The sequence below is a fragment of the Phormidium sp. FACHB-1136 genome (assembly GCF_014697375.1).
GTDB lineage: Bacteria > Cyanobacteriota > Cyanobacteriia > Phormidesmidales > Phormidesmidaceae > Nodosilinea.
The window spans coordinates 1-55494 of sequence record NZ_JACJRS010000034.1 but is presented as its reverse complement, the minus strand read 5'-3'; the positions used below and the strand labels follow the sequence as shown (position 1 = coordinate 55494).

Here is a 55494-nt window from a genome sequence, read left to right as displayed (position 1 = left end):
CAGACCTAGGCGCGAGCGGCAACCTTGGCGGTTTGCAGGCTTTCGGCCAGTTTGCGAACCACAGCGACCATGGCCAGGGGGTTATCCAGCTTGTTGACGGCGGAACCTACGCCCACGCCAGCGGCCCCGGCGGCAATGGCCATGGGGGCGGTCACATCGGACAGACCAGAAGCGCAGAGCACGGACACGGACACGGCACGGGAGATTTCGTAGGCGGCGGCCAGGGTGGGAGCGGCTTTTTCGATCAGGCCCAGGGTGCCGGGGTGGGTGGGCTGACTGCTGGTGCCGCCTTCGGTTTGGATGATGTCGGCTCCGGCGGCGACCAGGGCTTCGGCCAGGGCCACCTGCTCATCTAGGGCTAGGATGTGGGGCACGGTGACGGAGAGGGTGATTTCCGGCAGCAGGGCACGGGTGCGGTGGGTGAGGTCGAGCACTTCAGGGGCCTCAAAGCGGCGACCTTGGGCGTAGAAGGCGTCAAAGTTGCCGATTTCGATCAGATCCGCCCCAGCGGCCACGGGTGCCAAAAAGGCAGCGGGATCGACGGCAGAAACGCAAATGGGCAGGTCGGTCGCTGCCTTGGCCAAACGCACCAGTTCCGCATCGGCAGCGATGTCTACGAAGGTGGCCCCACCCTGATCAGCCGCCTTCACAATATCCACCACATGGGCGGCGTTGAAGTTGGTGAGACCGCTAATGATTTTGAGGGCGGTTTGGTTGGCCAAAGCCTGTTGTAGGTCAGAACGCATAGAAAATCTCTCAAACGCTGAATTCAGTCTGCCCCATTGTCGCATTGTCGGCTGTACTGTGGTGAACCGAATCGTGATCTGCCGGACTGGGCAAGCTTCAGGGCGCATCCGGCTGGCAGCGTTCGCCGTCGGTGGTGAAGGCCAGGGGATAGGCGGGATCGAGGGGAGAACCAATGTCCTTAGCCCGCAGTCCGTAGCCCGTGACGAGGTGGTAGGTCTGAATCGGGCGACCAAAACGCCGAATGGTGAGGGTTTGGGACGATCCTGTACGTTCAAACATAGCCAAGTGGGCGGGACAAATCGGGTGCCAATCTTCTCCCAACAGTACCGCATCCCGTCCATCCAAGGCTTCAATGTCATACCAAAAGTCGGTTTGGTCAATGCGGCCCGAAATGGCGAGGACGTTAGGGTTATCCAACTGGTAAGCCAACGCCCCAGCAGATCGGTAATCCGTGGTCAACAGCAGCGGATTATCTAGGGGTTCGGCCTGGGCGGTGACGGCGGCGGCGATAGCATCCCAGCCAAAGAGGGCGGCACTGTCATGATCGGCTGGCCCAAACAGAGCGGTGATGGGAATGATTGTGTAGTGAATGGTTAGAACCACCACGGTAAACAGCCCTAACCCTTGAGCCGCAATCATCTGACGGGGATAGCGAAGAGGCAATAACCCATCTCGATCCGGCTGATCCTGGAGTTGACGGGGTTGACTCGGTGGGATCTCCCCATAACTCGTGTCAGCCTGATCTGAATCTGGCAATCTACTGGGACGATAGAAGCGATCCGCCAGCAGGGGAAACAGCAGCGGGTAGGCCAGGATATTCCAGTAATACAGCGCCACGGAAACCAGGGAGAGGGCGACAAAGGTACCCGTCGAAAGAGCAAAAATCCACCCTGCCACCACCGGATAAAGAGAAGGTCGCACAAAAGTTTGGTTGACCCGTCGCCACCGTCGCCCTATGCGCCACAGCCCCCAGGAGTGAATAGGGCCAAGGATGAGGGCGCAAAGCAGCAAAAAGACCAGCGGTTGCAGGACATTTAGGGTTAATCCGTTGTCGCTGGTGCGCTCGCCATAGAACTGAAAGGAGGCAAACCCCTGCTGCCAGTTCCAAATCAGAATGGGAGACAGGGTTAGAATTGTGATCCCCAAGGCCAGGTACAGTCGGAAATCCAAAAACAACCGTCTTAAAGATCGCTGGGTCAACAGCGTCACCAAAAAGCCCAGCCCCACAAAGACGGCATTGTATTTGCTGAGTCCGGCCAAGCCTAAAAACAGGGCAGATCGGTAGAGGGGGCGGGATTTTCCGTGACCATCGGCCTGGTAGCCATCCACAAACCGGACAAAATCAAAGCTGCTGAGGACGGCCAAGGTGACGAGCCAGTGGTCGTGCCATGCCATCGCCAAAAATAGGAAAAACAGCGGCGATGCCACCAGCAGCAAAATCATCAGCCACAGCCGATCTTCGCCGTCCTCGCCATAGAGATAGCGGCCCACGCGGTAAAGGGTAACGGCCAAAATCCCGTTGCTGACCAGGTTCGACAGCCGCAGCACCCAGGTAGACCGTCCGAGCAGGGTTGAAAAAAGCCCCTGTACCCAGGCGTGAAAGGGGGGATGGTCGTAGTAGGAAAAGCTGGGATGCTGACCCCACAGCCAGTAGTAGGCTTCGTCGGGATTAGGGAAAGCCCCAACCCAAAACCACAGCCGCACCGTCAAAAAGGCCAGCAAAAACCATCGACCCCACCGCCACACTAGATGATCATGCCGTCGGGGATAGTGGCATTTTTCAGCACCACTACGATGCCACTACGGATATAGAAGCCCAGGTCTTCCCGTTCCGCCTCTTGGACGTTTTCTTTGTTGACGATCTGCACGTTGCGGCCAATGCGGGCGTTTTTGTCGATGATGGCGCGACGAATCACCGACCCTTCGCCCACGCCCATGGGCACTTTGCTGCGGGTGAGGTGCTGGCTACTTTCCGAGAGGGGTTCGTAGTAGTCGGCCCCCATCAGCAGAGAATCTTCGATGACGCAGTTGGCATTGATGCGCTGGCGTAGACCGATGACGGAATGGTGGACGCGACAATTCTTGAGAATGCAGCCCTCGGTGATGCTGGATTCGGTGATGTGGCAATCCTGGAGTTTGTTGGGGGGCAGATAGCGGGAACGGGTGTAGATGGGGGCGTCTTCGTGGTAGAAGCTGAAGGGCGGCTGGGGCTGCATGGTCAGCGCCAGGTTCGCGTCATAGAATGCCTCAATCGTCCCGATGTCTTCCCAGTAGCCATCAAACAGGTAGGCTTGAACGTTGTGATCCCGCGCCGAAGCCGGAATAATTTCTTTGCCAAAGTCGGTTTGATCCAGACCCTTACGCAGTAGGTCGATCAGAACTTGCTTTTTGAAGACATAGATCCCCATGGAGGCGATGAAGGGCTGTTCCTTGGCCTGGTCGGGAGTGAGGCCGAGGACCGTGGTATCCACCTTCATGCGATCTAGGGCGTCACCCTTGGGTTTTTCGCTGAAATCCACCACGCGCCCGGTGCCGTCGATTTTCATCAGGCCAAATTCCGAGGCTTGCTTATAGCCAATCGGCACCACGGACAGGGTGATATCCGCATTGGTGGCTCGGTGGCGTTCCACAAATAGGCTGTAGTCCATCCGGTAGAGATGATCCCCGGACAAAATCAGGAAATCATCCACATTCCAGGTCTCGAACAGCCAGAGGTATTTCCGCACGGCATCCGCTGTGCCTTGGAACCAGCTAGGGCTATCGGGGGTTTGCTGAGCCGCCAACACTTCTACAAAGCCTTCCGTGAAGTGGGAAAACTGGTAGGCCCGCGAAATATGGCGGTTGAGGGAGGCGGAATTGAATTGCGTCAGAACATAAATCTTATGAATTTCGGAATTGATGCAGTTACTTACCGGGATGTCAATGAGGCGATACTTCCCGGCCAGGGGAACCGCTGGCTTGGCCCGAAACTTGGTTAATGGATACAACCGGGTGCCGGCACCCCCACCCAAAATAATCGCCAATACTGATTTCACGACGCTTCCTCGTTGATCCCCACGGATGACCTTAGTTTGCACATCTACAGTTTGGGCCGGAGGGTACACCTTGACAAGGGGGATCGTTGAAGATTGTGGCAGATTGTGACCCAGACCACGTTCTCCCTAGGACCCTAGCAAGGGCCATGCTCCCAGGGGCTTAAAGTGACGTTAACCCGCCGACTCGGTTGCCGCTATAGAATGGCAGCGATATCTGTGTATCCACACTGTTGAGAACTGTTGAGAGGCGACGCCATGCTGAATCCGGCCCATGCCATTTCGCTCTTTACGAAAGCCCCCGATATTCATCTGTTCAAAGCGGGGGAAACCATCTTTGAAATTGGCACCACGGGCCAGGTCATGTACGGCGTGATCGAGGGCGAAGTGGACATGATGGTCAACGGCAAGGTCTTCGAGACTATCCAGGCCGGGGACGTGTTTGGGGAAGGGGCGCTAGTGCAAGATCCCCCCCTGCGGGCCTCCACCGCCGTCGCCAAAACCGACTGCAAGCTGGCCGCTATGGATAAAACCCACTTCAAGTTTTTGGTGCAGGAAACCCCCCTCTTTGCCCTAGAGGTGATCCGCAGCATGTCCACCCGTCTGCGTGCTGCCAAGGCACACCTCTCCTAGGCCAACGGCTGAGGGGTGTGCTTTTCTAGGACAGGTTGGGCTTTCCCATCGGTTCTTGGGCCACAATTCTGCGGAAATTGGGCCGAAATTGCACAGAACGAAAGAGCGCCCCTTCAGTACACTAATAGAGCATGGGGTTCGTACAAGGAAGAATCACGATGACGGCAGCGGCTCTTTGGCAACGCTACAAAGACTGGCTCTACTACCACGAAGGGCTGGGCTTTTACCTTGATGTCAGCCGCATGGGGTTTGATGATGCCTTCTTGGCCGACATGCAGCCCCGCTTTGCCAAGGCTTTTGCAGATATGGCTGCCCTAGAGGCTGGAGCCATCGCCAACCCCGACGAAAACCGCATGGTGGGCCATTACTGGCTACGCAACGCCGAACTGGCCCCCACCCCCGAACTGAAGCAAGACATCCTCGATACCCTGGTGCAGATCGAGCACTTTGCCAGCCAGGTACGCACCGGAAATATTGCGCCACCGGGCCAGCCTCGCTTTACCGACATCCTCTCCATCGGCATTGGCGGATCGGCCCTAGGGCCGCAGTTTGTCGCCCAAGCCCTGGGGCCAGATTTTCCGCCTCTGAACATTCATTTCATCGACAACACCGACCCCGAAGGCATCGACCGCATCCTCGGCAAGCTGGAGGACGCGCTGCCTACCACCCTGGTGATTGTTACCTCTAAATCCGGCGGCACCCCCGAAACCCGCAACGGCATGTTGGAGGTAATGGACGAGTTTAAAGCCAAGGGGCTGAATTTCCCCAAACAGGCGGTGGCCGTCACCGGACGGGGGAGCCAACTGGAAAACCAGGCGATCCAAGAGGGCTGGCTAGCCACCTTCCCCATGCGCGACTGGGTGGGGGGCCGCACCTCGGAACTGTCCGCCGTGGGATTGCTACCCGCCGCCCTGCAAAACATCAGCATTCGCTCCATCCTGGGCGGGGCCAAGGAGATGGATACCGCCACCCGCGTCCCCGACCTGCGCCGCAACCCCGCCGCCCTAATTGCCCTAGCCTGGTACTACGCGGGCAACGGCAAGGGCGACAAAGACATGGTGGTGCTGCCCTACAAAGACAGCCTGCTGCTATTCAGCCGCTACCTCCAGCAGTTGGTGATGGAATCCCTCGGTAAGGAAAAGGATCTCGACGGCAATCTGGTCTACCAGGGCATTGCGGTCTACGGCAACAAGGGTTCCACCGACCAACACGCCTACGTCCAACAGTTGCGGGACGGCCTGCCCAGTTTCTTCGTCACCTTCATTGAGGTGCTGAAGGATCGATCCAGGGATTCCATCGAACTGGAACCGGGGATTACCTCTGGCGACTATCTCTGCGGCTTTTTGCAGGGCACCCGCAAGGCCCTCTACGAAAACGCCCGCGAATCCATCACCATCACCATCCCCGAAGTCAACGCCCACACCGTCGGTGCCCTGATCGCCCTCTACGAGAGGGCTGTGGGGCTGTATGCCTCCCTGGTGAACATCAACGCCTACCACCAGCCCGGTGTGGAAGCGGGCAAAAAAGCCGCCGCCGAGGTGCTAAAGGTGCAAAACGCCATCGTCGAGACCCTGCGTCAAAGCCCCGAAGCCCTCAGCCTGAAGGAACTCGCGGCCAAGGCGGGCTATCCCGACGACATCGAAATCATCTACGCCCTGGTGCGCCACCTCCATACCAACCAGCGCCAGGTGGTGATCCATGGCAATCCGGGCTATCCCGATGTGATTAAAATCGCCGCCCTGCCCTAGGGCCAGTCAGTCCCAAGGGTCTCATCCCCAATCCGACCCCTATCCCCCGATTCCCAACCCATTAAATCGTAGGGGTGAGGTCTCCTCACCCGCTGATACCGGGGGCAGCCGAGCCGGATTGGGTATCACCAGACCACCACGAAAAAGGGAAGCCAGTGACGGCTTCCCTACAATTCTCACGGTTTTAAGCGATGGCTTTACGGACGACCTAGGCAATCTTTGGAAATCGTCGCCCAGCGAAGCCGAGGGGCTTACATCAAGCCGATTTGAGACAGAATACCTTGACCAGTGAGCAGCTCGGTAGCAACGCCGATGACGAAGCCCAGCATGGCCAGACGACCGTTCCAGGTTTCAGCAAAGGCCACGAAGCCAAATTTGCTTTCGTTGTTTTCCATGGTGAGTAACTCCTAGAGGATAGAGGGCAAACAATTCAACATCCTGTAACTTAAGTTAACATAACTTTCCTAAAGCGGTAGCCTGTCAGCCTAACTTTTTTTCGATGGTAGAAATAAGCGTGACCTATAGTCTGGGCGAATGGTATAGAGAAATACCAGGATTTGAAGCCTAGGGACTGACCTGGGTATAGAAAACGGGCTGACGGGCTGGCGCACCGTCAAAAAGCTTTGATACCAATCCGGCTTGTTTGCCCCCGGTATCAGCGAGCGAGGAGACCTCATGGTCGATGGGTTGGGCAATCAGGGCACCGGGTTTTAGGATCGGAACTAGCTGGCCTTGGTGGTGCCTGCGGAGGTGCCCAGTTGAATCAGTTCCACCTTGTAGCCATCGGGGTCTTGCACAAAGGCAATGACTGTCGAGCCATGCTTCATGGGGCCAGGTTCCCGTACCACATGGCCGCCCATGGCCTTAATTTGCTCACAGGTTTTGTAAATGTCGTCTACCCCCAGGGCGATGTGGCCGTAGGCGGTGCCCAAGTCGTAGGACTCTACTCCCCAGTTGTAGGTGAGTTCGAGGACGGTGTGGTCGGCCTCGTCGCCATAGCCCACAAAAGCCAGGGTAAACTCGCCACCGGGATAGTCCTTCTTGCGCAGGAGCTGCATCCCCAGCACGTCGCAGTAGAATTTCAGCGACCGTTCCAGATCGCCCACTCGCAGCATGGTATGTAGGAGTCGCATGGCTTTCACATCCTTCAAAAATAGATCTGTTCCATTGTGCCGAGATTCAACCCAGCCAGAAAGGGGCGGAGCGTTATTTCCGTTCTGGATGCTCCATTTCGGGACGCCCATCGCCCAGGTCGTTCAGCCGTCGGATCAATTGGTGGAGTTTGGCAAAGTCTCGGTGGTTAAAGTGCAGCACCAGCCGGGGTAGGGAGATGGTTTCATCGTTTTTTTCCTCCGGGAGCGCTGCCGACTTCTCAATCTGGCCCTTGGACAGAATGTCGCCATACTCTTCGTTGAGTAGCATCACTGCCGCATCGGGCAACTCGCCTTTGAGGCGTAGCACCAGTCGATCTCCCACATAGCGGCAGGAGTGGTAAACCCGATAAAAGCTGCTGATGGCATGGCAGGCATCGTCTACGTTGTCGGTGATGGTGTAGAGACTGGGATCGTCGGGGCTAATCAAGCCGCGCTCCATCAGGTGATTCCGAATGTAGGTGTCCCAGTCTTTCCAGTAGTTGCTGCCGGGATGGTCGATCAGCACGACGGGCATTGGGTCGGCCTTGCCCGTTTGAATCAGCGTTAGGGACTCGAACCCCTCGTCCTGGGTGCCAAAGCCACCGGGGAACAGGGCCAGGGCATCGCTCTCACGAATAAAAAACAGCTTGCGGGTAAAGAAATACTTGAAGTTCACCAGTTTGGGGTTGTCGGTCATCACCGGGTTGGCCCCCTGCTCGAAGGGAAGCTGAATGTTCAACCCAAAGGAATTCTCTGGCCCTGCCCCGGCGTTGCCCGCCTCCATAATGCCGCCCCCGGCTCCGGTCATCACCATGAAGCCCAGTTGGGTCACCTGCTCCGCAAATTGCTGGGCCAAGACATAGTCGGGATTGTCGGATCCCATGCGGGCAGAGCCGAAAATGGTGATTTTGCGGGTGTGGCGGTAGGGATGAAAAATCTGGAAGCCCTGCTCCATATCCAGCAGCGCATAGTTGAGAATCTTCCAGTCCAGGCGATCCGACTCGCGGCTCATCATCCGCAGGATGGTCTCTAGCACCTGCCGAATCAGCTTGCCATGCTCCAGGGTGGATAAATGCTCTAGCAAGATCGCCATATCGGCCTGGATATGGGCTGGAAGCGTCGAAGGGGTCGTAACCATAGGACTGGAAATAAATGGGCAGTGTTCTATTCTACCGAGAATTGTTATCGGGCCGGAGGGTGTTCTCATCGGCGGCGGCATCCAGCAAAAACACCTGCCTCGCCAGGAAGCAGGTGCTTAGAATGAGGGACAAAGCCCCTTGGAAATGGGCGAAATTTAGCGGGATAAGCTGAAGCCTAGAGATACTTTTCTAGGGTGTTAGCCAGGGTGGTTTTGGGGACGGCCCCAACCACCATATCCACCCGCTGCCCTTCTTTGAAGATCATCAGGGTGGGGATGCTGCGAATGCCGTAATCGCTGGCCACTCGGGGGTTTTCGTCGGTGTTAACCTTGACCACCTTCACCTTGCCGTCGTACTGTTCGGCAATTTCCTCGACCACGGGAGCCACCATCCGGCAGGGGCCACACCATGGAGCCCAAAAATCTACCAGGACGGGAACGGTACTTTCGAGGACTTCTTGCTTAAACGTAGAATCTGTGACCTGAGCGGCTGCCATGCCTAGTCTTCCTTGCCTTTCTTAAACACACGCCATCTTACCATAGCCAAAAACCACCCCTTTAAACGCTGGCCATACAAAAAGAAACGGCCCCCAAAGAAACCGCCTGAACCCAAAGGCCCAGGCGGAGTGTGGTGTGAGGAGTGAACGGAAACTTTCGTCTCCGCTTTTTCCCATTGTACCGTGGACAATCCGAAATCTGCCACTCTGTAAAGCGGGGGATTTCGGAAAGTGGGGTAATGCGCTACGTCTAAATCTAACCCATTCGCCTGTAGGGGTTTGGGCTCCTTACGCGCCCAAACCGGGGGCAACTTATCAGACCTGAGGCTTCAGGCTTAAGGCTAAGGATCTGGGGTTAAGAGTTATTTCCCCATGCCAAGCTGCTGGGCTTTTTGGTAGACTTTGCCCTCCGTCAGCAGGGAGGGGGCGATCACCACTTCAACCTGCTGCATTTCCTTGAGATCCTTCGCGCCCAGGGTGCTCATGCTGGTTTGCAGGGCTCCTAGGAAATTGTGGGTACCGTCATCGAGTTGGGCGGGGCCGCGCAGAATTTGCTCTAGGGTTCCGGTGGTACCTACCCGAATGCGGGTGCCACGGGGCAGCACGGGGCTAGGGGTGGCCATGCCCCAGTGGAAGCCTCGGCCTGGGGCTTCGGCAGCACGGGCAAAGGGAGAACCAATCATCACCCCATCGGCACCGCAGGCAATGCACTTACAGATGTCGCCCCCGGTGACTAGGCCACCATCGGCAATGATGGTGACGTAGCGTCCGGTTTCCTGGAAGTAGGCATCGCGGGCGGCGGCGCAGTCGGAGACGGCGGTAGCTTGGGGTACACCAACGCCCAACACCCCACGGGACGTACAGGCGGCACCGGGGCCAATGCCCACTAGGACGCCAGCGGCTCCGGCCTTCATCAGGTTGAGGGCTACTTCATAGGTGACACAGTTGCCCAAAATCACAGGCATGGGCATGGTCTGACAAAAATTCGCTAAATCCAAGGGCGCAATGGATTCGGGGGAGAGGTGGGCGGTGGACACCACGGTGGCCTGCACAAAGACCAGATCGGCCCCGGCAGCGGCAATGGTTGGGCCAAAGCGAGCCGCCCCAGCGGGGGTAACGCTGACGGCGGCGATGCCTCCCCCGGCTTTGATTTCCTGAATGCGCTGGGTGATGAGTTCGGGCTTGATGGGCTCGGCATAGAGGTGCTGCATCAACCCCACAAACTCGTCTTTGCCCACCGAGGCAATCTTGTCGAGGATGGGGTTGGGGTCGGCATAGCGGGTTTGAATGCCTTCTAGGTTGAGCACCCCAAGGGCTCCTAGTTTCGAGAGATGAATGGCCATGGCCACATCCACAACCCCATCCATGGCGCTGGCAATAATGGGAATTTCCCGCTCCATGCCGCCGATTTGCCAGCGTGTATCCGCCAGGGAGGGATCTAGGGTTCTAGGGCCGGGCACGAGGGCGATTTCGTCAATGCCGTAGGCTCTGCGAACGGTTTTGCCGCGACCAAGTTGCATAGTCCTATCCTTTAAAAGTCGTTAAGCTAGCCTAGCAAAAAAGACTTCCCCCCGCTAAAGAAATTCTATTGGGTGGCGCTATTCTTGGCAGGCAATAATAGGATTGAATGGATCAGCGTTCCGCGTTGTTATTGTCCTCCGTTGGGAAATCGGTCTGTGAATCTGACATCGTTGACCTTTTTGCGCAAAATGCGTTCCCCTACCCGCCAGTTTGCGGTGATCGGGCTGGGGCGCTTTGGACGGGCCGTTTGCACCACCCTCAATAGTCTGGGCTATGAGGTGTTGGCTGCCGATGAGGACGAACGCCGCGTCAGCCAGGCCCTCACCGATCAAATCGCTGCCCATGCCGTGCAGTTGGATACGACCCAGCCCACGGCACTGAAGGAGTCGGGCATCACCGAGTTCGATACGGTGATTGTGGCCATCGGTAACTACGTGGAGGAGAGCATTATTACTACCCTAAACCTCAAGGAGGCCGGGGTAAAAAACGTAGTGGCCAAGGCTTCGTCGGAAATTCACGGCAAGTTGCTGGATCGGGTGGGGGCCGATCATGTGGTCTTCCCAGAGCATGAAATGGGGTGCGAACTGGCTCGCTCCCTGACTACGCCGGGAATTTTGGATCGCTTTGAGATCGACCCTGACCACAGCATTGCCGAAGTGATTGTGCCCAAGTCCTTTGACCAAAAAACCATCATTGACCTCGACCTGCGCAACCGCTACGAACTGACTGTGTTAGCCGTCAGTCAAGACCAGCAGCCCGATAAGTTTGAAATCAACCCCAGCCCCGTAACCCGACTAAAGGCGGGCGGCTTGATGGTGGTGATTGGTAGCAACAAGGGTCTGGAGCATCTGCCCATGTAGGAAAAGGCGCAGTACAGCGCACCTGCCCTTGCCCACAACCTCCCCGCCGCCCGCCAGACAGCGGATTTTAGCATCGGAAATTAGCCCAGAACAACGGTTTTAACGATCTTCTCAACTCGCTGCCAGCAAGGATTGCGCCAACTCCAGGGAAAAATAATAGGCATCTTTGGCCTCGCCCCAGAGGACTTCAAAGGGTTGGCTGGGTTCGCCCAGATGGCTAATGACCAAGCTGGCCCCCGGCATGGGCTGGTTGCGGGTGTAGTCGTTGATGGTGACCACCGTTGGCAACCCCGCCGCCACGGCAGCGAGGACACCCTGCTGGCTGTCCTCCAAAACCAGGCAGTGTTCACGGGGCAAATCCATCGCTTCGACCACCAGGTGATAGATGTCGGGGGCAGGCTTTTTAGTGGTCACCATATCCCCAGCGGCAATCATCTCAAACCAGCCGGGGGACTCTGGCCCTAGGAGTTGTTCCAGCAGGGGCAGCACCGAATCCTTGGCGCTGGTGGTGGCAATGGCAAGGCGCACGTTTTGCTGGCGGGCTTCGTATAGCAATCGCCGCACACCGGGCCGCAGGGGGATGACGTTGGCCGTTAGCAGATCCTTAAAATGCCGTCCTTTAGCTTGATGTAGGGCGGTGATCAAGTCCGTAGGATCGCCCTGGGGTCGATCCTTGGGCTGGTAGCGCTCAATGTAGTAACGAATCCGCTCCTTGCCCCCCGCCACTCGCAGCAATTGGCCATAGAGGCCCACTGACCACTGCCAGGGCAAGCCCATTTCCGCAAAGGCGCGGTTGAAGGCGACCCGATGGCCATCGCGCTCGGTTTCGGCTAGGGTGCCATCCACATCAAAAATGAGCGCAGCGGGAAGGGTCATGGGGGCAGGAGACGACTCAGGGAAATGCTGAACGGACGGGCAAAAGCACCCTGATTTTAGCCGAGAAGCCGTCCATTTCACCGTAGGATGAAAAGGCAACCTACCCGCCGATCTAGGGCTGACACCTGGGGTCTGAAACCTAGGGCTGGGGTAGGGCTCTGTTGTCAACGGCGACCACTGGAATGGACATCAAACGCGGCTTTGTCGATACGATTGGAAACACCCCGCTCATCCGCCTCAATAGCGTCAGTGAGGCCACGGGCTGCGAGATTTTGGGCAAAGCGGAATTCCTCAATCCGGGCGGTTCGGTGAAGGATCGGGCCGCGCTTTACATCATCGAAGACGCCGAGAAAAAAGGGCTGCTCAAACCCGGTGGCACCGTGGTAGAAGGCACCGCAGGCAACACGGGTATCGGTTTGGCCCACATCTGTAATGCCAAGGGCTACCGCTGCTTGATCGTCATCCCCGACACCCAATCCCAGGAAAAAATTGACCTGCTGCGTACCCTGGGGGCCGAAGTTCGCACCGTGCCCGCCGTGCCCTACCGCGACCCCAACAACTACGTCAAACTGTCCGGTCGCCTCGCCGAGGAACTGGACAACGCCATCTGGGCCAACCAGTTCGATAACCTGGCCAACCGCCAAGCCCACTACGCCACCACTGGCCCGGAAATTTGGCAGCAAACCGAGGGCACCGTGGATGCCTGGGTGGCGGCCACGGGCACCGGGGGCACCTACGCCGGAACCGCCCTATTTCTGAAAGAGAAGAACCCCAACCTGCACTGCGTCGTGGCCGACCCCATGGGCAGCGGCCTCTATAGCTTCATCAAAACCGGGGAAGTCAACATCCAGGGCAACTCCATCACCGAGGGCATTGGCAACAGTCGCATCACCGCCAACATGGAAAACGTACCCATCGACGACGCCATCCAAGTCAGCGACCCCGAAGCCCTGACGGTGCTCTACCAAATGCTGTACAAAGACGGCCTATTCATGGGCGGTTCCGTTGGCATTAACGTCGCCGCCGCCGTCCAACTGGCCCAACGCCTCGGCCCTGGCCATCGCATCGTCACCGTCCTCTGCGATGGCGGATCCCGCTACCAGTCCCGCATCTACAGCCGCCCCTGGCTAGAGGAAAAGGGTCTCTGGAGCGACGATCTGCTGCCCACCATCTAACGAATCCAGACCTCGCTCTTCTGCATATGGCGAGACAGCGATCCTAGCTACGATCCATACGCCATCGTAAATCTGCGACCTGTTCAATACCAATCTCTCGGCCTTCCAATTTTGATCGGTCTTGTCCATCGATTGGCAATGCGGCTTGGTAGATGGGCTTGAGGTCAGCGACGACCACTTTGCGGTCTTTCTAGGACACATAGCGCAGACCGTTGCGAACCAGATGGACGATGCACAACGGCACCGGGGTGTCGGGATAGGCGGCTTCAATGGCCTGGGGAAAGCCTGTCATATTAAATGTCCCCGGTATCAGTGGGCGAGGAGACCCCGCCCCTACGGTTTGCTGGGCTGGGAAAGCGCCAGAATCTTCTCGTCGAGCCCCGACAGACGGCGCTGATGCTTCGGCACCAGGATGGGATCGACGTCACCGTTGCGGTCGCGGGGGATGGACGTGGTGGTTGAGTTCTCCCGCTAGCGCCCGCTCGACCCGGCGTGTACTGATCTGTTTGAGCAGGCCAGACTCTCCCCGGAGGTCGCCTCACCCCCATCCGTCCCAGATCTCAAGGGCATAAAACCCACGGTTTCGTTACGATGACTTACAGTTGCTCTGGCCAAAATTCGTTAAGATCCGTCTTATGCATCCACTCTGTACGATAGTGTCTGAGTTGGGTGCCCAGGGTATTCCCTAACCGCTGGATAGTATCCACCTCGCGATCACCTCGCGATCTGCGACGAGTGGTTGTCCTTGGTATCACGGCAGGTGCCCCCCAAGCCCGTCTCAACGGCAATCCCCCCTTCTCCACCCCTAACCCCATGGCCTTGTCTCCTCCCCCAGCTTAAATGTTCACTCTGTCGCGTTTACCGTCACGTTTAAAGTAACGAGGATCAACCAGCGTGCTGTACTTAGCAGAAGTCCAGAAAAAGGCCGGATTTATCGGTAGCGGCAAGCCCGAGTTTAAGCTGCTAGCCTGCCAGCGCAACGAGTACAGCTGGAGCGCAGTAACTGGGGACGAAACCCTGGTGGCCCCCGATGATGCCTCCTACAACGCGGGAGCCTTGGTGATGGTAGAGGTGAGCGGCAGTCGCCAAGTGCAGCGCCACTACGAAGCCGGACGCACCCTCACGAATATCCTGCAAAACTTCTCCAACCTCAGCAAGAAATCGAAGACCCAGGAGGAGGAGATCGAGCAGTGGAAGCAGTCCCTCACCTTCCAAAGCCAGGAACTGAATCGGCGGGAGATGGAAATTGAGGCCCGCCAGGAACAGCTTGAGCAGGCGGAGGCCGATTTAGAAAAGGTGGAGGCCCAGCGCCAGGAGATTGAAACCCTGCGCCAAAGCCTAGCCCAGCAGCAGGAGGAACTGGAGCGCCAAAACAAGAACCTGGAAGGAGCCTGGGCACAACTGAACGGCGAGATGCGCCGCCTAGAGGAAATGCGGGCGGAGGCCACTCCGGCGGCGGGGCTGGATCAGGCTCAGGTGGATCAAATTCAGGCCGTGCTCAACCGTCTGACCGAAGCGGTGATGCCCATGGAGACGCTGCGGGAGCCCATTGCCCACGCCACCGATGGCCTCACCTACCACCAGGGGCTGCTGAGCGACTATCGTCAAGCCCTGGAGAATCAACGCCAAAGCCTCGAACGCCAGCAGCAAGATCTCGACCAACAGCGCATTGATCTGGTGCAGCGCTGGGCCGACTGGCACCAATCCGAGGCCGCCCTCATCGCCCAGCGAGAGGATCTCAAACTTCGGCAAAACACCCTCAAACAGCAGCAAGAATCCATCCAACGCCTTTCCGACACCCTTCAGACCCAGGGCAACCTACACCAGAAGCTCTACGACCTGTTGAACACCAGCGACAAGGTACGTCTGAGCAAAAAAGTAGATGTGGACACCCTAGAAGCCATGCCCCTGGGCGATCTGACATCCCTGGTGAGCGAGTTGGAAAAGGACATGGAGAAGGTGTCCCGTTTCGTGTCGGATCAGGAAGAGGAGCTGACCTTAGAACGACAGGCCATTGAGGAAATTAAGGCCAAAATGGAGCAGGCCAACGAGTTCGAGCGCATCCAAATTGAGACGGAACTAGCCGAAGAGCAGGATCGCTACCAAATGCTAAACGAGACCCTGGTGGGTCAGCGGCGCAACCTGCTAGAGCGGGAGGAAGTCCTCAGCCAGCACCAGGCGGTGCTGCGGCGTCGGCAGGGGTTATCAGTGGAGGAGGCTCCCGTTAACTCAGTGGATCTAGAACCCCTGCTCAATTTGGTAGACGAGCAGCGACAACAAACCGTAGCGGCCACCCAGGCCCTAGAGGCAGAGGTGAAGCAGACCCAAGAAGGCATTAGCCAGGTGAAGGAGGCCATCGCCGCCCAGGAACAAGACTTGGCCAGCCGCCGCACCGAAATTGAAACCTTTGAGGCCGAACTGCGCCAACGACAACTGGATCTCGCCGCCCTAGGGGGTAAATTAGCCGTGTGCGAAGAACTGCTGAATCCGGCCCAAGACAGCAGCAACGGCCTACGCCAGTCCCTCGATGCCCTGAACACCGGGGTGACTAAAATCCAGGAATTTAATGACTACCAACTCCAGGCCATTGCCGAACTGCGCCAAACCGTGATGAACGCCATCAACGCCGCCACCCATCAAATGGCCGCTTCCTAGCCCCTAACCCTGGTTTCGGCGGTAGGACGATCACCGTGGTACCGTTAAACCGCTGTCCTCTCTGTTTCTAAAGGGTTGTCCCTGCCCATGATCTGGATTAACGAGCAAATCGACCCCTCCGGGATTATCTATTCCTGTATTGCCTGTACCGACGAAGCCCAGGCCCAAGCCTGCCACCAGTCCTTTGTGGATAACCTCAGTGACGACCAGCGCGAGGCGGGTTGGGTGGCCCAAATTCGCACCGTGAGTTCCTGGGACGAAGTGCCCGTGAACGCCTTGAAGCTCAGCTACTAGTCGGTTGAAGTTAGCGTCATGACCAGGCGATAGATTTGGCTGAGGTTGAGTTCTCCCATGGCGATGGGTTCTGGGAAGGAAAAAGCATTGAGCAGGCGGGGATGGGCTTCACCAAATTCGCCGATGGTCTCTCCGGCCACCTGCACCAGGGCCGAACGCCCCGCAAGATAGTAGGGGCTGTGGCCTTCGGTGAGGGTATAGTCTACCCCTAGGGCTCGCAGCAGGGTTTGGACGTAGGCTTTGGCGGTGGAGAACGAGGATCGGGCATCGAGGCAGGCAAAGCCCCACGCCTGGGATTCTTGCCCCTGCCCCGCCGTTGTGAGGTGGAGAATTTCTCCCGTTTCGTAGAGGTTAATCGGTTTGGGGGCATTGATGTTGCGAGCTAGCACCTCCAAGAGACCCACCTGGAGGGTGGTGCGGGTGGCACTGTAGGTGCGGCTTTTGGCGTTGCTGGTTTGTAAATACTGGTCGGCAAACAGGGCCAGTCGGTCGGGGTCGGTGAGGACGTGGCTTTTCACTTCCATCAGCCCTAGGCGCTGGGACACATCCCCCACCCGAAACACAAACTGTCGTAGTTCATCGGCCTGCCCCAGGTGGAACTTCACCGAGAGCGGTTCGGCCTGAAAGCTGTCGAGACCCAGGGCGACCATCAGATCTCCGGCGAGATCCACCTGGCTCAGCACATCGGTGCGGTAGGTGGGCACATACACCTCATAGGTGCCACTCACCTCCAAATCCATGCGGGCTAGCACCTGCCCTAGCTTAGCTTTGGGGATAGCCGATCCCATAATTTCGTTCAAAAACCGGGCGGAGAAGGGGACTGGGCGGCGGGCTAGGCTAGGGGTAACCTGTGCCCCCAACGGAGTCAGGATGGTGACGGTTTGCACCTCGGCCCCGGTATCTAAAAAGTTGTGGGCCAAAATATTGGCGGTTTCCTGCACCGTTTGCGCCAAAATACCCGTCACATCGATGAACAGGTTGCGGGTGGTGGCGGAGATCTCCCCAACCCCCGCCGCGTTGATAATCGGCGGCAGCGATAACACTTGCCCCTCGGCATCGTGCAGCACGGGCACCCGATCCCCATCGGGTAGGGCAGGGCCATAGAGTTTCCCGGCGGGATGGTGGGCTAGCAGATCGGCGGCGGTGCAGGGAACCGTTTCCCGCAGGGGCACAAAGCTCAGATCGGCCTTATTTTGGGTGGTGTAGGTGAGGTCGCCTGCTAGGCGATCTAGGTCGTAGACGCCGATGGCAATTTTCTTGCGCTGACGGCCAAAGGTTTGGGTCACCTTCTCCTGAAACTGCATCAGCACCTCCAGCCCCCCATCCTGAAGATGGGCCTGACGCACCACCAGGGCCGCTAGGTGCGGGCGCAACCCCAACACCGAGGCATCCACCGTTACCCGATAGCCCGAATCGGCCAGCCCCTCCGGCACCGAACGGGGCTGACCATTGTAAATATTCATGGCCCGAATAAACCCCTCAGCGGCCAGGAGGTCGGGCCGTTCAGCCGTCACCTCCACCTCCAGGTCTTGATCCCGTAGGGTCGCCTCTAGGCCATAGTGAAAAGCTTGCTGCTCCAACTGGCCTAGGGGCGTTTGGGTGAGGCGCTGGAGGTAGGAAAGGGGGAACGTTACCGTGGGCATGGGCTAAGCAGCAGTAAACAGCCAAAAGGTAGACGGGCGGAACGTCAGCAGGCGAACTAGGCCGAAGAACAGGGACGCCATCGCTACAACATCGTCCTTGAGCCTAGGGCACCCCCGCCAAACTGCTCCCATGCTATATCGCATCTGGCCCCAGAAGACGCCCTGTTTCCCTCCAAAATGAGCGAGATTCTAGACAATCCCTCGCCCCATCGGCAGAGGCGTAGGGCGGGCCGGGAAACCCCACCGCCCCCGTGGGCTAGTTACTCTATACTTTTATCAATTCGTTCAACATGAGCCATTTTTGGGTACCTTAAGGCAAGGAAGAAACTCCTCACGATAGGCTTTAGTTGAGACAACTCTGCTGTATGGATTGACCGCAAAGATACAGGGACTTTTAAGACCTAGGTACTTAAAACCACTGATCTAACCCTTATCTGTCGCAAACATTGTTCGGATTATCCTGCGGATCCCTACCCTAAGCTGCCATTCACTCAGTCTTTATCCTGGAACCAAGATCCCTGTTTTTAGTCGTTCGTCCTATGAAATTTAACCATTCCGATCTCCATTTCTCCCACGACAATGGCCAGCCTATCTCAATGAGTGTGGAAACGCTATTAGCGGAGTATGCGGATGGACGACGACACTTTGATAATGTTGACCTACGAGAGGCCAACTTAAACCGAGCCAAGCTACCGATGATTAGTCTGGAAGAATCGATTCTTCAAAAAGCTAAATTATCCGGTGCCAACCTGGCTGGGGCTACCCTAAATCATGCCGACTTTTCCTTTGCCACCCTCACAACTGCCAACTTTATTGCGGCGGATTTAGTCCGCGCCAAGTTAATTGGAGCCAATTTGGCTGGGGCGGTCATGAGTGGCGCAAATCTCAGTGGGGCAAGTTTTCGTAAGGCAGATCTAACGGACTGTATTTTTGCTGGAGCCAACCTGAGTGGCGTTGATTTTTCGGGCGCTGTCCTGAGCAATGCCAACTTTGGTGGCGCAACCCTAAAAGGAGCGAATCTCAGTGAGGTGGATCTCACCGAAGTAGACTTAACCGATCTGGACTTAACAGAAAGTATCTTGCCTGAAGGCTTAGCGGGTGAACGCTGGGGCAGCCAAAATCGAGACCTCAGCATCAACTTTGATCAAGTGGTTCCCGGTTGGGGCAGCGCTGGAGAAGCCCTCCCAGAGTGGCCTCTCGCCCAGAACGAGATCGCACCCAGCAAGATGATTGCAGCGGAGACGGGACGCTATCTAGTCGATCAAAACCAGGAAGGTGATCTAGACGGTGAGGATCAGCCGACTGAATATTTAGAGGATCGTTCGCCCTTCGATCCCTACATCGCATCAGACGAACCGACCAACGAAGGCTATGTGGTTAGTGCAGGTACTTCTGAAGAGTACGTCACTGAAGAATACGAAGCGTACGTGGCAGAAGAATACACAGAGGAATACGCCCCAGAACAATACGCTCCAGAAGAATACATTTCAGAACCATACGTCGCTGAACAATACGCTTCAGAGGAATACGTCACCGAGCAATACGTCACCGAACAATACGTCACTGGAGAACATGCAGAACAATACGTCACTGGAGCCTATAGCACTGAAGCATATACAGAGAAATACGCTACTGAGGAATACCTAGAAGGATATGCTACTGGGGAATTCATGGCTCCTGAAGAATACGTCACTGGCGCGGATCTAGGGACTGACGAATTAGTCGAGGAAGAAACCTATGCCGTTGTGCCACTCAGTTCCCTAGAGGCAGAAGAACTGGCCGCCCTAGACGCCGCTGAAGAGCAATGGTCAGGGTCTGCGGTGGCGTTTGATGATGAGGATGATCTCTACCTCCATGCCCTAGACGCCCTAGACGCCATTGCCATGGAGGACAATGGAATGTTTGAAAATGCCGACAGCCCCCAACCGCCTACCACGGATGGAGAAGATATCCCCACAGCATCCTCCTTAGTGGATTCCATGAATCCCTTTGTCCTAGGGGATGGGGATAACGCAGTTGTAGCGCAGGAATTTGCCCACCCTAGCGATCATCTCGACCATCCCTTTGTTCTTGGGTTCCCCCCCATCAACACCCCAGAAGAAAGTACGATTGCCCTCGCTGAGGGAGTAACAGCAGCGGTTTCTGATCTGACTGAGCCTGTGGATTTCACGGCAACGGATCCTGACCTAGTTGAGCCTGTGGATTTCACAGCGACGGATTCTGATCTTCCTGAGCCTTTGGATTTGGTGATTTCCGAGGCCGCACCGCACGATTCACTTGAGTCGGTACATTCCACCCTGCCAGAACCCACAGGCTTGGTGGTCTTGGCCGAGGAAGAACCTGGGGATCCAGAGGAGAAGACGCAATTCATTCGGCCCGAAAATAAGGCTGAAGATCTAGGGGATGAAGATCTAGGAGGTGAAGATCTAGGGGATGAGTCGGTCGCCCCTCGCAAGGATCGTTCGGCCTTCCCTGCCCCCTTGCCCCTCAATCCACCAGCGCTGACTCAATCATCAGAGAGTTCCACGCATCCTGGGGGCAAGGCCCATCCCTCGCTCAATAGTCCCTCGCTCAATAGTCGCGTTGTCCATTCCATTCAAGCGGTATTGGGTCGGCGAGTGCAATATTCGCTTCAGCGAAAACTGCTGGATATCTATCACGGGAAATGTGCGATTACAGGTTGCAATATTCAACCATTGCTAGAAACGGTTTTTATTACTAGCCATGATCGAGATAAGGCTGATCATCCCTCCCAATGTCTTGTCCTGCGTGCTGATTTAAAAACCCTATATGACCTAAAACTTTTAGCCATTCATCCCCAAAATCTCACGGTACTCCTGTCGCCTCAACTGATGGCGTCAGACTATGGTTATTTGCAGAACCAGCGTATTACCATTCCAGAGCAAAAAATCTATCATCCCAGTCCCGAAAGTCTGGACCAACATTTGCAGGATTGCACCTGGTACAACAAAGGCTATCAAGATAGACCTCAACCCTCTGCATCGGCCCTCTCCGATCTCCCGCACAAACCTGCCCAACGGTGGCTGAATCTACCCAGCTTGGTTACGTTTGGGGTCGGCATCCTGGTTGGAGCGGGTCTGATGTGGCCTTTGCGGAGTGCCCTAATGGGCCAGCCTTCAGGCCTTGAAGCAGAGTCTTCTCCAACTCAGCTTAGGCCGCAATCCGAAAACCGCATTAATATTCAGGCCGGGAATCTACGCTACAACCAACAGGGCATTCTTATCGACCAAAAATCCTATATCACCCTAGAACAGGCCCAGCAATTAGGACTCCTAAATGGAGAGGTACCAGAGAATTATCAGCAACCGTTTCAGGGCAAAACCTATGTGAGTTTGTCGTACCTAGCGACATTGGGAATTCCGACTACATGGGATGCCGAGTCGCGAACGGCAACCCTAGATTGTTGTCAATCCCAAGCCTTAGAAACCATCTCCCTCGCGATTAATAATCGCAATTGGCCAGAGGCTGGCATCATTGTTGATGATCGAGCCTATGTTCCCCAATCCAAACTGGCTGATTTGAACCTCGACTTAGACGCGCTCAATCCGGCTCACTCCATCAACTATCAAAACGATACCTATGTGCGAGCCAATGATTTGAAGGATCTCGCCGCCACAGTGCAATGGGATGCCGAAACCCGTGTGCTTCGTATTAGCAACTAATCCCCAATTTGCCCTCTGCCAGATTGCTATGTTCTGGCAGAGGGCCGTTCAGGTTTACCAGGGCTTCCAGGCGTCCCACTCTTCGTTGAAGATCGACGTATCCGGGAACTGGGTGGGGTTGCCGCTGGCCTCTAGTTCCATCCGCAGGGCGTGGAGCAGGGGGTTGTGGTTGGGCAGGTTTTCCACCAGTTCGTAGGGCAGAACGCCGTTCCGCAGGGAGAAGTCGATGGAATGGGCGGCGGCGGCCCCCACCGACCACTCGAAGGAATGCACCCGGTAGGCGGCGGCGGCAATGTTGCTGGCGGCGATACTCTTACTGGCCACCAGCATGTTGTCTACCCGCTGGGGAATCAGCGCCCGTAGGGGAATTTGGGCCGGGAAGGCTTGGCCGTGGGCTTGGCGCACTCCGGGCCGCTCGATGTTGCCGGGGGCTTCCGGCGGATAGTCGCGCATACAGGGGTGGAAGTCGATGGCGTACTGGGCGATGCCCACCGAGTCGGGATACATGCGAGACCGCCCCCGCACATGGAATTCGTCGGGGTTGGCACCGGGCATGAAGGTGTCCACGGTTTCCAGCCCCGCCAGGAAACGCCGCATGGAGGTGAAGGTGCTGCGATCCAGGTTTTCTTGGTAGAACTCGGAGGTGAAATCGTTCCAGGAGAAGTCAATTTCGTTGATCATAAAGCCGTTGTCGTAGCCGGAGGACGGACGGCCAATGATACGACGGGCTTCGCGGATGTAGGGATATTTGGATAGACCATGGGCCGTATTCATGGGAGAATCTAGCCCCTTGAGGTAGCGGTTGTAGGGGTCGGGTTCTTTCCAGGAGTCATCCAGTTGGGAATCCGTGGTGCCCGTGGTCAACCAATAGAAGAAGCCGATGGCGTTTTCTTCCCCTCGGCGCAGGGTTTCGGTACGCAAGCCGCCTAACCAGCCGCCCGGAGCCAACTGTCCGCTGGCTTGCAGTTGGTCGTGGGTGAGGATCAAATTATCGCGGGCGGTACCGGGGCGGTAGTCGTTGCCCCACGTCCAATTCTGCATGGAAATATCCCCAGGGGTGGGGCGGGGGGCACCAAAGATGCGCTCATCCACCCGACGGGGGCCAGCACTCCACAGGCGGCGGTAGGTGAAGACAAAGTCAAAGTGATCCTGGGGGGTGAGCAGTTGGGGACGTTCCTTTTCCCAACTGTAGTAGGGCTCGTAGATGGAGTAGAATTCCGGCACGTCGAAGGTTTGGGCCTCGGCGGTGCGCTCCATGGCAAAGGTGTAGGTGAAGCCCTGGGTGCAGTAGGCGTCCCGCTGGGCCACGGGGGAAGAGGGGTTGTGGGGCGAACGGGGGTCTAGGCCCAGTTCGTAGGGCACATCGGCTAGGGCGATGATTTCCCCGGTTTCCGTGGCCTCCACCACGAACCAATCCACCCGATCCGGGTCGGCATTGGGGAAGCGTTCCGTGTCAATGCCTGCGGGCACAAACTGAATGATTTCCTTAGACAGTCGGGCGGAATCTTGGTAGGTGTAGGCGTCTTCGATGATCTCCGACAGAAAATCCGTATTTAAAGGAGCCGTCCCCGGTGCGGGGCTGTGGCGAATGGCCATCATGGTGTCGATGTGGCTGCGGTCGGCATTAAAGCCCACCTCTTTAATCACCGTGTTGGGGAACCACTTCAGTTCGCCGCCCCCCTCCCGTTCAGCCTCCGCCAGCATCTCCATCAAAATGGCGTTGGCATCGGCGGGCATAAAGCAAGACACACTCACCCAGCACTGGCCAGGGTTTAACTCACCATACTTTTCCTCCACCCGCTCCCGCAGGTCGTTGTAGCCCCGCGAGTAAAACAGCCGCCGCCGCTGTTCCCGCGATTCATCCAGCGCCGTGGTGCCCTGGGAGGAAATTTGCCCACCCACCCAGTCAGTTAGCTCCGTCATGCAGACCGTGTGGCCCATCCGCAGGCTTTCGTAGGCCGCCGCTGTTCCGGCCAAACCACCCCCCACAATGAGGAGTTCACACTCCACCACCTGATCCGGTGTGGGCATACCCTGAGCCAGTTGAGGACTCACCGACTGCTGAGCCTGGGCATTGCCGATGGGCAAGGGAACCGATCCGGCCAGCAGCGCCGAGGCCAGCAGGGGTGTGGTGAAAGCACGAAAGAGCGAATTCATAGCAAATTGAGAGCTTAAGGCAACAACCATCGATTGTAGCCGAGGCCCATTCTGGACCAATTTTTGCCACGTTTGTTTACAGGTTTTAGGGTCGGCCAGCGGTGGAGATGCACGACCCTCCGGCATCGGTTAGGCTAGCCCTAGTCGAGGTCAGCCGAGCCGAGGTCAGCAAGGCTCCACCTCTGATCGGGACTGGATAAAGCGACTGGGGCAGGGCGATGGGATTTAGCAGGTTTCGGTGTGCGGATGGGCTAGCTAAAACCATGGCAATCAGCCGACTAGGATGGGCCGTCTTAGGGTGGGGCCTTTTGGCCTGGGGCGTGATAGTGGGCTGTGCCCCCGCCATTCCTAACGACAGCACCCAGGTTCCCGATCAGGGGGTGCCCCTGGGCCTAGCGGTCAACCCCAACGTCGTTGAAATCACCCCCGACCAACTGCCGCCCTTGGCCGTAGGGCAAGTGGTCTATGTCCCGGTGTATTCAGAAATCTACGATTTTGGCCCCAACCGTCCCTTTCAGCTCACGGCCACCCTCAGCCTCCGCAATACCGATCCCGCCACGGCCATCTTCATCGAAACCATCGACTATTACGACTCCAGTGGGGCTCTCGTCACCGCCTACCTCAGTCAACCCCTGGAGATTGGCCCCCTGGCCTCCACCGCTGTTGTCATTGAAAGCCAAAACACCCTGGGCGGAGCGGGCGCGAACTTCCTCGTCACCTGGCGAGCGGCTACCCAGGTTAGCCCTCCGGTGATTGAGGCGGTAATGATCAGTACCGCCTCCCAGCAGGGGATTTCCTTTGTTAGCCCTGGCCGGGTGATAGCGGAACGCGAGGCCAATTAGCCCCGATTTTCTAGGGCCAGCCTCCACCTAGGCGTTGCGGTTGCCAAGGGGAAATCGGCCATGTTTTTCTATTATAAAATAATAAAAATCATGGCCCTTGATCGTCGATCAGAATTCGGCCAAATACCTCCCCCCTTGGGCCGTCCCAGCTTTGCTAAGCCAGGGGTGGGGCCGTTTTTTACCCTATTTTTTAGCAAAAAAACACAAATCACCCCATTCCATTCCAATTTCGTATCAATCCGGGAAGTAAAACTACCGCCCTTGAAAACAGTTAAAAACTAAGTCAAACAAAGGTTAAATGATTCAGGAAAGCCAGGGGGATTTGGCAGGTCAGCCTTAGGATAGGGATGATATTTTCTCTGTAAACACGGCACCCTATGGACTCCATCCAAACGCAAGTTGTCATCTTGACCAACAAGGTTGACGCCCTTCACCACATGATTGACCAAGTGAATGATCAGGTTTCCGCCATTTTGGCCTCGTCCCATACCTTCGGCGATGATAGCCATGAGCTCAGAATTGGAGGCCATGCCCACTATAGCCCGATGCCTCGCTACAGTTCCCCTAGCCTCGACGGGATGTGTGAGCACAAGGATGTCTTGATCGACAGCGACTACAGTACAACGGAACGGCAGACGGTGGAGGTCAACCTCTCCCAAGACATTCAAATCCAGCGCCTCACCGCCCAACTCACCGCCGCCTACCATCGCATTGCTGCCCTAGAGGAGCAACTCCTCGCCACCCGCGTTCTATAGCAGGATCGAGTCATGCCCATGGGTATCGAGAGGTAGGTTCGGTTTTGATCGGCTTTAAAGTAGAAAAGAGCGCCAGATAAGACGCTCTTCTCTAAGGAAGTCGCAGACTTAGCCCAAACTTGCGCCTAGGCTCAGTCGTCCAATTAACCTTCCAGGATCACCTTGCCGACCATGCCAGCCCCACGGTGGGGAGCGCAGAAGTAGGTGTAGGTGCCAGCGGGCATATCGCTGGTGAAGGTGGTGGAGTAGTTTTCGCCGGGAGCGAAGGTCAGTTGGCTGTGGGACAGGCTATCGGCCAGCGCCTTGTCGCCGGGGCTAGCGGCTTCGTCGAAGATGACGTTGTGGGGGGCCATTTTGTTGTTTACCCAGGTCACGGTGTCGCCCGGTTGGACGGTGATGGTGCTGGGTTCAAACACGAGCAGACCCGCATCGTTCCCCATTTTCACTTCGTAGTTGGTGGCGGAAGCGGGAGCGGAGACTAGGGTCATGGCACCTAGCACCAGCAGCACAGACAACGCAGCAATGCCCAAACGCTGGGCGGCACGGATTACACGATTCATAAACTACCTCTAAAGGCTTATCTCCAGTTCAATGACGCGGCTGAAATTCAGCGCTCTATGGCATCTTACCTGCTAATAACGCCCTCTTGGACAGTTCCTTGAAACAAAAAAAGGGGCCGAAGCCCCTTGCCACACCCCGACAGCGGGGAGGTCTCGATGGGTTAGATCGGGGGAGCGGAGAACCGCGTCTTACCCGCACCCCACATATCGCCAATCACCTTGGGCTGAAGCAGGATGTGACCCGAAATGGCCACCAGGTCTTCCTCGGTTAGGCTACGCATTTTGGGGAAGATGTCGGCACTCATCTTGCTGGGGTGAACCTGGGAAATATCGGTCAACCCGTCGTAGGTGGTGGGAGCCTTGAGATAGTCCACCAGGGCTTCAATATTGTCGCGGGGAGGCAAGGCCCCAGCCAGGGAGTCGGGGTCTAGACCCACGGTGGGGTTGGTTTTGGTAATGCCGCCCACATGGCAGGTGCCACAGGCGTAGTTAAACTGGCGGCGGCCACGGGTCACTTGCTCTAGGGAGAGCACAACGGTGTCCCCCTCAGGATTGAGCTGCACCGTGCGGGTGGCCGCATCTAGCTCAGCCGCGACGGCGTCTCCCATCGTCAGTTGGCTGACAAAGAAGAGTGCGACCGCAACTAGCCAAATGCATCTCTTCAACATGGTTCTCCTCGAATGTATAGGGTTCAGGTATGGACATCAACACAGCGGACGGCGAAAAAATTTTCCTCAGTCCATGTAGTAATGACTATCATGCCACCGAAGGGGGCCATTCCCAAGTTTTCTCAGCGATCATGCTCACTAGTCGCGGCCCATCCCACCCCAAGGTAATTCAGCTACTCGGCCACGACGTGGGAAGGGGCGCTGTGATTCAGCCCGTTGCTCCACTGGGTTGGGGTGGTTAGGGAAACGGCATCGGCGCTGGCAGGCTGATGGAGGCGAATCAGTTGGGCAAGGGTGGTCTTCAATTGGGTGCGGGGCACGATCAGATCGACAAAGCCGTGATCCCGCAGGTACTCGGCGGTTTGGAAGTCGTCAGGTAGTTTTTCCCGCAGGGTTTGCTCGACCACGCGGCGTCCGGCAAAGCCAATGGTGGCCTTGGGTTCGGCAATAATAATGTCCCCCAGCATGGCAAAGCTGGCGGTCACGCCCCCGGTGGTGGGGTGGGTGAGCACGGGCATATAGAGCAGCTTGGCAGCCTGGTGCTGTTGCAAGGCTCCAGAAATTTTGGCCATTTGCATCAGGCTCAGCATTCCCTCCTGCATTCGCGCTCCACCAGAGGCGCAAACAATCACCACGGGACGCCGTTCCTGGGTACCGCGCTCAATCATGCGGGTGAGCTTTTCCCCAACGACCGAACCCATGCTGCCGCCCATAAAGCGGAAATCCATTACCCCCAGGGCCACGGGCAGACCGTCCAGATCCCCCAATCCGGTTTGCACGGCATCGGTCAGTTGGGTCTTGTTTTGGGTTTCGCGGATGCGGTCGCTGTAGCCCTTGCGATCTTTAAAGCCGAGGGGATCCCTGGGCTGAATCTGGCTATCTAATGCCTGCCAGGTGCTGGCATCGATCAGTTGGCGAATGCGTTCGTCGCTAAAAATGCGGTGGTGGTGGCCGCACTCCCCACAAACCCACTGGTTGGCCCGTAAATCCTTGGTATAGGTCAGCACGTCGCAGTGCTCACACTTCGTCCACAGGCCATCGGCAATCTCGCGCTCTTGGCGATCTTCGCTGATGGGGCCAGACTTACGGCGATTAGCAAACCAGTCAAACAGGGACATGATAGAGGAAGAAATGGAACGACGACGGCAATAGAACGCCCATACTATGTTGCTTTAGGACGTACTCTTCATCCTAGCCGTTTTAGTCCGTCTTCGATAGATAGCGCTTAGTGTGGATTCTTCACCGTTAGGTTGGTAGGAACTGTCCCAACGCTTTAGGATGTTGAACGTAGTTCATGGCTCATCCCCCTTCCCCCATTGCGACCCTATGAAACCCATTGCTGTTGTTGGATTGGGCCTGATTGGCGGGTCTCTTGGCCTAGATTTTTCTCGGCTGGGCTATCGGGTGTTGGGGGTGGCCCGTCGTCCCGAAACGGTGGAAATGGCCATGGAACGAGGGGTTGTCCACCAAGCGAGTACCGATCTGAGTTTGGTCGCCGAAGCTGATGTGGTCTTTCTCTGCACCCCCATCGACGGGGTGGTTGGCGTGGCCCAACAGGTGGTGCCCCATCTCAAGCCCGAAGCCATTTTGACCGATGTGAGTTCCGTCAAAGGTTCCCTAGTGCCGGATTTGGCGGCTCTCTGGCCCCACTTCATCGGTGGGCATCCCATGGCGGGCAAGGCGGAGGCAGGCTTGGCGGTGGCCGAGGCCCATCTGTTTCGGGGCCGTCCCTACGTGCTAACTCCGACGGAGGAAACCTCTCCCCAGGATTTGGATACCTTATCGGAATTGGTGGATCAATTAGAGGCCCGTCGATTTATCTGTTTCCCGGCGGATCATGATCGGGCGGTGGCCTGGATTTCTCACCTGCCTGTGATGGTCAGCAGCAGTTTGATTCAAGCCTGCCAGCAGGAGCCGAACCCCGAATTGCTTAAGTTGGCCCAAGCCCTGGCCAGTTCCGGCTTTCGCGACACCAGCCGCGTCGGTGGCGGCGTCCCTGAACTGGGCACCCTGATGGCACGCTACAACCGAGAGGCGCTGCTGTCCTCCATTGCCCTATATCAGCGCCAACTGGGCCAAATTCGCGCCCTCGTTGAGGTAGAAGACTGGGATGGCCTGCACCATTTTCTTGCCCAAACCCAAGCTGCCCGTCCCGCCTATATAGACAAGATGGATGAGGCGTAGGGTCGTTTACAGCACTATCTTCCTTAACCCTGAGGTATCAGCGACCTTGGCCGCAATGCCCTGCGTTGAACGGCAGAGAACCCCGGCTTCTTGGCGAAACTGGGGTTCTGGGTTATGTCGAGGGTTCAGCCCTCACGCACTTTTTCTGACCAAACACGGGTGGGCAGACCCCAGACGTAGATGAAGCCCTCAGCGGCCTTGTGGTCAAACTGATCGTCGGAGCTGTAGGTGGCGAGGGATTCGTTATACAGCGCCAGGTCAGACTTGCGGCCTACGACGCGGGCGTTGCCCTTAAACAACTTCATCCGCACGGTGCCCGTCACCCGCTCCTGAGTTTGCTGAATGAAGGCATCGAGGGCCAGCTTCAGGGGGCTATACCAGAGACCGTTGTAGACCAGGCGGCTGTAGGTCTCTTCGATGCCGCGCTTGTACTGGGTGACATCAGACGTCAGGGTGAGGCTTTCCAGATCTCGGTGGGCGTCGATCAGCACCAGCAAGGCCGGGGCTTCGTAGATTTCGCGGGATTTGATCCCCACCAGGCGGTTTTCCACCATGTCGATGCGGCCTACACCGTGGCGTCCAGCGATCTCGTTGATTTGGGTGATCAGTTCCACCGGAGACAGAGCCGCGCCATTGAGGTGGGTGGGGATGCCCTTGGTGAAGCCGATTTCAATGTATTCCGGCTGGTCGGGGGTGGCTTCGATGGCCTGGGTCATGAGGAACACCTCTTCGAGGGGTTCGTTCATGGGGTCTTCGAGGGGGCCAGCTTCGATGCTGCGGCCTAGCAGGTTGCGGTCGATGCTGTAGGGGCTAGACTTTTTCACCGGGAAGGCGAGACCCATTTTTTCCCCATAGGCGATGGTTTCTTCGCGACCCATGCCCCATTCACGGGCGGGGGCCAGCACCTTCAGGCCAGGGTTGAGGGCGGCGATGGCCACATCAAAGCGCACCTGGTCGTTGCCTTTCCCGGTGCAGCCGTGGGCCACGGCATCGGCTCCGTAGCGCTCGGCGGCTTCCACTAGGGCCTTGGCGATCAGGGGGCGGGCCAGGGCGGTGGAGAGGGGGTAGCGGTTTTCGTAGAGGGCGTTGGCCTGGATGGCGGGGAAGGCGTAGTCGGTGATGAATTCCTCCGTCAGGTCGGCGACGAGGGATTCCTTCACCCCGGCAGTGAGCGCCTTGAGCCGGATGGGTTCTAGCTCATCCCCTTGGCCCAGGTCGGCGGCGAGGGTGATGACCTCCTTCACGCCCCATTCGTTCATCAGGTAGGGGATACACACGGTGGTATCCACCCCACCGGAATAGGCTAAAACAACTTTCTCTGCGCGACCCATGGTCAATCCCTACTATTGCATTACAGGGGTAATATTATCTACGGTTTCTTGCCCACGCTCACACTCGATTTAGCAAGATCCGATGACATCGCTGGGGTTGGGGACTTCTAAAGGGGCCGTACCGATCCGCCAGTCCCCTGTGCCATGATGATCTCAAACCTCCCGGCATTGGATGGTGCTATGTCTCACCCTGTGGCTCAGCCGTTGCGGCAACCGCTATTGCTGCATTTCCCCGCCGACATCGCTGCCCTCAGCGACGAGCACTTTTTTGCCTTTTGTCAGGCCAACCGCGACCTGCAAATCGAGCGCACCGCCAACCATGACCTGTTGATTATGGCTCCTACGGGTTCCGAAACCAACGAACGCAACTTTGATCTGATTGGCCAACTTTGGGCCTGGGCGCGGCAAGACGGTACCGGGGTGGGCTTTGGCTCTAGCGGGGGCTTTCGATTGCCCAATGGGGCCGTACGTTCCCCCGATGCCGCCTGGATCCGCAAAGACCGCTGGGAGGCGCTCACCCTAGCCCAACGCAAAGGCTTTGCCCCCCTCTGCCCCGATTTTGTGATTGAGCTGCGCTCTGAAACCGATGGTCTGTCTCTTCTCCAAGACAAGATGGTGGAGTATATGGACAATGGCGCACAACTGGGCTGGCTCATTGATCGGCAACAGCGCAGGGTTTACATCTACCGTCCTAGAGGGGTTTCAGAAACGATGGCCGATCCGACTATTCTCAGCGGCGATCCGGTACTCCCCGGCTTCACCCTAGACCTCAGCCGCATTTGGTGAACCCCATGCCCTTTGGGAGTTCCCATGCCCTTTTTGGATTGCCGTGACTTTGGGGACATGGGAGCCATTTCCAGGCCAATCCAGTTGAATATCTGGTTCTTTTAGAAATTTACTAACGCCACAGATCGCTAAGCTACGTGAATAGCCTACCCCTCGGCTGCGGTAGGATGACCCCAACCTAGTTTTGTGACCCCCTCGGTAATTTTATCGTTATTATTGGTGCCCCCCCATGACCGTTAGTGACGCTCTGCAAGAGGTTCGCCAGCATGATCGGGCCTTTTTGTCTGCCCACAATCCCTACGAACACCTCCAGGCCATCCACGAAATTTGGCCCATCGTAGCGGAAAAATACAGCGACATCGTGGCTCTCAACGACCCCCACTACAAACCCACTGCCACCTTCACCTATCGGCAACTGGGGGAAGCGATTCGTACCTTTGCCAGCGGATTGCAGGCGTTGGGGATAGAAAACCGCACCCATGTGGCCTTGTTTGCCGATAACAGCCACCGCTGGTTCATTGCCGACCAGGGGATTATGACCGCCGGGGGCATGGATGCGGTTCGCAGTGGCACCGCCGAAACCGAGGAGTTGCTTTACATCGCCGAACACAGCGAAAGTACGGTGCTGGTGGTGGAGAACGTGGCCCTGCTGAAGCGGCTGCGTCAACGGTTGGACAATCTGCCGATTCCCCTGGTGATTTTGCTTTCCGATGAAGACCCCCCCGCCGATGAACGGCTGAAAATCCTGAATTTCAGCCAACTGATGGCCCTAGGGAAGGATCATCCCTACACCCCGGTCACCATTAAGCCAGAGGACTTGGCCACCCTAATCTACACCTCCGGCACCACGGGCCAGCCCAAGGGGGTGATGCTCAGCCACCGCAACTTGCTGCACCAGATCAACACCCTGCGGTCGGTGGTGCAGCCGGAACCGGGGGATCGCGTCGTGGGGATTTTGCCCTCCTGGCACAGCTTTGAGCGCACGGCGGAATACTTTTTGCTGGCCAATGGGTGCAGCCAAATTTACAGCAACATTCGCCACCTCAAAACCGACCTGAAGAGCACCAAACCCCAGTACATGGTGGGGGTGCCCCGCCTGTGGGAATCGATCTACGAAGGGGCGCAGCGCCAGTTTCGGGAACAAAGCGCGGCCAAACAAAAGCTGATCTTCACCTGCTTTGGCCTCAGCGAGCGCTACGTTACCCACCTCTGGCGCTACCAAGACATGAAAATCGACGCCCCCAACCTCTCGACGGTGGAGCGGCTTACCTCTGGCCTCGCTGCCCTGGCCCTGTGGCCCCTGCACCAGGTGGGCAAAGCCCTGGTCTACGGCAAGGTGCGCCAAGCCACCGGGGGCGAAGTGAAGCAACTGATCAGCGGCGGCGGTTCCCTGGCGCGGCACATTGATAGCTTCTTTGAAATCATCGGCGTGCCCCTGCTGGTGGGCTACGGCCTCACCGAAACCTCCCCGGTGCTCTCCGCCCGTCGCCCCTGGAGCAACCTGCGCGGTGCCGCCGGACAACCCATCCCCTTCACCGAAATTAAGGTGGTGGATTTGGAAACTCGCCATGAAGTGCCCCACGGTAGCCAGGGCCTCGTCTTAGCACGGGGGCCGCAGATTATGGAAGGCTACTACCGCAACCCCGAAGCTACCCAAAAAGCCATCGACCCCGAAGGCTGGTTCGACACGGGCGACCTGGGCTGGATTAGCAAGGACGGCAACGTGGTGCTCACCGGGCGGGCCAAGGACACCATTGTCCTCACCAACGGCGAAAACATCGAACCCCAGCCCATCGAAGACGCCTGCATCCGCAGCCCCTACATCGACCAAATTATGGTGGTGGGGCAAGATCAGCGCTCCCTCGGTGCCCTGGTGGTGCCCAATCTAGATGCCCTGCAAGCCTGGGCCGCCAGCCAGTCTCTTTTCATCGCCATTCCAGGGGACGAAGCCCCCGTACCCCAAGGGCTGGGTACCATTACCCTAGAGGACGACCGGGTGCAAAAGCTGCTGCGCGACGAAATGACCCGCCAGGTGAAGGATCGCCCTGGCTATCGACCCGACGACCGCATTGGCCCCTTCCGCCTGGTGCTCGAACCCTTCTCCATCGAAAATGGCCTGCTGACCCAAACCCTAAAAGTGCGCCGCCCCGTGGTGACGGAACGGTATCGCGATATGATTGACGCGATGTTTGGGTAGGCGAGGATGGGATCAGCCCTGATTCGTGCCCACCCAACCCTTCGGTCTGGTGATGATCGCCGCCGTAGTCAATGCCCATCCTTGTTGAGTACATCTAACGGTTATGGATGACAATAACTCCTTGCTGCTAAAGCGCGTGGTCAACATCAAAGCAGTGGTGACGCCATTGTGGAAAGAAGAGGCCCAAAAGCAACTGCAAAGCCAAATCAATCAAATCGATGGCCAACTGCAACAGTTAGAGATGCAGGGCCAGCGGGTGGTGAGTGAACTGCAAAAGCAAGCTGAAACTCAGCCTGGTAATGCTAACATTCAGCAACAAATGGCCGAAGTGCAAAATCGCCTCAACCAAGATAAAAGCAAGCTCCTTCAGCAAAAGAATCAAAACCTTCAGCAACTTCAACAGGTGCAAACCCTAGAGATGGATGTAGAAGTAGAACAGGGCAAAGTAGAGAGCTTCTTTAATGTTGCTGTCGGCGACAACCTGGTGCAAAAACTTCAGGTGGAAATCCTGATTCGCGATGGCATCATTGAAGCCATTCGCGGTGAATTCTAGAAGTGAAGCGGGTTAGCTGACAAAGCTATAGAGGATGGTCGATCACGGCGGATTGGGGATATAAGCGCCCTTTGCGCCCAGCGGTGATGGCTAGGGTATACGCGGCATAGGCCAACCCCCAGAGGTAAAAGCCGCCACGGCTAATGACTTTTAGGGGGTTTGGATCTTTATTGCAAGGCGCATGGCCAAGGACGTGGCAATCGAATAGGCGACCGAAAAGTCGTAGATTTTGGCCAAGGGTGAGGTTTTTTAGCCCTAGCAAAAAGTGGTTGTGGTAAAAAAATAACTGATAACGCAGGGAGCGGGTGCTGATATCGTGGCATCCCCCGGTTTCTTCGCCTAGGTGAACCAAATGGGCCTCTGGGCTGTACCAAATGATGTAACCTGTTTGGCGAATATGTAGACAGAAATCCGACTCCTCTCGCACAGCGCTGCCGTAGAAGCGTTCATCAAACCGGAGGCCAAACTGGCTGAACAGCACGCGCCGAAAGGACATATTGCACCCCCTGGCGGTGAGCACCTGCTGGGGCTGGGTGGTGTGGACGAGATCGATGTGATACCAGGCGATGCCGGGATCCATGGCTTCTGGCGGCAGATAGTCGATTTCGAGATCCTTCTGTTCCGCCAGCTTCATGCGGTCGAAAACACGGCCCGCCACGGCCCCCACATCGGGACGTTCTACAAAGGTGCGGGCATGGGCCTGGAGGTAACCGGGGGGCAGCACAACATCGTCGTCGATAAACAAGACGATCTCGCCGGAGGATCGCTCGATGCCAAGGTTGCGAGCGGCGGGCAAGCTGGCCCAGGTGACGATGTATCGCGTGATTCGCCCTGCCTGGGCCAGTTCCGTGAGGCGCTGTTCCGTGTCGGGCTGGTGGGTTTGGGTTTGATCCACCACAATCACCTCATAATGCGGGTAATCTTGGGCCAGTAGGCTGTCTAGGGTGTCGCAGAGGACGGTTTCCCGTTGGTAGGTGGGGATGATGACGGAGAAGGTGGGCCAGTCCATAGGGCGTTGTCATAGGGTAAGGGAGGGCGTTGGTGGGATGCTATGTTGCCCCCAGGGTAGCGGTGGGTTAGCCCTCGATGGTTTCGTAGGAGCACCAATCGCTCCAGCCGCCGACGTAGAGCTTGGCTAGGGGTTGGCCCGCCACGGCCTGAGACAGCAGATTAACGCAGGCGGTGACGCCAGATCCACAGTAAACGATGACCTCCTCGGCGTCCGCCCAGTCGTCCCAAAATTTAGCCTGGGTGGTGATGGGTTGGAGGTAGCCCTCGGCGGTGGAGACCGCCTGCCAAGGTTGGTTGCTGGCACCGGGAATGTGGCCCGCCACGGGGTCGATGGGCTCCACTTCCCCCCGGTAACGGGCGGGTTCGCGGGAATCAATCAGCCGCACTCCGGGATCATCCTTGCGCTGGCGCACTTGGTGGATATCCACGATCCAATCAGTCTGGGGGCGGGGGATAAACTGGCCCGTTCGCGGTTCCGGTAAGTCGGTAGAGATCGCATAGCCACCCTGTTGCCATGCATCCCAGCCGCCATCCAGCACTGCAACGGCGTCGTGGCCCAGGTATTTCAGCATCCACCACAGGCGGGCGGCAAAGGCAAAGCGGGAATCGTCATACACCACCACCTGGGTTGGGCCATGGGGCAAATCCGGGGAATCCGAAGCGATACCCATCGTCCCCAGCCGCTGGCAAAAGATGTCCCAATTCGGTAGGGGATGGCGACCTCCGTGAGGTTGTACCGGGCTGGATAGATCCCGATCCAAATGGAGATACCAAGCCCCAGGGATGTGTCTAGCGTTGTATTGCCGTTGGCCCAATTGCGGATCCGCTAAGGAAAAGCGGCAGTCCACAATCACCACCTGGGGATCGGTCAAACGATCCGCCAGCCACTCGGCACTCACCACATTTGGAAACTTAGCCCTAGGGATCTCAACCTGGGTTGCGTCTGTCATACCATCACACCTCTCGCGCCCCCATGGCGCATGGAGAACCCCTCACCTAAACCTGCCCCCCCGGACACACCGTAGACCACTGATCTAGGTTGGCCCGCGAGGAAATCATGCCCGCTAGTTCGCCCCGGTAGGCAATCAGTCTAGCCCGATCCGGTGAATCGGGGGCAATTAACTCCACCAGGCGATCCACCGATGCCGCCGCACAGGCCCAATCCTGAGCCGCCACAGCAGAGGCCACCGTGGTTTCTAGGCGGGCAATTTCGGCCCGTTTGGCGGCTTCGGCCCGCTGAATGGCAATGTAGTTTTCCATGTTGCGAATGGCGGCCAGGGCATAGCGGTCCCCTGGCCGCTCCGCCAAAGCCCGACGAAAATTAATCAGCGCCGTGTGGTAATCCCGCTGTTCTGCCGCCCCATAGCCCGCCAGCATAGCGGTTGTGTAGCGCTGGGCAGCGGTTTGCTTCGTTCCAGCCAGGGTCGCATCGGTCGGTTTAGCGTTGGCCAGGACAGAGGCTTCTGTCGCCAGCCCCACCGTCGCAAAACCTCCCAGCCCCCACACCAGGCCCACCCCACCCAGCAGGAGACCTACCCGCTGTCGATTCAGTTGTTGTAGCCTAGTCATCGGCAACCTCCCCGGTCAACCACGCTTAACGATGCCCTGGGCTAAACCCACGACCGTCTAGGGTAGCGAATTTTTGCCCTTGTGTTACGCCTTTGGTGTGATGCCTTCGGTGTTGTCTTCCGGTAGCCATCGAGTAGCCATGTCGCACCCCGTTGCAACGGCTTGTATCATTTCTGTTGCCTAGACAGCCCAGGTGGGCATTGTATAAATAACAACATCTTTTAGGTCGTGCCATGACTTCCCCCGCCTCTCCAACCCCTCCCCTCCCTCCTCCCTCCCCCGATGCGCCCTGCACCGCCAATTCTGCCCTGGCTCCCGGCAACTGCCCCATCACTCACCTCGTCAGCCAAGTGCTAGAAGAACGCTACATTACCCAAGTCCAGTACCAAAACCTCTCCGCCCTAGTGCTGGCCGATGGCACCGTGGATGAAGTCGAACGTCAGCAAATTAACCGCCTATTTGATGCTATTCAAACCGGTCGCGTCAAAATTCGGGCCGCGCAGTAAGGCATCGTTAGCGCTATGGAGTCCTCTTCGCGGCGGCGTTCTTGCCAGGTCGTAGGAATAGCCTGGTCTATCTACCCTGGTAAATACCAAACCCGAATTAGATAACCCCGGTTCCCGGCCCAGCAAACCCTAGGGGCGAGGTCTCCTCGCCCACTGATACCGGGGGCAAACGAGCCGGATTTAGTATAAATGGGTGCGTCATTTTTCCCGAAAGTTGGCAGAATAGGGGCGACCTAAACTAGACTCCTCGTTATTCTGCGCTCCCTAGGACGGCATTCAGACTCCGGAGCGATTACCAAAGGAAGACTCCATGGCGGCGGCACACTACTATCGAATTTTGGGCCTGCGTACTGGGGCCGATTTTGAGGCTGTGAAGTTGGCCTACCGCAACCTGGCGCGGCTGTATCACCCTGATGTAAATCCGGGGGATCACCTGGCGAAGGAAAAGTTTGTCCAAATTACCCAGGCTTACCAGGCCATTGTCGATGATCTGCCTGCTGGGGTGTCGAAGGTGAGTTCTCGCCCCACGGCCCCACCAGAAGCCGCGACCGTGACCGCCAAGCCTGCCCCGTCTAAGCCCCCGGCGTCAAGTCGTAGAGCGTCTCCTCGGTCAGCTTCGCCGCCCTCACCGAAAATCGGGACATCGCAGACCCATCAGCCCCCCGCCCAGCCCCCAATGCAGCCGTCCCCCGGCGGGTCTGAAACCGACCAAGACCTGAAGCAGAACAGCTTTAGGCAGCTTCAGGAGCTTTTTCGCAGTCAGCGCTATCCTAGGGCGGTGGCCTTGGTGGAGGGGCTGGCCCATCGGTTTCCCAACGATCCAGAAATTCGCCAGTGGCACGCCATCACCTACTATCGCTGGGGGCAGATGGCCATCAGCGACGGCAACTTGACCAAGGCTTCGGCCTGCCTGAAAAAGGCGGCGCGGTTGGATCCCCTTAACCTTTCTTTGCAGCAGTCCCTTCAGCAGGAGTGGCAGCGGTTGGCCGATTTAAATCAGCGTCCGGTGGTTGGGGGGCGTCGTTAGAGCCAACCAACCGGGCTAGGCCACAGGCTGGGGAACGGCCATTATGGCCTGCGCTTCGGCCAAGTGTTTAACCAGGGTGGCCTTGGGGAGTGGGCCTTGCAGGTGATCCCAGGGTAGGGGTTGGTCGGGGGGCCAGGTGTCGTGGACGTAGAAATCCAGCGGTGGAAGCTGGCCTTTCATGTCCTTAAACGCCCGCTTGTAACTACCGAGGGAGTCGCCGTAGTGGCGCACCTGTTCTAAAAGCGGGGTAAGGCGGCGATCTCCCCTGGAAATGAGGGCTTGGATGACCGACCAGTTGTAGCTTTCGGGCCGAAAGTCTGCGCCGATTTTGCCGAGTTGCTTTTGCAGAAACTTCAGCCGTTTTTCCGCCTCGCGGTTGATGCCGTACCACTGGAAGGGGGTGTGGGCCTTGGGTACAAAGGTGCTGCATCCCAGGGTGAGGCGCAGGCCGGGGGCCGCTTTTTTGAGGCGCTGCATCATGGTGGCGGTTTGCTCCAAATCCTCCATCGCTTCGCCGGGAATGCCCGCCATGCCGTAGAGCTTGAGGGCACTCAGCCCCCCGGCCTTGGCGTTGACGGCGGCGGCTTCGATGTCCTCGGTGGCCAGCTTTTTGTTGACGATCTGGCGCACCCGTTCCGAGCCGCTTTCCACCGCAATGGTGACGGATCGGGTGCCGTGGCGGGTGAGGGTTTCCGCCAGCTTGGGGTTGACGGTATTCGTCCGCACCGAGGCAATGCTGAGCCGGACATGGTCAAACTGGGGCTGGTTGAGGTAGTCCAGCAGGGTTTCAAATTCCGGGTGCTGGGTCACAGACGCGCCCAGCAAACCCAGGCGATCCGTCACCGCTAGGCCGCGTTCGATGGCAGGGATCAGCGATCCTTCCAGACTGGCGGTGCGAAAGGGCAAGGTGAGGTAGCTAGCGAGGCAAAAGCGGCACATTTCCGGGCAGCTTCGCACCACTTCCACCATAAAGATATTTTCCCAGGCAGCTAGGGGCGTCACCACCGTGGAGGTAGACAGCACGTTGCCCCGGTAGGTTTGCTTTTGCACTTGGGCGGGGATGCCGTCGTCGATGGGTTCAATCGCCACCATTGGCCCGGTGGGGTCGGCGTAAACCGGACGATACAGGGCGGGCACATACACCCCCGGCATTTGGGCGAGGTGGCGTAGCGTTTCGGCACGGGAAGCGGTTTTGAGAGTCACGATCTGGTCAAGGAAATCATCCAGCAGAGTTTCGCCATCCCCCAGCAAAATCACGTCAAAAAAGGCGGCGAAGGGTTCGGGATTAGCTGTCAATACCGGGCCACCGCCAAACACGAGGGGATGCGCCTCACCCCGATCTTCAGCATGGGTGGGGACATGGAGATTTTCCAAATGGGACAGGACATTGACGTAGTCCAACTCCCAGGACATCGAAAACCCCACCACCTCAGGCCGAGCGGGCAGGGATTCCTGATGATCCGTAAACAGACGGCTCACGGCCACATCGGCACGACGAGCTAGGGTGGCCCACACCACCTGATAGCCCAGGCTGGTGATGCCGACGCTGTAGGTATTCGGGAAGGCAAAAATGACCGATAACGCCGATTCCGTAGCGGGGGTCGGGTCAAATAGCAGCGTTTCGTCTAGGAAGGGAGAATCAGCCACGGGATTGGGAAAAGTAACACCATGTTGCCATGTTCCATCGTAGGTCATGGGGATAAACAGCGGGTTCAGAGGGTTGCAGAACCCCATGCCCCCGCCAAATCTTGATGTCAGCGTTCCATAACCGAAAAATTGCCCAGGGATGACGATTCAAAATCGTGTTGTTAGCATATGTGGTTACACGGTTTTCACGGATGGTTTTGCAAAGTTAGGATAAAGTCATCGTCACTACCCCTATCCACCGTGGGTATTTACGGTGGGCTAGGGGAAGCGCATCGACCGACCGCCTGCCTCCGCAGCATTGCTGTGTTCGACCTATGCAATCCCCCCCTAAGCCTCGCCCCACCCTGCTCCTATCCATGGAGGAAGACACCCTCCATATCCCCCATCCCGCTGCTACGGTTCCCCTGGTGGCGGAGGCGGATCGACCTCGGTTAGCGGCATTGGCGGATCAAGCCCTGAGGCAGGGGCTCACCCATTTCCGGCAGGGCCGATACCCCGTTGCCCTAGAGCAGTTCCACCATGCCCTCTCCAACTATCAGCAGGCCGCCGATCAGCCCAACACGGCCAAGGTGCTGATGGTGTTGTCTAGCGCCTACTATCGCCTCGCCGACTACCTCTGGGCCGCCGACTATGGCCGTCAATGTTTGCTCCTAGCTCAGAAAATTCAGCATCAGCCCTTGCAGCAACAGGTTTTAGAGCACTTGGGCAACAGCTACCGACACCTCGGTAACCTGCAAGCCGCCCTCGACCACATGGGCAAAAGTCTGCAACTGGCCAAGGAATTACATGATTCCCAGGCCGAAATGCGCGCCCTCAACAACCTGGCCATGATCTACCGCGTCAAGGGTCTCAATCGCCAAGCCGCCACCCTCTACGAAGCCAGTTGGCTGATGGCGAAGACCTTAGGGGACACCACCGTACAACTTCAAGTGCTGCAAAACCTGGGCAACACCTACCACACTCTGCACCACTACGCCCAGGCCATCGAGTGCTATGAGAAATTCCTCCAACTGAATGAAGCCACCCCTACCGCCGTGGCCAGCCACCAAACCACACGACGCATCCTCACCCAATTGACCCGTGCCAGCCTCGCCATTCACGACTACAGCCGAGCCATCATCTACCTTCAGCGCCATCTAGCCCTTGCCTGTACCCTCGGCGATTCCAAGGGGGCCACAGCCCTGATTGACGATCTGAGCCAGTGCTACCTTGCCCTCAACCAAGTGCGAGCCTTCCAAGTCCCAGACCCGATGATTTCGGATTCGATGGTGAGTGTGTAGTCCCTAGATGTGTTCATTCACGGCCCCAAAACCGCCACCAGTCGAGCCAACCGCCAAGTGGCCATCTGCGACAGCCAGGGCGGCTTTGTGGCCCGCTATCGGCCCGAGGTGGGCGGCTTTGCGCGGAATTAGGGGTTGATTGTCGATTTCAATCAGCCTCCTAATGGCAACTCGCACAAAAAACTGACAGAATGCCACAGAAGGGATGAAAACCGGGTGAAAGAGAGGAACACAACTTATCGATGGCTTGGTGCAAGCTCTATTAGCGCTATCCTCTGAGGATCAGCAGCTTATTCTTCAGCGCTTCCAGGAGGAAAAGACCCGGTATGAAATTCAGGTGCCCATTGATGACGGGTAGCTTAGGCGATGGTGCTGGCTACATAGAAGGGGCTGGCATTGGCCAATTCAAGGTTGAAGTGCAACACCTGCTCAAATCCGCTTGCAGCCATGGATCTAAGACTAAGCCTATGAAGGAGACCTATAGCCTGCTGTGCTGCGCTGTACCGTGTTCCTGGTTGTGGTCATGACCGCGAAGGCTGACAGCGGCTCTGAGACAGAGTGTTGCACTTCAGATTTGAATCTGCGATTTATAAAATGCTGCGCTCTCAATCCAATTGACGCCGTTGTCAAACAAAAGCCTAGCCCTTTTATCTGATTGACTTATCACCCATTTTCCCATTTTCCCAATTTCTCCATGTATCCTCCCGTTTCTCCGATTATTTTTGAACTTGGTTCCTTTGCCCTACGCTGGTATGGGCTATTGATGTTGATGGCCATTTTGTCTGCTGCAACGGTGGCCAGTCGCTATGTGGCCCGCCAGGGAGAAGACCCCGATAACCTGTGGGATATGTTGTTCTGGATTTTAATTCCAGGCTTCATTGGAGCGCGGTTGTACTACGTGTTCATTCAGTCTCCACGGGGGCCAGAGGGATTGGGCTACTATCTAGCGAATCCCGGAAAAATTTTGCAGGTATGGGGCGGCGGCATTCACATTTTTGGTGGATTTATCTTTGGGGCCATTGCGCTATTCCTATTTAGTCGTATTCGCAAGCTTAATCCGCTACCTTACTTAGACGGCATTGCTTTAGGCTTACCCCTAGCTCAGGCCATTGGTCGCTGGGGAAATTTCATCAACCAAGAACTCTACGGCCCCCCGACGACTTTGCCCTGGGGTCTTCGCATTGACGTTCAGCACCGCATTCCCCCCTATAACAACATTGCCCAGTATCCCAATTCGACTCGGTTCCATCCTCTATTTTTGTATGAATCGGTTTGGAATGTAGTGGGATTTGCCCTTTTAGTTTGGATTGCCCGCAAGTTTGAAAAGCAACTGAAACCCGGAGACTTGGCGTTGGGCTATCTCATTTGGTATCCCCTCGGTCGATTTTTTATCGAATTCCTCCGCACGGATTCCTGGTTTTTCCCCGGTACGCCCTTTAATGTGGTGCATATTTTGTCGGCGGCAGCGATGGCGGTAGCGGGATTTGTCCTCTATCGACGACACCGCCAAACCTGATATGGCAGTCCTAATTTTCGCCAGCGCAACCATCCACCGATACCCAGCATGGCGCTTACCATGGCTAGACTGCCGTATCGCCCCTGTTGGGCGTAGCGTTCACTGGCCCGGTCTGCAATGCGGTGGGGATTGGCGGCATCCACCGTGAGGGGGACGGTGTAACCATCGGTGTAGCAAGACTGGGGATTGGCGGTTGGCAACTGGGTCGTCCAGGGTTCGCCGTTGACCTCGTAGCGGAAAATGGGTTGACAGGTCTGCCCACCGCCCTCGCGTCGAATATGGGAGTCTAAGACGATGGCCTCCACTGTCATTGGATCCGCGAAATTCATGACCCGCAGGTGCCTAGAGGTCACCTCGTGGGCCAGAACCAACGCCAACAACACTAAGCCCGCAGACAGCAGTACCTTGTCCGGCGGGGAGTGGGAATGCCTCGGTGGCCCTGGCGATGCTCCAGGCATAGGGTTATCAGGGTTCTCGACCGTGTGTTGGATCTGATCTGTTAGGCCAACCGCAGGGCGGGGGAGACCTCGATGGCGGTGCGGTCGGTGAGGATTTCGTGGCCCGTTTCGCTGACCAGGACGGTGTGTTCAAACTGGGCAGAGAGGGATCGATCCACCGTCACCACTGTCCACTGATCCTTGAGGGTACGGGTTTGTTTCGATCCGGCGTTGAGGATGGGTTCGATGGCTAGGGTCATACCTGGGCGCAGGGTCATATTCGGCAGTTGGCGGGTGCGGAAGTTGAACACCGAGGGCGCTTCGTGCAGGTTGCGGCCCACTCCGTGCCCGGTGAAGTCTTCTACCACGCTAAAGCCGTAGCTGTTGACGCAATCTTCGACGGCTCCGGCGATGTCCAACAAGGTATTACCGGGTTTCACTTGGCCTATCCCGGCATAGAGGGCGGCTTCGGCGGCTTCCATCAAACGGCGGGCCTTGGGGGCAACTTCCCCCACCGCAATGGTGATGCAGGAGTCGCCGTGGAAGCCGTTGTAGTAGGCTCCGGTGTCCACTTTCAGCAGGTCGCCCCGACGAATGATGTGGCGTTTGCGGGGAATGCCGTGTACCACTTCATCGTTAATGCAGGCACAAATGGAGGCCGGAAACCCGTGGTAGCCCTTAAAACTGGGCGTGGCTCCCATCTCGCGAATGCGTTTTTCGGCGTGGGCATCCAGGTCAGCGGTGGACATCTCCGGTTCCGCCATCGCCTCAATTTCCTTTAGCACCGTGGCCACAATCCGGGCCGACTGGCGCATCATCTCAATCTCCGCCGCCGACTTCAACTCCACCCCCCGCACCCGACGGCTGCGCTTGGGTAGGGTAGGGGCGGATCCATGACCAGGAATTAGCTTTGCCAAAAAGTTCATAGCGGGAGAGGAGGTGGGGAATAGGAAATCGGGAGTAGGGGCTAGATTCGGTCGAAAACAGTCTTTCTACCCTGACTTAGCCCACCCTGCGGGAAGCAAGCTACACCCTAAATTTCTCTGCCAAGCTGGGCTACTGCTTGTACATATCCTGTTCTCATGCCGTCACGCCTGGGAGATCCCCCCAAATCCCCCTTGGAAAGGGGGACTGTGAATCCGGTTCCCCCCTTTTTAAGGGGGGCTAGGGGGGATCGATTCCCTATATCGTCTACGTCAAGGACCTATGTGTACACAGTAGCCTCTCTGGGAGAGGGGTTGGGGGTGAGGGCCAGGGAAGCCGACTGGCTAGGAAGTTTTCTGAACCCTTGGGCGACGTTTCAACCTTTTCTAGTTTAAGGGCACGGCAGCAGAACGCAGATCCAGGTTGAGCGTTTGACCCACCTGGGGTTGTAGAACCTGGGTGGCCAAGCCCTTGGCTTTTAGGGCCGATTGCAATGCCTCAGCTCCGCCAATCGCCTTCAGAAGGGAGATCAGGAAGCCGCTGTACTGCACTTCTCCGGCATCGGCGGTGGGCAAAATTATCTGGGGTTGCAGCCAGTCCGTCAGTTCTAGGGCACCCTTTTGGCCGCGAATGATGGGGCCAACCAAGGGCAGGGCTAAATCCAGCACCGGGGTAATCACCACATCAATAGGGCCTTCGTTTTTGAGGCTGGGGGCATGGAAACCGTGGGGTTCGTAGAACAGGGAGTGACCCGTGGCCGCATCCCGCAGGATGTAGCCATTTTCTACGGTGGTGGGGCCAATGGGGGAACCGGGGACGGCTTGAATGGTGACACTATCCGCCAAGGTAAACCGCTCTCCGTGGGCAAGGGCCGTCACCTGGGTAAAGCCGAGGGATTGGGCGACTTTGGCGGCACTGGCGGAACCAACGACGGGAATGGCCTTATCCAGCGCCTTTAGCGTCGGTGGATGGGCGTGATCCTCTAGACCCTGGCTGAGCAAAATGAGGTCAACCTTGTCCGGCAAAGATCGCGGCTGGGGATGGTCTCCCTTAAATAGCCAAGCCTGCTGACCAAACACCAACTCTCCCACCAGCCAGGGGTCGATGAGAATGCGCCGACCGCCCAATTCAATCAGCCAGGAGTTGCTATCTAGCCAGGTTGCTTCCATTGCCGTTGCCCCGGTTCAAAGTGTTTATTCAAAGCTTGCTCTAATTGTAAACGAATATTAAGAACCTGAGAGTCGAGACAGGTAGGGGCGCACGGGTTGGGGTCGATAGGGGCGCATCGTCGCACATCCATGCGGGGAATTGGCATCCGCTTGGGTCTGAACCCTGAACCCTTTAACCTGTTGGGTAGTGGCGATTCGCCCTGCCCAAGGCCAAAGCCTCCAGATGGTGCTTAATGGCCAGATCCCAACGGCCACAGGTGCGGCAGAGTTTTGCCATCAGCCGCCGTACCCTGGCCTCGAACCAAGCTCCCTCAAAGACGGCTTCCAGGGATTGGCCGATATCCAGTGCCCCTTCATAGCAGGCCAGGGCATACCAGTATTGGTCTTGGGCTTGGTAAGCTCGCCCCAGGTCAACCAGCGCCAGTGCCTCACCTACCTCGTCGCGCAGCTCATGGCGGATGGCTAAGACCTGTTCGATATGCTGAACCGCGAGGGCGTAGTGCCCTTGGTAGACATGGATTTGGCCCAGTAGGTGCAGCGCCGCCGCATAGTGTGTTTGCCCGTAAACGGTGGTCGATCCCTCTGCGTTGGCAAGGCAATACACGGCAATCTCAGCCCAACGCTGTGCAGCCCCATAGCGATGACGTTGCAGCATCATGGATCCCAGGTGGCAGCAGGTTTGCCCCAAGCCCGCTAGGTCATGGGCGGCCCGAAACTCGGCAATCGCGCTTTTGTAGCAGGCCATGGCCTGGGGCCACTGCTCTAGTTGCCAATACAGCAGCCCTTCGATGCAATGGGCCTGGGCGGTTTGGGGTGGTTTGGCGGCACGTTGTCGATCGACCATAATCAGGGTGAGGGTGGCAACGAGGCAATGGAAATATAGCTGAACGCTCATGGCACAACAATGGAATGGGGGCATCCTGACCTATTGCCAGTGCTACAAAACCTATTCACCCGCTGTGGGTAAGATTCCCGACCCATACAACGGGAGTTGTGGGAATCGGCTTGGAATCAGCGTCAGATTCAGGTGTATGACCTGCCCCCCAATCGGCTGCAACTCGATAGCACCCGCGTCAGTGCGGATTGGACGGTCAGTGAGGTCGGGCTGTTTCAGGATGGCCATCGCCCAGACCATCGCCCAGACCATCGCCCAGACCATCGCCCAGACCATCGCCCGACCTACCCCAAAGGAAGCTGATGCTGGCGATGCTAGGACTGGGTCATTGATGCTGTGGATGGACGCTTTTGGCCTGGGGAAGCACCTACAGTACTGATGACCTGTTTTGCCATCATCGTTATAATTAGAGGCTAAGTACGCAAGTACCGTTTTAGGAGCCTAGCTATGGTGCGGGTCTGGGGATGGGTTGTGGTTTTGGGGGTATTGGGTGGGATGGGCTGTAGTGCGAAGCAGGAGACTCTGCCGCCGCGCACATTTAATTTGTATCAAAACTGGTCTTTGCAGCCCGGTGATAAGCTGGCGGGCTACGAGGTTCACAGCGGTTTGGGGGATGTGGCCATTGACCTAGGCGGCAACCGTTTGTATATGCCCTTTGATGGCCAGGTGCAGCAAGCGGCGGGAAACGAAGATCGCTGTCTGGTGGTCTCCAGCCCCGATGTGCCCGCTTATCTGTTTCGGCTGTGCGGTGTTACTCAAGGACAAATTGGGGATCGCCGCCGAGGGGAAGTGATTGGGCGAGGATCGATTGTGGCCTTTGCGGCCATGCGTCGCCAAGCCGATGGTACCTGGGCCATGGTAGAACCCGCCAAGGATTTAATCGCCCAGTTTCTCAACGAACCCTAGGTATGGGGGGTGGCGTTATGTCGTTTTGTTGCGAACTTTGGGGTTACGCTACGCCAAAGTTTAATTTCAACAACAACTCCCCCCCGCCTTTCCCATTCTCCCTTAGGCTAAAGGGGTATGAGCCGTAGGATCAGGGCTGGGGGGTAACCGTGGCAATTGTCCAGGGTGCCGGGTACCTTGGGGCTTGGCTGGGTTCATCGGTAAACTGGGTATTAGACCATGCCGTTAACGGTTTTACTAGCCGAAGATGATGAGGGCACCCGTCTCTCCATTTGTGACTACCTAGAGCTGGAGGGCTACTCGGTGGTGTTGGCGAGTGATGGCGAAATGGCGCTGCAACAGGTCTTCGACTATCAGCCCCAGCTCATCATCACCGATATTGGAATGCCCCATCTGGATGGCTATTCGCTGATTCAAAAGGTGAGACAACATCCCGCCTTTCGGCTGTTGCCTGTGATTTTTTTGACGGCCCACAACGCCATGCAGGATCGCATCCGGGGCTACCAGGTGGGCTGCGATGCCTATCTACCCAAGCCCTTTGACCTGCAAGAAATTGGGGCGATTGTGCGAAATTTGCTGGAGCGATCCCAGTTAATTCAGTCCGCCTGGATTCAGCAGGTGGCGCTGCAAACTGCCCAGCAGCGGGCCATGCAGGCCGCAGGGCAAACCTGGGAACGCGACGGCCCAGCGGGAACCATGGCCCCACCGCCGCCCCCCTATATGCCCCCGCCGGATTTAGGCCCAGACCTCACCCCCCGCGAACAGGATGTGCTGATTTTGCTCTCCGATGGGCTCTCCAATGCCCAGATTGGGGATCGCCTCTTCCTCAGCCCGCGCACTGTGGAAAAGTACGTCAGCAGTCTCCTCCGCAAAACTGACACCAGCAACCGCTCCGAACTCCTCCGTTTCGCCATCAGCCATCACCTAGTCAGCTAGGACATCTCCTTACGATATGCGAAGATCCCAGGGTTCTTCGACCCAGGGGCTAGGATCGGGAGAACATACCGAGGGAGAACCCTGGGATCTAGACCTGGGAGGTGCATAACCATGGCCAATGCTGTTGAGACCCAACTGAACACTGGAACCGTGGTTTCGGTGCGGGGCAGTGTGGTGGATGTACGGTTTCCTCGGCACCTGCCCAGTTTTCTCAACCAGCTCAATGCTGGAGAAGAGGGCCAGGTGATTATCGAAGTAGTGGCCCACTTAAACGCGGAGGTGGTGCGCGGCATTGCCCTCACCCCTACGTCCGGTCTGGGGCGAGGGGCGACCGTGGTGGATCAGGGCCATCCCTTGCAGGTGCCCGTGGGGCCATCGCTGCTGGGCCGCATGTTTAACGTGTTTGGCGCACCCGTGGATCAGCAAGCGCCGCCCACCGATGTGACCTGGCGATCCATTCACCAGCAGGCGGTGCCCCTGGTGCGGCAGTCCACCGAGTCGGAAATTTTGGAGACAGGCATCAAGGTTATCGACGTGCTGGCCCCCATTGAGCGGGGCGGCAAGGCGGGCCTATTTGGCGGGGCCGGGGTGGGCAAAACGGTGCTGATCACCGAGATGATCCACAACATGGTGAGCCAGCACCAGGGCATCAGCCTATTTTGCGGCATTGGCGAACGCAACCGGGAGGCGGAGGAACTCTACCGCGAAATGCAGGCGGCGGGGGTGCTAGACCACACGGTGATGCTGTTTGGCCAGATGAACGAACCTCCGGGGGCGCGGTTTCGGGTGGGCCATGCGGCGCTGACCATGGCGGAATATTTCCGGGACGAGGCCCATCAGGATGTGCTGCTGCTGATCGACAACATCTTCCGCTTCATCCAGGCGGGGCAGGAGGTGTCGGGATTGATGGGGGAACTGCCCTCGCGGGTGGGCTATCAACCGACCCTGGCCACGGAACTCGCCGCCCTACAAGAGCGCATCTCCAGCACCACCACCGGGGCGATCACCTCCGTCCAGGCGGTTTACGTGCCCGCCGATGACTTTACCGATCCCGCCGCTGTCCACACCTTCGGCCACCTGTCCGCCTCCATTGTGCTGTCGCGTAAGCGGGCCAGCGAGGGCTTTTACCCAGCGGTAGATCCCCTGCGGTCTAGCTCCAAAATGCTGATGCCCGCTATCGCCGGACAGCGCCACTACGAAATCGCCCTGGCCGTGCGCCAAACCCTCGCCACCTACGAAGAACTCAAAGATATGATCGCCATGCTGGGGATGGCGGAACTGTCGGCGACGGATCGCCAAATCGTCTACCGTGCCCGACGGCTAGAGCGCTTCCTCACCCAGCCCTTTTTCTCCACCGAGCAATTTACTAGCAAACCCGGTCGCATGGTGCATCTAGAAGCGGCCCTCGACGGCTGCGACCAAATCCTCAACGATGCCTTTGCCGATGCCCCCGAAAGTGTCCTCTATATGATCGGAGACATCACGGAGGCGAAGCCATGACCTACGCTAACGTAGCGGTCTCGGATTCAATGCCCCCACGTCTAACCTCAGCGGATTGCGAAAGCGCTCTTTTGTCACAGTCTGGCCCTCACCCTAAATCCCTCTCCCCAAGGACTACTGTGCATACACATCTTGTTTTTATGCCGCAAGTCCTTGGAGATCCCCCTAAATCCCCCTTAAAAAGGGGGACTTTGACTCCGGTTCCCCCCTTGCTAAGGGGGGCTAGGGGGGATCGATACCCGATATCGTCTACGTCAAGGGCTTATGTGTACAACGCAGCCCTAAGGGAGAGAGACGTTACAAGCCATTTCTATCTCCCCTCTCCCCGTGGGAGAGGGGCTGGGGGTGAGGGCTAATGCACCTAATCCTGATGCAGCCCACAGAAATTTTGGTGGATCAACCCATCGCCAAGCTCACTGCCGAGGGCCACAACGGCGAATTTTGTCTGCTGCCCAACCATGTCGATATCGTAGCGGCCCTGGTGCCCAGCATCCTTGCCTTTGAGCTGGAGAGCGGTGAAGAGGTGCTGTGGGCCGTGGATGAAGGGCTGTTGGTCAAACAAGGCTCCACGGTACGGGTGGCCGTGCGCCATGGTGTACCGGGTGATTCCCTCGAAACCCTGCAACAGGCTGTCCGGCAGCGATTTCAAATCCTGGAAGAACGGGAAGCCCAGGCCCGCAGTCGGCTCTCCAAACTAGAATCCAGCTTCTTGCGCGAATTCATCGACCTCGGAGGCACCCCATGAGTCCCCATCCCCCGCCCCATTCTTCGCCCAACTCCGACCGTCCAGACCGTGACGCCTTTGAAAAACAAGTCCGGGATAAATCCCAGCGTCGGGCGCAGGCTCGGCGGGAGGGAGATCGCAGCCTATGGGCCAGCTTGGGACTGGTGGGCATGGTGGGCTGGTCGGTGATGGTGCCCCTGCTGCTGGGCATTGCCCTCGGTCGCTGGATTGACCATCGCTGGCCCAGCCCCTATTCTTGGACGCTGATGCTGCTATTTGTCGGAGTTGCCCTCGGCTGCTGGAACGCCTGGTACTGGATTCAAAAAGAGCAAGAACCGTAGAGCCCTAACCCGAAGACTCACCTAAAACTCCACACCTGAAATTCCACACCTAGAATAAAATCACGCCGATTCTGTAAGATTCGATGACTCAATCCCTTGCCATTACCGACTATATTGACAGTCTTGCAGAAGCGGAGACCCGGTTTGGTCTATCTTACCGATCCGATCCAGGTTTTTTTGTGGAATGGCGAACAGAATTTCCTCCGCTCACAACCGCCGAACAGCAGCGGCTCGATCTCATCAAACAACGCTATCTCTATCATCGGCAGTTCGGTCATTTACTCGAAGGCGGCGTGAATTTTATTGTGGTTGCTCCACTCCTGGAGCTTGCAGGCTTCTACGATGCGCCCTTCCGATTACGCTCTGAAGCATCCATTCGCATCGAACTTGAGGATGACGACGATAAAATCTACCAAGGCCGCATTGATAGCTTAATTGTGCAGGAAAAGCTGTGGATTGTTTTGGTAGAAGCAAAACGTCCCTCCTTTAGTATTGATGTTGCGCTGCCCCAAGCCTTGGCCTACATGGTGGCTAATCCGGCTCCAGAATCACCCACCTTTGGGATGGTCAGCAACGGAGCTTATTCCATGTTTTTGAAACTGTATGGTCAACAGTATGAATTTTCTGATGACTTTTCCTTGAATCGTCAACAGAATGAACTCCATCGTGTTTTGCAAATTCTGAATCATCTGAAGACCCTGAGCTAAACCAAATATTAATTTTAGTAATGAGGAGCACCATGGACTTTTCTATTAACACCTTACTGGCTGATTTCGCTGTTTTTCCTGTTGGTTTTGTCCTAGGGCTTTTGTACTTCAGTTGCCTATGGTTCACCGTGCAGCGCATGGCTACCAGTCGGCATCCCATCTTGCTGATGGTGGGCAGTAGTTTGGCGCGAATTGTCTTAGCCCTGCTGGGATTTTATCTGCTGGTTGGGGGCCACTGGGAACGGCTGTTGATCGCCATGGTGGGCTTTCTGATGGCCCGCACCCTACTGGTGGCCCGCTGGCGACCCCAGGCCGCCCTAGGCGATTGGGGCGAGGAGGATTGACCGTAACCTCGCTTAACACTTAGCCAACCGAAAGAAGGGCATGGGCGATACTGAAACTAATGCCCTGAGCCGTGGCCCATGGAAATCAGCCCTGACAGCCTTATTTATTTCGAGCGATTACCCCTGGTGATCAACGCCACCCTAGTGTTTACCTGGTTTACCATGGCGCTGCTAGTGGTGGGGGCGGCGGTGGTGACCCGACGGTTGACGGTGGTGCCGCCGTTGCCCACCTGGCAAAACCTACTGGAAATGGTGGTGGAGGGCATCTACGACCAAATTCGGGACATTACCCAACAGGATCCAGAGCCCTACTTTGATTTTGTGGGCACCTTGTTTTTGTTCATCGTTACCTCCAATGTGCTGGCGGCGGTGCCGGGATATCAAGCCCCCACGGGGTCGCTGTCTACCACCACGGCCTTAGCAATCTGTGTGTTTGTAGCGGTGCCTGTTTACGGTATTCGTAGTCAGGGTCTAGGTCGCTATCTAAAAAGTTACCTAGAGCCCACGCCGATTATGTTGCCCTTTCAAATTGTTGGAGAATTTTCCCGTACCTTGGCCCTAGCGGTGCGGCTCTTTGGCAACATTATGAGCGGCAATTTGTTGGTGGCTATTTTGCTATCCTTAGTGCCCCTGTTCGTGCCCGTGGTGATGCAGATTTTGGGGCTTGTGTTTGGCCTCATCCAAGCCTACGTGTTTGCGGTATTGGCCTTGGTCTATTTGGCATCGGCCACCGCTGTTCAGCAAGGCCATTCCCGTTCTACCCAGGAGATATCCCATGACTGATCTCGCGTTAATTGGAGCAGTATCCATCGCCACGGCAGGAATCACCATCGCCATTGGAGCCATTGGCCCCGCCATTGGGGAGGGGATGGCGGTAGCCCGCGCCCTGGGAGCCATTGCCCAGCAGCCCGATAAAACCAATACCATCACCCGCACCCTGTTTGTGGGCTTGGCCATGGTAGAATCCACCGCCATTTACTGCCTGGTGGTATCGATGATTTTGCTGTTTGTGAATCCGTTCTGGAACTACTTTTTGGGGAACTAACGGTGTTAATTAACGGGTTCACAGTGTTTGCCCAAATTGTCAACTTTCTCATCCTAGTAGCGCTACTGCGCTGGGTGCTCTACAAGCCGATTTTTAAGGTATTAAATCAGCGGCAAAAGGGGCTAGAGGAACGCTGGCAAGGGGCAGAACAGCTTCAGACGGAGGCCCAACAGGCGCTTTTGGCCTATCAACAGCAGCAGCAGGATTTGGCAGACCAGCGGCAGACCCTACTGGCGGCGGCGCGGGCCGAGGCGGAACAGGAACGACAGCGGCAGATCATCCAAATTCGCCAGGAGGCCGCTGACCAACGGGCCGATTGGCAGGCGGATCTGCACCAAGCCCAGCAGGCCTTTTTGCTCAACCTGCGCCAACAGGTGATGCAGCAAACCACAGCCATTGCCCGTCGAGCCTTGGCAGACCTGGCCAATGCGGATTTAGAGCGGCAAATGGTGGCGGTGTTTTGCGACCATCTGCGCCACCTGCCCGCCGATCAGCACCAAACCCTGGCCCAATCTCTGGCTGAACCCATAGCAGTACGCAGCAGCTTTGGCCTCTCCGCCGACCTCCAACAGCAGGTAATCGACACCCTCCAGGCCACCTTTGGCCAGGTTCCCCCGGTGGAGTTCGCCACCGTTCCCGACCTGATCTGCGGCATTGAACTACGACTGGCAGGGCAGGAGATCGTCTGGAGCCTCGACACCTACCTCACCACCCTAGAACAACACCTTGCCGCCGCCCTCACCCAAACAGACCTAGCCGAGAAGCCCCTCACCAACCCAGGACTCACGACAGAAGATCCCTCCCAACCCCCAATAACCAATAACCAATAACCCATCCCCCATGACCACCACCCAGTCCATCCAATCCACCTGCACCAACGCTCAGACCATCTTTGATCAAGTCTTGGCCGACTATCACCCTAGCCTCACCCTGCGGGAAACGGGACAGGTGCAGTCGGTGCGTCCCGGCATTGCCCGTGTAACGGGGTTGCCGGGGGTGCGGGCCGATGAACTGGTGAGTTTTCCCGGTGCGGGGCCAGGGCAACCGCCGCTGTTGGGCATTGCCTTTAATTTGGATCCCGATGAAGTGGGGGTGATTTTGCTGGGCGACAGCCCCGACCTCCAGGCGGGGGATACGGTCTACCGCACCGAGCGGGTGATGGATGTGCCCGTGGGGGAGGGGCTGCTGGGGCGGGTGGTAACGGTGATGGGCGAACCCCTAGATGGCCGAGGCCCGTTGAATTTGGCCGAACGGCATCCGGTGGAACGGGAGGCTCCCGCTATTCTTGACCGGGCTCCGGTGACGGTGCCCCTGCAAACCGGGCTAAAGGTGGTGGATGCGCTGATTCCCATCGGGCGGGGCCAGCGGGAACTCATCATCGGCGACCGCCAAACCGGGAAAACCGCCATCGCCATCGACACCATCCTCAACCAGCGGGACACGGGGGTGATCTGCATCTACTGCGCCATTGGCCAGCGATCCGCCGCCATCGCCAAGGTAATCGCCACCCTGCGAGACCAGGGGGCCATGGACTACACCATCGTCGTCGTTGCCGCCGGACAGGATCCCCTCGGTCTGCAATACATCACCCCCTACGGAGCCACCACCATGGGGGAATACTTCATGGCCCAGGGCCGCGATGTGTTGGTCATCTACGACGACCTCACCCACCACGCCCGCACCTACCGGGAACTCTCTCTGCTACTGCGCCGCCCCCCCGGTCGGGAAGCCTATCCCGGCGACATTTTCTACCTCCACTCTCGCCTACTAGAACGGGCCACCCACCTCAGCCCAGACCTCGGCGGTGGCTCCCTCACCGCCCTGCCGATCATCGAAACCCAGGCCCAAAACCTCTCGGCCTACATTCCCACCAACCTGATTTCCATCACCGATGGCCAGATTTACCTGTCCCCGGAACTGTTCCAAAAAAGCATCTTCCCCGCCGTGGATGTGGGCAAATCTGTGTCTCGCGTGGGCGGCAAAACCCAACTGCCCGCCTACCAATCCGTAGCCGGAGACCTGCGCCTCGCCTACGCCCAATTCCAAGAGGTGGAAGTCTTCGCCCGCTTTGGCACCCAGCTCGATGACCAAACCCGCCGCACCCTAGAACGGGGCCGCCGCATCCGGGCCGTCCTCAAACAGCGCCAGTCTCAACCCCTGGCCGCCGCCGAACAGATTGCCATCCTCTTTGCCGTCACCAGCGGCCTCCTGGATGCCGTCCCCCTCGACCAGATCGACGAGGCCCAACAACGCCTTGCCGCCGCCATCGCTCAGGATCTCCCCGACCTCTGGGCCACCATCCACCGAAGCCAACCCCTCACCCCCACCGACCTCGAAACCCTCACCACCACCCTCTCCCAATTCCTCATATGACCGCTGAATGATGATCGTGTGGTGACTATCCATCGTCTACGATCCACTCCTCTCCTTGCCCATTTGGATACATCTCAATTTTGAACGTTCAATTATACTAAATCCGGCTTACTTACCCCCGGTATCAGCGGACGAGAAGACCTTGCTTCTACCGTTTGCGGGGTAATACAAATCCGACATGAAGTTGAGCATAATAGGGGATGACGTTCGAGAGGGTAGAGAGGATGGCCCGCCCCTTCGTGATTGAGGTGGCTGAAAGCGAAACCTTTCTGGAGAAAAGCCTGAAGCAGGCGAAAACGGGATTTCGCAAAGAGCGGTTGCAGATGCTGTGGTGGATCAAAACCAACCAAATCCGGTATCGGCAGGAGATAGGTGAGCGGTTGGGACGCAGCCCAGCGACGATTAGCCGCTGGCTGTCGTTGTACCGTCAAGGGGGCTTAGCCACTCTGCTGGAGGAAAAGAAAGCGCCCGGAGCGGTGCCCCAGATTCGGGGAGAGGTGCTGGAGAAATTGAAGCACCGTCTCGCGTCGGAAGAGGGCTTTCGCAGTTATGGGGCGATTGTGGACTGGTTGGAGCAGGAGTGTGGTCTGACGGTGCACTACGAGACGGTGCGGAAATTGGTGAGCCATAAACTGCAAGCCAAACTCAAGGTGCCCCGTCCCCGGAGCGTAAAGCCGTCTCCAGAGGCGATAGCGACGTTTAAAAAAACCTCAGTCTCGCCCTGATGGCCCTGCAATCGATGCTGAACCTGCCCACGATTCGGTATCTGGTGCAGGACGAAAGCCGGATTGGGCGCAAAACCGAGACGGGTCGAGTGATTACCGCCAAGGGCGTCAAGCCCATTGCCAAGGTAGATTGGCCCCGGGAAGCCTTCTGGCTCTATGGGGTGGTTGACCCGGTCAGTGGATGGCACTGGAGCCAAACCCACCCCCATCTAAATCAGACCCATTTCCAGCAATTCCTCGATGA

Annotated in this window: 54 protein-coding genes and 2 pseudogenes; 32 read left to right on the top strand and 24 right to left on the bottom strand. The window is 57.4% G+C overall.

What is annotated here, in order from left to right; genetic code table 11:
- Window positions 1-5: 5 nt before the first annotated feature.
- From H6G62_RS12275 to H6G62_RS12265, 3 genes are all read right to left on the bottom strand, one after another.
- Window positions 6-746, bottom strand: coding sequence for a DUF561 domain-containing protein (locus tag H6G62_RS12275; protein ID WP_190495487.1), 741 nt, complete (start codon window positions 744-746; stop codon window positions 6-8).
- Between the two features lie 97 nt (window positions 747-843).
- Window positions 844-2493, bottom strand: a complete 1650-nt coding sequence (locus H6G62_RS12270) for a glycosyltransferase family 39 protein (RefSeq protein WP_190495485.1) — start codon at window positions 2491-2493, stop codon at window positions 844-846.
- A complete protein-coding gene (locus tag H6G62_RS12265; RefSeq protein WP_190495484.1) occupies window positions 2493-3782 on the bottom strand; it encodes a glucose-1-phosphate adenylyltransferase in 1290 nt (429 codons plus the stop codon). The genes H6G62_RS12270 and H6G62_RS12265 overlap by 1 nt, the downstream gene beginning before the upstream one ends.
- 255 nt (window positions 3783-4037) lie before the next feature.
- Here H6G62_RS12265 and H6G62_RS12260 point away from each other — a divergent pair, with 255 nt between their 5' ends.
- Both H6G62_RS12260 and H6G62_RS12255 read left to right on the top strand, forming a co-directional pair.
- The gene (locus H6G62_RS12260) at window positions 4038-4412 is read left to right on the top strand and encodes a cyclic nucleotide-binding domain-containing protein (RefSeq protein WP_190495482.1); all 375 of its coding nucleotides are present in this window, start codon (window positions 4038-4040) and stop codon (window positions 4410-4412) included.
- A 158-nt stretch (window positions 4413-4570) separates the two neighbouring features.
- On the top strand, window positions 4571-6160 hold the full coding sequence (locus tag H6G62_RS12255) for a glucose-6-phosphate isomerase (RefSeq protein WP_190495476.1): 1590 nt from the start codon (window positions 4571-4573) through the stop codon (window positions 6158-6160).
- Between the two features lie 251 nt (window positions 6161-6411).
- On the opposite strand, the gene H6G62_RS12250 is transcribed toward H6G62_RS12255, so the two are convergent.
- The 5 genes from H6G62_RS12250 to H6G62_RS12230 all read right to left on the bottom strand — a co-directional run bounded on the left by H6G62_RS12250 (window position 6412) and on the right by H6G62_RS12230 (window position 10448).
- Entirely contained in the window at window positions 6412-6555 is a 144-nt protein-coding gene (locus tag H6G62_RS12250; RefSeq protein WP_190495474.1) for a chlorophyll a/b-binding protein, read from the bottom strand.
- Window positions 6556-6882: 327 nt separating this feature from the next.
- The gene (gloA, locus tag H6G62_RS12245) at window positions 6883-7293 is read right to left on the bottom strand and encodes a lactoylglutathione lyase (protein WP_190495472.1); all 411 of its coding nucleotides are present in this window, start codon (window positions 7291-7293) and stop codon (window positions 6883-6885) included.
- 73 nt (window positions 7294-7366) lie between these two features.
- A complete protein-coding gene (locus tag H6G62_RS12240) occupies window positions 7367-8431 on the bottom strand; it encodes an LOG family protein (protein WP_190495470.1) in 1065 nt (354 codons plus the stop codon).
- A 176-nt stretch (window positions 8432-8607) separates the two neighbouring features.
- Window positions 8608-8928 carry a thioredoxin gene (gene trxA / locus H6G62_RS12235; RefSeq protein ID WP_190495468.1) on the bottom strand — a complete coding sequence of 107 codons (321 nt, stop codon included), beginning with the start codon at window positions 8926-8928 and terminating at the stop codon, window positions 8608-8610.
- Window positions 8929-9290: 362 nt separating this feature from the next.
- On the bottom strand, window positions 9291-10448 hold the full coding sequence (locus tag H6G62_RS12230) for a GuaB3 family IMP dehydrogenase-related protein (RefSeq protein WP_190495466.1): 1158 nt from the start codon (window positions 10446-10448) through the stop codon (window positions 9291-9293).
- Window positions 10449-10604: 156 nt separating this feature from the next.
- Between H6G62_RS12230 and H6G62_RS12225 the strand changes: the two genes are divergently transcribed.
- The gene (locus H6G62_RS12225; protein ID WP_190495464.1) at window positions 10605-11309 is read left to right on the top strand and encodes an NAD-binding protein; all 705 of its coding nucleotides are present in this window, start codon (window positions 10605-10607) and stop codon (window positions 11307-11309) included.
- A 111-nt stretch (window positions 11310-11420) separates the two neighbouring features.
- Here the strand turns inward: H6G62_RS12225 and H6G62_RS12220 are convergent, their stop codons facing one another.
- Window positions 11421-12185: an HAD-IA family hydrolase gene (locus H6G62_RS12220; protein ID WP_190495462.1), complete on the bottom strand. Its 765-nt coding sequence runs from the start codon at window positions 12183-12185 to the stop codon at window positions 11421-11423.
- Between the two features lie 182 nt (window positions 12186-12367).
- On the opposite strand from H6G62_RS12220, the gene H6G62_RS12215 reads away from it, so the two are divergent.
- A complete protein-coding gene (locus H6G62_RS12215; protein WP_190495459.1) occupies window positions 12368-13360 on the top strand; it encodes a cysteine synthase A in 993 nt (330 codons plus the stop codon).
- A 193-nt stretch (window positions 13361-13553) separates the two neighbouring features.
- On the opposite strand, the pseudogene H6G62_RS27835 reads toward H6G62_RS12215, so the two are convergent.
- Window positions 13554-13895 (bottom strand): annotated as a pseudogene (locus tag H6G62_RS27835) (hypothetical protein); the annotation flags it as partial.
- A 359-nt stretch (window positions 13896-14254) separates the two neighbouring features.
- Between H6G62_RS27835 and hmpF the strand changes: the two are divergent.
- Window positions 14255-16015, top strand: coding sequence for a pilus motility taxis protein HmpF (gene hmpF / locus H6G62_RS12205; RefSeq protein WP_190495455.1), 1761 nt, complete (start codon window positions 14255-14257; stop codon window positions 16013-16015).
- Window positions 16016-16102: 87 nt separating this feature from the next.
- A complete protein-coding gene (locus tag H6G62_RS12200; protein ID WP_190495453.1) occupies window positions 16103-16309 on the top strand; it encodes a glycogen debranching protein in 207 nt (68 codons plus the stop codon).
- Here H6G62_RS12200 and pheT read toward each other — a convergent pair.
- Window positions 16306-17952: a phenylalanine--tRNA ligase subunit beta gene (gene pheT, locus H6G62_RS12195; protein ID WP_190495451.1), complete on the bottom strand. Its 1647-nt coding sequence runs from the start codon at window positions 17950-17952 to the stop codon at window positions 16306-16308. The two genes, H6G62_RS12200 and pheT, sit on opposite strands and share 4 nt — an antisense overlap.
- Before the next feature lie 539 nt (window positions 17953-18491).
- Between pheT and H6G62_RS12190 the strand changes: the two genes are divergently transcribed.
- Window positions 18492-21635: a pentapeptide repeat-containing protein gene (locus H6G62_RS12190; RefSeq protein WP_190495449.1), complete on the top strand. Its 3144-nt coding sequence runs from the start codon at window positions 18492-18494 to the stop codon at window positions 21633-21635.
- A gap of 54 nt (window positions 21636-21689) precedes the next feature.
- Here H6G62_RS12190 and H6G62_RS12185 read toward each other — a convergent pair whose 3' ends face one another.
- Window positions 21690-23792, bottom strand: a complete 2103-nt coding sequence (locus H6G62_RS12185; protein ID WP_190495447.1) for an FAD-dependent oxidoreductase — start codon at window positions 23790-23792, stop codon at window positions 21690-21692.
- 263 nt (window positions 23793-24055) lie between these two features.
- On the opposite strand from H6G62_RS12185, the gene H6G62_RS12180 reads away from it, so the two are divergent.
- Entirely contained in the window at window positions 24056-24634 is a 579-nt protein-coding gene (locus H6G62_RS12180) for a DUF3124 domain-containing protein (RefSeq protein WP_190495445.1), read from the top strand.
- A 407-nt stretch (window positions 24635-25041) separates the two neighbouring features.
- On the top strand, window positions 25042-25389 hold the full coding sequence (locus H6G62_RS12175) for a hypothetical protein (protein ID WP_242051955.1): 348 nt from the start codon (window positions 25042-25044) through the stop codon (window positions 25387-25389).
- 143 nt (window positions 25390-25532) lie between these two features.
- Here H6G62_RS12175 and petE read toward each other — a convergent pair whose 3' ends face one another.
- From petE to accD, 3 genes are all read right to left on the bottom strand, one after another.
- On the bottom strand, window positions 25533-25949 hold the full coding sequence (gene petE / locus H6G62_RS12170; RefSeq protein ID WP_190495441.1) for a plastocyanin: 417 nt from the start codon (window positions 25947-25949) through the stop codon (window positions 25533-25535).
- A 161-nt stretch (window positions 25950-26110) separates the two neighbouring features.
- On the bottom strand, window positions 26111-26617 hold the full coding sequence (gene psbV, locus H6G62_RS12165) for a photosystem II cytochrome c-550 (RefSeq protein WP_190495439.1): 507 nt from the start codon (window positions 26615-26617) through the stop codon (window positions 26111-26113).
- A gap of 173 nt (window positions 26618-26790) precedes the next feature.
- Window positions 26791-27735 carry an acetyl-CoA carboxylase, carboxyltransferase subunit beta gene (accD, locus tag H6G62_RS12160; protein ID WP_190495437.1) on the bottom strand — a complete coding sequence of 315 codons (945 nt, stop codon included), beginning with the start codon at window positions 27733-27735 and terminating at the stop codon, window positions 26791-26793.
- 208 nt (window positions 27736-27943) lie between these two features.
- Between accD and H6G62_RS12155 the strand changes: the two genes are divergently transcribed.
- A complete protein-coding gene (locus H6G62_RS12155; protein WP_190495435.1) occupies window positions 27944-28801 on the top strand; it encodes a prephenate/arogenate dehydrogenase in 858 nt (285 codons plus the stop codon).
- Between the two features lie 125 nt (window positions 28802-28926).
- Here H6G62_RS12155 and H6G62_RS12150 read toward each other — a convergent pair whose 3' ends face one another.
- Complete coding sequence (locus H6G62_RS12150; RefSeq protein ID WP_190495434.1) at window positions 28927-30132, bottom strand: argininosuccinate synthase; 1206 nt, start codon at window positions 30130-30132, stop codon at window positions 28927-28929.
- A gap of 180 nt (window positions 30133-30312) precedes the next feature.
- Here H6G62_RS12150 and H6G62_RS12145 point away from each other — a divergent pair, with 180 nt between their 5' ends.
- From H6G62_RS12145 to H6G62_RS12135, 3 genes are all read left to right on the top strand, one after another.
- Window positions 30313-30918 carry a Uma2 family endonuclease gene (locus tag H6G62_RS12145; protein ID WP_190495432.1) on the top strand — a complete coding sequence of 202 codons (606 nt, stop codon included), beginning with the start codon at window positions 30313-30315 and terminating at the stop codon, window positions 30916-30918.
- Window positions 30919-31147: 229 nt separating this feature from the next.
- Window positions 31148-33115 carry a long-chain fatty acid--CoA ligase gene (locus H6G62_RS12140; RefSeq protein ID WP_190495430.1) on the top strand — a complete coding sequence of 656 codons (1968 nt, stop codon included), beginning with the start codon at window positions 31148-31150 and terminating at the stop codon, window positions 33113-33115.
- Between the two features lie 103 nt (window positions 33116-33218).
- Entirely contained in the window at window positions 33219-33668 is a 450-nt protein-coding gene (locus tag H6G62_RS12135) for a YlqD family protein (protein ID WP_190495428.1), read from the top strand.
- Between the two features lie 25 nt (window positions 33669-33693).
- Here H6G62_RS12135 and hpsN read toward each other — a convergent pair whose 3' ends face one another.
- The 3 genes from hpsN to H6G62_RS12120 all read right to left on the bottom strand — a co-directional run bounded on the left by hpsN (window position 33694) and on the right by H6G62_RS12120 (window position 36248).
- On the bottom strand, window positions 33694-34677 hold the full coding sequence (hpsN, locus tag H6G62_RS12130; protein ID WP_190495426.1) for a hormogonium polysaccharide biosynthesis glycosyltransferase HpsN: 984 nt from the start codon (window positions 34675-34677) through the stop codon (window positions 33694-33696).
- 67 nt (window positions 34678-34744) lie between these two features.
- Window positions 34745-35629 (bottom strand): sulfurtransferase, encoded by an 885-nt coding sequence (locus H6G62_RS12125; RefSeq protein ID WP_190495424.1) that lies wholly within the window; start codon window positions 35627-35629, stop codon window positions 34745-34747.
- A gap of 46 nt (window positions 35630-35675) precedes the next feature.
- Window positions 35676-36248, bottom strand: coding sequence for a hypothetical protein (locus H6G62_RS12120; protein WP_190495422.1), 573 nt, complete (start codon window positions 36246-36248; stop codon window positions 35676-35678).
- 233 nt (window positions 36249-36481) lie between these two features.
- Between H6G62_RS12120 and H6G62_RS12115 the strand changes: the two genes are divergently transcribed.
- Window positions 36482-36754 carry a hypothetical protein gene (locus H6G62_RS12115; RefSeq protein WP_199324935.1) on the top strand — a complete coding sequence of 91 codons (273 nt, stop codon included), beginning with the start codon at window positions 36482-36484 and terminating at the stop codon, window positions 36752-36754.
- A 310-nt stretch (window positions 36755-37064) separates the two neighbouring features.
- Window positions 37065-37781 carry a J domain-containing protein gene (locus H6G62_RS12110; protein ID WP_190495420.1) on the top strand — a complete coding sequence of 239 codons (717 nt, stop codon included), beginning with the start codon at window positions 37065-37067 and terminating at the stop codon, window positions 37779-37781.
- A gap of 15 nt (window positions 37782-37796) precedes the next feature.
- Here the strand turns inward: H6G62_RS12110 and H6G62_RS12105 are convergent, their stop codons facing one another.
- Window positions 37797-39476 (bottom strand): radical SAM protein, encoded by a 1680-nt coding sequence (locus H6G62_RS12105; protein ID WP_190495419.1) that lies wholly within the window; start codon window positions 39474-39476, stop codon window positions 37797-37799.
- Between the two features lie 266 nt (window positions 39477-39742).
- Between H6G62_RS12105 and H6G62_RS12100 the strand changes: the two genes are divergently transcribed.
- The 3 genes from H6G62_RS12100 (at window position 39743) to lgt (ending at window position 42224) form a co-directional block, all read left to right on the top strand.
- Window positions 39743-40708, top strand: a complete 966-nt coding sequence (locus H6G62_RS12100; protein ID WP_190495417.1) for a tetratricopeptide repeat protein — start codon at window positions 39743-39745, stop codon at window positions 40706-40708.
- Between the two features lie 9 nt (window positions 40709-40717).
- Window positions 40718-40840 (top strand): hypothetical protein, encoded by a 123-nt coding sequence (locus H6G62_RS28330; RefSeq protein WP_277883022.1) that lies wholly within the window; start codon window positions 40718-40720, stop codon window positions 40838-40840.
- A gap of 562 nt (window positions 40841-41402) precedes the next feature.
- Window positions 41403-42224, top strand: a complete 822-nt coding sequence (gene lgt / locus H6G62_RS12095) for a prolipoprotein diacylglyceryl transferase (RefSeq protein WP_190495415.1) — start codon at window positions 41403-41405, stop codon at window positions 42222-42224.
- Here lgt and H6G62_RS12090 read toward each other — a convergent pair.
- The 4 genes from H6G62_RS12090 to H6G62_RS12075 all read right to left on the bottom strand — a co-directional run bounded on the left by H6G62_RS12090 (window position 42200) and on the right by H6G62_RS12075 (window position 45649).
- Complete coding sequence (locus tag H6G62_RS12090) at window positions 42200-42682, bottom strand: hypothetical protein (RefSeq protein ID WP_190495413.1); 483 nt, start codon at window positions 42680-42682, stop codon at window positions 42200-42202. The two genes, lgt and H6G62_RS12090, sit on opposite strands and share 25 nt — an antisense overlap.
- 41 nt (window positions 42683-42723) lie before the next feature.
- Window positions 42724-43587 carry a type I methionyl aminopeptidase gene (gene map / locus H6G62_RS12085; RefSeq protein WP_190495411.1) on the bottom strand — a complete coding sequence of 288 codons (864 nt, stop codon included), beginning with the start codon at window positions 43585-43587 and terminating at the stop codon, window positions 42724-42726.
- Window positions 43588-43971: 384 nt separating this feature from the next.
- Window positions 43972-44754, bottom strand: coding sequence for an MBL fold metallo-hydrolase (locus H6G62_RS12080; protein WP_190495409.1), 783 nt, complete (start codon window positions 44752-44754; stop codon window positions 43972-43974).
- Between the two features lie 172 nt (window positions 44755-44926).
- Window positions 44927-45649 (bottom strand): tetratricopeptide repeat protein, encoded by a 723-nt coding sequence (locus H6G62_RS12075; RefSeq protein WP_190495406.1) that lies wholly within the window; start codon window positions 45647-45649, stop codon window positions 44927-44929.
- A 96-nt stretch (window positions 45650-45745) separates the two neighbouring features.
- Here H6G62_RS12075 and H6G62_RS12070 point away from each other — a divergent pair, with 96 nt between their 5' ends.
- The 14 genes and pseudogenes from H6G62_RS12070 to H6G62_RS12005 form a co-directional block, all read left to right on the top strand.
- Complete coding sequence (locus H6G62_RS12070) at window positions 45746-45952, top strand: hypothetical protein (RefSeq protein ID WP_199324934.1); 207 nt, start codon at window positions 45746-45748, stop codon at window positions 45950-45952.
- Between the two features lie 144 nt (window positions 45953-46096).
- Window positions 46097-46555, top strand: a complete 459-nt coding sequence (locus tag H6G62_RS12065) for a hypothetical protein (protein WP_190495404.1) — start codon at window positions 46097-46099, stop codon at window positions 46553-46555.
- A gap of 219 nt (window positions 46556-46774) precedes the next feature.
- A complete protein-coding gene (locus H6G62_RS12060) occupies window positions 46775-47491 on the top strand; it encodes a response regulator transcription factor (protein WP_190495402.1) in 717 nt (238 codons plus the stop codon).
- 111 nt (window positions 47492-47602) lie between these two features.
- On the top strand, window positions 47603-48991 hold the full coding sequence (atpD, locus tag H6G62_RS12055; RefSeq protein WP_190495399.1) for a F0F1 ATP synthase subunit beta: 1389 nt from the start codon (window positions 47603-47605) through the stop codon (window positions 48989-48991).
- Between the two features lie 355 nt (window positions 48992-49346).
- The gene (locus H6G62_RS12050) at window positions 49347-49736 is read left to right on the top strand and encodes a F0F1 ATP synthase subunit epsilon (protein ID WP_190495397.1); all 390 of its coding nucleotides are present in this window, start codon (window positions 49347-49349) and stop codon (window positions 49734-49736) included.
- Entirely contained in the window at window positions 49733-50056 is a 324-nt protein-coding gene (locus H6G62_RS12045; protein WP_190495395.1) for an AtpZ/AtpI family protein, read from the top strand. The genes H6G62_RS12050 and H6G62_RS12045 overlap by 4 nt, the downstream gene beginning before the upstream one ends.
- Window positions 50057-50139: 83 nt before the next feature.
- Complete coding sequence (locus H6G62_RS12040; RefSeq protein WP_190495394.1) at window positions 50140-50763, top strand: type I restriction endonuclease subunit R; 624 nt, start codon at window positions 50140-50142, stop codon at window positions 50761-50763.
- Window positions 50764-50795: 32 nt separating this feature from the next.
- Complete coding sequence (locus H6G62_RS12035; protein WP_190495392.1) at window positions 50796-51107, top strand: ATP synthase subunit I; 312 nt, start codon at window positions 50796-50798, stop codon at window positions 51105-51107.
- Between the two features lie 78 nt (window positions 51108-51185).
- Complete coding sequence (locus H6G62_RS12030) at window positions 51186-51890, top strand: F0F1 ATP synthase subunit A (RefSeq protein WP_190495390.1); 705 nt, start codon at window positions 51186-51188, stop codon at window positions 51888-51890.
- Window positions 51883-52152: a F0F1 ATP synthase subunit C gene (locus H6G62_RS12025; protein WP_190495389.1), complete on the top strand. Its 270-nt coding sequence runs from the start codon at window positions 51883-51885 to the stop codon at window positions 52150-52152. The genes H6G62_RS12030 and H6G62_RS12025 overlap by 8 nt, the downstream gene beginning before the upstream one ends.
- 2 nt (window positions 52153-52154) lie before the next feature.
- Window positions 52155-52982, top strand: a complete 828-nt coding sequence (locus H6G62_RS12020) for a F0F1 ATP synthase subunit B (RefSeq protein WP_190495387.1) — start codon at window positions 52155-52157, stop codon at window positions 52980-52982.
- 10 nt (window positions 52983-52992) lie between these two features.
- On the top strand, window positions 52993-54525 hold the full coding sequence (locus tag H6G62_RS12015; RefSeq protein WP_190495385.1) for an alternate F1F0 ATPase, F1 subunit alpha: 1533 nt from the start codon (window positions 52993-52995) through the stop codon (window positions 54523-54525).
- A 224-nt stretch (window positions 54526-54749) separates the two neighbouring features.
- Window positions 54750-55250, top strand: a complete 501-nt coding sequence (locus H6G62_RS12010; RefSeq protein ID WP_190495383.1) for a helix-turn-helix domain-containing protein — start codon at window positions 54750-54752, stop codon at window positions 55248-55250.
- A pseudogene (locus tag H6G62_RS12005) lies at window positions 55250-55494 on the top strand (hypothetical protein); the annotation flags it as partial. The gene H6G62_RS12010 and the pseudogene H6G62_RS12005, both read left to right, overlap by 1 nt.

Excerpts from the sequence above, each read along its gene's own strand:
- H6G62_RS12275 (WP_190495487.1), bottom strand. The coding sequence starts at position 746 with ATGCGTTCTGACCTACAACAGGCTTTGGCCAACCAAACCGCCCTCAAA.
- H6G62_RS12260 (WP_190495482.1), top strand. The coding sequence starts at position 4,038 with ATGCTGAATCCGGCCCATGCCATTTCGCTCTTTACGAAAGCCCCCGAT.
- H6G62_RS12255 (WP_190495476.1), top strand. The coding sequence starts at position 4,571 with ATGACGGCAGCGGCTCTTTGGCAACGCTACAAAGACTGGCTCTACTAC.
- H6G62_RS12250 (WP_190495474.1), bottom strand. The coding sequence starts at position 6,555 with ATGGAAAACAACGAAAGCAAATTTGGCTTCGTGGCCTTTGCTGAAACC.
- gloA (WP_190495472.1), bottom strand. The coding sequence starts at position 7,293 with ATGCGACTCCTACATACCATGCTGCGAGTGGGCGATCTGGAACGGTCG.
- H6G62_RS12240 (WP_190495470.1), bottom strand. The coding sequence starts at position 8,431 with ATGGTTACGACCCCTTCGACGCTTCCAGCCCATATCCAGGCCGATATG.
- trxA (WP_190495468.1), bottom strand. The coding sequence starts at position 8,928 with ATGGCAGCCGCTCAGGTCACAGATTCTACGTTTAAGCAAGAAGTCCTC.
- H6G62_RS12230 (WP_190495466.1), bottom strand. The coding sequence starts at position 10,448 with ATGCAACTTGGTCGCGGCAAAACCGTTCGCAGAGCCTACGGCATTGAC.
- H6G62_RS12220 (WP_190495462.1), bottom strand. The coding sequence starts at position 12,185 with ATGACCCTTCCCGCTGCGCTCATTTTTGATGTGGATGGCACCCTAGCC.
- H6G62_RS12215 (WP_190495459.1), top strand. The coding sequence starts at position 12,368 with ATGGACATCAAACGCGGCTTTGTCGATACGATTGGAAACACCCCGCTC.
- H6G62_RS12200 (WP_190495453.1), top strand. The coding sequence starts at position 16,103 with ATGATCTGGATTAACGAGCAAATCGACCCCTCCGGGATTATCTATTCC.
- pheT (WP_190495451.1), bottom strand. The coding sequence starts at position 17,952 with ATGCCCACGGTAACGTTCCCCCTTTCCTACCTCCAGCGCCTCACCCAA.
- H6G62_RS12190 (WP_190495449.1), top strand. The coding sequence starts at position 18,492 with ATGAAATTTAACCATTCCGATCTCCATTTCTCCCACGACAATGGCCAG.
- H6G62_RS12185 (WP_190495447.1), bottom strand. The coding sequence starts at position 23,792 with ATGAATTCGCTCTTTCGTGCTTTCACCACACCCCTGCTGGCCTCGGCG.
- H6G62_RS12180 (WP_190495445.1), top strand. The coding sequence starts at position 24,056 with ATGGCAATCAGCCGACTAGGATGGGCCGTCTTAGGGTGGGGCCTTTTG.
- petE (WP_190495441.1), bottom strand. The coding sequence starts at position 25,949 with ATGAATCGTGTAATCCGTGCCGCCCAGCGTTTGGGCATTGCTGCGTTG.
- psbV (WP_190495439.1), bottom strand. The coding sequence starts at position 26,617 with ATGTTGAAGAGATGCATTTGGCTAGTTGCGGTCGCACTCTTCTTTGTC.
- accD (WP_190495437.1), bottom strand. The coding sequence starts at position 27,735 with ATGTCCCTGTTTGACTGGTTTGCTAATCGCCGTAAGTCTGGCCCCATC.
- H6G62_RS12155 (WP_190495435.1), top strand. The coding sequence starts at position 27,944 with ATGAAACCCATTGCTGTTGTTGGATTGGGCCTGATTGGCGGGTCTCTT.
- H6G62_RS12150 (WP_190495434.1), bottom strand. The coding sequence starts at position 30,132 with ATGGGTCGCGCAGAGAAAGTTGTTTTAGCCTATTCCGGTGGGGTGGAT.
- H6G62_RS12145 (WP_190495432.1), top strand. The coding sequence starts at position 30,313 with ATGTCTCACCCTGTGGCTCAGCCGTTGCGGCAACCGCTATTGCTGCAT.
- H6G62_RS12140 (WP_190495430.1), top strand. The coding sequence starts at position 31,148 with ATGACCGTTAGTGACGCTCTGCAAGAGGTTCGCCAGCATGATCGGGCC.
- H6G62_RS12135 (WP_190495428.1), top strand. The coding sequence starts at position 33,219 with ATGGATGACAATAACTCCTTGCTGCTAAAGCGCGTGGTCAACATCAAA.
- hpsN (WP_190495426.1), bottom strand. The coding sequence starts at position 34,677 with ATGGACTGGCCCACCTTCTCCGTCATCATCCCCACCTACCAACGGGAA.
- H6G62_RS12125 (WP_190495424.1), bottom strand. The coding sequence starts at position 35,629 with ATGACAGACGCAACCCAGGTTGAGATCCCTAGGGCTAAGTTTCCAAAT.
- H6G62_RS12120 (WP_190495422.1), bottom strand. The coding sequence starts at position 36,248 with ATGACTAGGCTACAACAACTGAATCGACAGCGGGTAGGTCTCCTGCTG.
- H6G62_RS12115 (WP_199324935.1), top strand. The coding sequence starts at position 36,482 with ATGACTTCCCCCGCCTCTCCAACCCCTCCCCTCCCTCCTCCCTCCCCC.
- H6G62_RS12110 (WP_190495420.1), top strand. The coding sequence starts at position 37,065 with ATGGCGGCGGCACACTACTATCGAATTTTGGGCCTGCGTACTGGGGCC.
- H6G62_RS12105 (WP_190495419.1), bottom strand. The coding sequence starts at position 39,476 with ATGACCTACGATGGAACATGGCAACATGGTGTTACTTTTCCCAATCCC.
- H6G62_RS12100 (WP_190495417.1), top strand. The coding sequence starts at position 39,743 with ATGCAATCCCCCCCTAAGCCTCGCCCCACCCTGCTCCTATCCATGGAG.
- lgt (WP_190495415.1), top strand. The coding sequence starts at position 41,403 with ATGTATCCTCCCGTTTCTCCGATTATTTTTGAACTTGGTTCCTTTGCC.
- H6G62_RS12090 (WP_190495413.1), bottom strand. The coding sequence starts at position 42,682 with ATGCCTGGAGCATCGCCAGGGCCACCGAGGCATTCCCACTCCCCGCCG.
- map (WP_190495411.1), bottom strand. The coding sequence starts at position 43,587 with ATGAACTTTTTGGCAAAGCTAATTCCTGGTCATGGATCCGCCCCTACC.
- H6G62_RS12080 (WP_190495409.1), bottom strand. The coding sequence starts at position 44,754 with ATGGAAGCAACCTGGCTAGATAGCAACTCCTGGCTGATTGAATTGGGC.
- H6G62_RS12075 (WP_190495406.1), bottom strand. The coding sequence starts at position 45,649 with ATGAGCGTTCAGCTATATTTCCATTGCCTCGTTGCCACCCTCACCCTG.
- H6G62_RS12065 (WP_190495404.1), top strand. The coding sequence starts at position 46,097 with ATGGTGCGGGTCTGGGGATGGGTTGTGGTTTTGGGGGTATTGGGTGGG.
- H6G62_RS12060 (WP_190495402.1), top strand. The coding sequence starts at position 46,775 with ATGCCGTTAACGGTTTTACTAGCCGAAGATGATGAGGGCACCCGTCTC.
- atpD (WP_190495399.1), top strand. The coding sequence starts at position 47,603 with ATGGCCAATGCTGTTGAGACCCAACTGAACACTGGAACCGTGGTTTCG.
- H6G62_RS12050 (WP_190495397.1), top strand. The coding sequence starts at position 49,347 with ATGCACCTAATCCTGATGCAGCCCACAGAAATTTTGGTGGATCAACCC.
- H6G62_RS12045 (WP_190495395.1), top strand. The coding sequence starts at position 49,733 with ATGAGTCCCCATCCCCCGCCCCATTCTTCGCCCAACTCCGACCGTCCA.
- H6G62_RS12040 (WP_190495394.1), top strand. The coding sequence starts at position 50,140 with ATGACTCAATCCCTTGCCATTACCGACTATATTGACAGTCTTGCAGAA.
- H6G62_RS12035 (WP_190495392.1), top strand. The coding sequence starts at position 50,796 with ATGGACTTTTCTATTAACACCTTACTGGCTGATTTCGCTGTTTTTCCT.
- H6G62_RS12030 (WP_190495390.1), top strand. The coding sequence starts at position 51,186 with ATGGAAATCAGCCCTGACAGCCTTATTTATTTCGAGCGATTACCCCTG.
- H6G62_RS12025 (WP_190495389.1), top strand. The coding sequence starts at position 51,883 with ATGACTGATCTCGCGTTAATTGGAGCAGTATCCATCGCCACGGCAGGA.
- H6G62_RS12015 (WP_190495385.1), top strand. The coding sequence starts at position 52,993 with ATGACCACCACCCAGTCCATCCAATCCACCTGCACCAACGCTCAGACC.
- H6G62_RS12010 (WP_190495383.1), top strand. The coding sequence starts at position 54,750 with ATGGCCCGCCCCTTCGTGATTGAGGTGGCTGAAAGCGAAACCTTTCTG.